Genomic DNA, 57,671 nt, shown 5'->3' with positions numbered 1-57,671 from the left:
GCGCGTCCAAACTGCATCAAGAGTTTGCGCTGAATAATTCTCTTCAAGCCATGCAAGAAAGCGAGACCCCATTAAATACGCCATAGAACCAGCTAAAAAGCCCCCTTCAGTGCTGCTTAGCTGACCATACCGTGGCAGCGCACCTTGTTGTGCAAATTCAATCAGTATTGCCTCTGAAAGGTTATCGTATAAACGCCCGCGACCAGTCATTTTCGACTCAAGTAAGGTTGCATACCCTTCGGCGGCCCAGCGCGGCATTTCACCATCAACTAAATCGTAAATATCCCAACTATTGCGAATAGCTTGGCGTATATCGCTTCGTGTAGGCTGAGCAAGGTGCACTAAATGAATATATTCATGCAAAATCAATAGTTGCTGCCAACCATCAGTATTAGAAATCACGGTGTCAGATTGCGGTGGTGTTGTAAACAAGGCCATTAAAGGCTTGTTTGTCACCGGTAGAGCAAAGCCATTCGAGGCGTTGAATGGGTCAAAAACCAACACATCGACGACTTCATCAAGGGCACGGTTTTGCTGTTTTAATACCTTATCGCGGACAATTTCAAGTTCGGTTGCCGCGGAGCGGGCCCATTGCTGGTTCTGCGTACTAAAATGCACGTTAAAGTGTTCGGTATGAATAGTTTGCCAAGTCTCTTGACTTGAAGCATGGCCAGCGGCAAGTAGCGCCACCGTTAATAGGGCTTTTTTCATCACAATCCTTGATTAGCAAGTTGCTTAGTTCAAGGATTAGTATGCGTACATTTTTTAAGTGATTGTAGTAAAAAAATGTAAGAAATTAATCTATTTTAATTGGCCTAACTAAACCGAGCAGTTGATAGATTATAAAAATAGTCGCAGCAAACATTAAACTACTTCTTAGCGCACCTAAGCCAGCCAGCATCATGGTCATTGTTAACAACAAAGCGATGCCTGTCACAGCAAAGCTAACACACAACCCGGTGCACTCTTTTTTAGAATGAACAAAGTACAATAAAGCGACAACACCGAAGATAGCTAGAGTAGGTAAAAAATAAATCATTATGAGCCCAGTTACTTAACACTGCGCTATCATACCTAAAATCAACACAAAAATAAAGTTATTGATAATTATTTTCATTTAAAACCAATTCCGCTCAACGCCTTCTATTTCATATAGGGCGAAATCAGCAAACTGCTCAGCCAGCTCTGCTTTTAAGTAAGGCATTGATACAGAGCCAGAAGCTAGTTGTATATACAAGCTTTTAAGCTGTGATCGGCGCATTAAATAAGTGCTTATTGTGGTGACGCTTTGCGCTTTGTAAATTTCAAAAACACGATATTGAATACCTAACATGCCTGTTTTAAATACAGCAAAGAAACGGCCATCATGTTCATACATCGCCATACCTGTTTTTTGATAACTTAAAAACACACCAATCATCAACAACAGAGCCACTAAAATGCTCCAAAGCATCATAGTAGCATTAAATAAAGCATTGAAAATTAAAGCAGAAACTATAGTTGGCAGTAGCACGTATAAAAGTGTGTTCTTATAAAGTAAAGCCCGCTCTGGCTTTATAAAGTGAAGCTCTGTTAAATCAACAAACCAAGGAAATAACCAACGACACACAGTTTGCACTTGCTCTTTAGTTAAGACTGGCATCACAAAAGTTTGTTTATTTTTATGTGCCGCGACCCCAGCGGCTATACCGCCACTACTTACTTGTGGGCAAATCAAGGTAAAGCGATTCAGCAGACGCGCAATAATATTCTGTTTGATTTGCACACTTTGAATTTTCAAAACGCTAATCGATAGTTGCTGACGCTCAAATAAACCTGCCACACGCTTAAACTTATCGTCCTGAAAATAAAGCTTAAAATTAAAAAATCGCACTAAAGCCATCACTACAGACAGTAAAATGGCAAACAAAACAATTGCAATAACCATGATTAACACTGCTATTGCGGCGGCGCTGCCAACGAAGGCAGCTTGCTCATTAAGCATGGCCTCAAGGCGGTTTATGATATTTTTTTCGAGGTACTCAAGAATCACATTCATAAATGGAGCCAGTGCGGCTAAGGCCAAAATCGCCATGTTCGACATCAAACCAAATTTAGCAATTTCAGCATTGCTAATCGTTAAGGTGTGCGACTTGTTAACGGCTTCGCTTTGCTCAATAGGCGGCTGTTCTTGTTGTTCTAACTGAGCCTTAAACGCCATCACTTGTTCGCGTACATGCTCGGCATAGCTAAGCTTTACTCCCGGGATCACAGCTTCTTGAGCGCTACTTCCGGCAGCATCAAATATACAATTAACTAAATTAACCGGCTGAAAATAAAAAGGTTCGGCAATATTTACGTTTTGCACTCGAGCAAACTTTAAGGTTAATCGCTCTTTCTTGAATACCCCTTTATTGAGCAGTATTTCGTTACCATCCGTTATGCGATATTTAAAATTACGATAATAAGCAAAGGCATATAACATTAAAAATATTGAAGCGACTGAAGCGGCTACCTGCCCCCAAAACATTTTTTGCTCTACTTGAGTGACAAATAGCACCAAAATTGGCAATAAGTTCAAAAGGCCATCTTTTATAAAGCGCAGTGCAAAATGAACAATAAAGTACAGTATTGCCCATGGCGAGACACGTTGCCATTGCTGATCATTCATCGGCAAACTCATTATCTTGAGCTGATGTGATATCACCATAACCCTGCACAAACTGGCGAACATCATTGCACTGCTCGTCAGTTAAACCGCTGATATGTAAATCAGCACTCATGCCACCCGCACTATAAAGCCTGAGTGTTGCTAAGCCTAATTTTCGCTCAATTGGGCCGCGATGAATTTCGGTGTGCTGCACGCGAGAAATAGGCAATAGGGTAACTTGTTGCCAAATTAAACCTCGTTTAAATGCAATATCATGTTCGCGTACAGCCACGCCTTTGGCGCGCACACTAAAATAGTTATAGCTCAGGGAGATTACGACAAGGACAGGTAAAATAGCTAACCAAGGTGCTGCAACAGCCTCGGTCAAACCTTGATTTAAGTGCCTAACCACAATAATTGTGAGCATCAATGGGATGTAAAATAATAGCCAATTTATTTGTACTTGCCAGATAGCATTTTCTGCAAGTGGCTGAAATTGAATCGTTTGATGCTTTGGAAGGGTTTCTATTTGTTGATTACTAAACACGGTAATTCCTTGTAAAGGCCAGCGGTGCCGGCCTTACGTGCTAACACTGAGTTATTATATGTTATAAATTATACCCAGCGTAGTTTTGTTGCAAGTGTATGGCTTGCACCTGGTGCAAGCTCTACTGCATCGTCAAGTACATTAGCGGCTTCTAGGCACAACATCACGTGATATTCGTCATCAGCAAAATTTGATAACCGTTTTGATTTCTCGATCCATGGATTCCACAGTACACACGATGTTGAATTTTCGCGGCCTACTTCAATAATGCCATCTGGCGTGATGATACGCTGCGTATCTTTCGCTTCGGTGTAAACCATGTCTGTTTCACGTGCAAACGATACGAGTTCATTTTGCTCAAATGGCCCTTCTGCAAATTCGATGTATTTCGCACCTTGCAGACCATCTACTTTTGTTTCTTCGATTGCAGGCGTTGGGAAATATGTGTGTAGTGCTTGAGTAAACTGTACGGTTTGGTTATCTAAGTTAGTGGTTGTTAAACGCAGCTCTAAACTAGAGGTTAAAATAAACTCGGCTAATAGCTTAGTTTTATAAGGCCAATACTTTTCATCAATTTGCGTCATAGGCAATGACAAGCTGATATAAATAGAATCGTCTTGTTCTTTTACTTCTTCAGCACGCCATAAACTTGTGCGAGCAACACCATGCGCAGGCCAGCCTTCATGTTGGCTTACACCAAACCATGGCCAACAAATCGGAATACCACCTCGCACACCTTTACCTTCTTGGTAATCTTCTAATTCAGAGACCCATAATAGTGGCTTTTTATCGGTTGGCGTGAACTCAGTAATTTGTGCACCTTGTAAAAAAATCGTCGCTGTACAAAACTCGCTTGCAACCTTAATAAACTCAAGTCCGCTTTCACTTTGCTCAATCGTAACTGATGGCGATAACTTCATAACTCGTCCCATTTGATGAAAGAAAAACCAACCTTACCCAATGCAACCGTCATTAGTAAATAATATTTAGTTATTTACATAAATTGTTTTACTACAAAAAGGTAAGTCACTTTATAAGTGCATGTTAAGTGATAAGAACATTTACTAAAGTTAATTGACTAAATTTAAATTTTTATTCTTACTCTAAACAAATAATCCACCTCAAAACCAGCGATATTAAACAGTATTTATAGCTTAGATAGCCATTATTTATTTGAACTCAATTTATTAGACATGTAATATTTCGCGATTGCGGCTGTGAGCGTCGCCAATTTAAGAGACAGAAACATGCAAAAGTATGACGAGCTATTAGTGTCGTTACGTAAGGTGATTAGAGCTATCGACCTACACTCTAAACAACTCAATAAAACATCAGGGTTGACCGGCCCACAACTACTCATTATGAACGAAGTTGCACAAACCGATGGCATTACGGCAAGTCGCATTGCCCAGAATGTGAACTTAAGCCCTGCAACCGTGACAAATATTTTAGACCGTATTGAGAGCCGAGAGCTCATCACCCGCGTGCGCAGTCAACTTGATAAACGTCGTGTCAGTTTGTATTTAACCGAGCGCGGAAAACAGCTGCTTAATCAGGCTCCGCAGCCCTTACAAGAACACTTCATAGAGAAATTCACCGCTCTTGAAGAATGGGAGCAAAGCTTACTACTTTCATCTATGCAACGAGTCGCTGCTATGATGGATGCTGATCAGCTCGATGCTTCACCACTTCTCGAAGTTGGCGCAATCACAAAGACGTTTGAACCATAAAGAAAATTTAAACTAGTTGATTAATATTAATTTTATGTAGCTAGTCTTGGGTTCATCACAAATATCATCTATGCTTTATAGTACCGATTCCAATACTAGCGATTATTCATGCTTAAACTTTCAAAGTTAGCCCTTGCTATTGCTTTGGGCACTACTTCTAGTCTTAGTCAGGCATCTGAAATCGATGACCTTCAAAAACAGTTACAGCTTCTTCAGCAACAAATGCAACAACTTCAGCAAAAGCTAGATGCAGCAGAAGAAAAGTCAAAACAGCAAGCTGCAAAGCAAGAGCAAATTGATGCACAAGTAGCAAAGCAACAAAAGCAACTTGAGCAGCAAACAGCTGCTGTAGCAACACCTGAGAAAAAATCAGGTATTAAAGTAGGTGGCGCTGTACGTACCAACTTTAGTCATACATCTTACAATGACGGTAATAAAAATCGTGGTGGCGACTTCGACTTTGATATTTTCAGGCTTAATTTTGCAGGTGATGTTGGTGATGTGCAGCTAAACGCTGAGATCCGTTTTTTCGATTACATGACCGCTGTTAAGTATGCCTACGCAGCCTATGACTTTGCCGAAGATTGGCAGGTGCAGGCAGGTATTACCAAAGTCCCTTTTGGTAACTGGCCGTATAATTCACATAACTACTTTTTTGGTACCACTTACTATGTTGGTTTAGAAGATGACCACGACTTAGGTGTACTATTTAAACGTAAACTGGCCGATAACTGGCAAATTGATCTTGGCTTTTTCAAAAATGATGAGTTAGGTGGCGTTGACGGTTATGTAAGCGACAGAAGTGACCGCTACTCTTACGATGTAGTTGGTTTTCGCTCAGCCGAAGAAGGTGTATACGCTGAACCAGGCAATGCTATTGGTGAATACAACACTTTCTCTGGCCGATATGGCTATCACTTTGAACATGACGGTGGCACAACAGAGCTTGGTGTCTCAGCTCTTTCTGGCGGACTACATGATGGTGAAGATAAAGCCGGCGATTACTATGCTTGGGCTGTGCACTTAAACAGCACAATTGGTCCATGGAATTTCCAACTACAGCATGGTGAGTATAACTACGATATTGATAACGTAAACCGCATGGCCGTGGGTGCTTATGCCTTTTACGATAGTATCGCCGCAGAAGCGACCATGACCAATGCCAATATCGCTTATAGCCTTCCAGTAGAATGGGGTCCGGTAACGAACCTGCAGTTTTATAATGACTACGGCATTATTTACGACAAGTCAGACAACAGCGAAGATACATGGATGAACGTAACCGGTGTATCTGTCGCTGCAGGTGGTTTATTCACTTACTTTGATTTTGTACAAGCGAAAAACCAACCATTTGTTGGTGGTTCAATTGCTGGCGACAGCGACGAGACTGAAACCCGCTTCAATATCAATATTGGTTATTATTTCTAACACCAATACGCATAAGCAAGGAGCTAGTCTCCTTGCTTTATCTTTACTCGAAAACACACAACAATTCTACGCTACTTTTAGCGCTCTGTAGTTACTAGCAAACTTCTTACCTCACGACCCAAGTGCTGACAGTTCTATTGATGCAGGTCCGATCTGTACCTCTAGCAAAAACATTTTCTAGCTATACAAATGAAAATCATTATTATATAGCGCCATTCTGAGCTAAATTTATTGATAAAAGCTGTATAGTAGCTATATCAAATTAGCTCTTAGAAATTATGGGTATAGACCCTATGACAACATCAACTACCCCGTGCATTTACTTTGAAGACGTTGCAGAGGAACATATTCATGTCAATACTCGAGCTACTTTCTCGAGCTGAAAAGCTAAAACAAGCGATAAACACCATCACGGATGATATTGACCATCATCTATTAGCACTAGCGCCTAGTGCTGATTTAGATAACTATAAAAAGTTTTTAACCTTACAGTATGCCTTTCAATCAGAATTAAAAGGTCTATACGAACATGCTGGTTTACATCAGTATATAGATAACTTACATGATCGTACGCGATTATCTTTAATCGAGCAGGATTTAAACGATTTAAAACACCCGTTACCAAATCATAAATATCAACCCTGTCGCTTTCAAAATGCCGACTTTGCCTATGTACTTGGTTGGCTGTATGTAGTTGAAGGGTCGCAATTTTCTGCAACTACATTAGGTAAACAAGTTGAAGCTGAGCTAAAGTTAAATAATCAACGTGGTGCGCGCTACCTTGCTAAAGCCAGTAAGTACTCTAAAGGCTGTCAACTAAGTCATCTTATTGATAACCTTGAGCTCAGTGAACAGCAACAGGCCACCTTGATAGAAGGTGCAGAGCAAGCACTGCAACGATTTAAGTTTTATCAGGCCCAATTTTATTGATGAATGTGAGAGCGGCGTTTACCGCCTATAAAAATGGCTGCTATCAATTACTCGGGTTATTGATGGTGGGTTTAGGTATCATAGGTATTGCATTACCTGTGATGCCTACAACTATCTTTTTTATACTAGCATTGGCATGCTTTACCCGCTCATCACCTAAGCTCTCAGCCTGGCTGCTAAACCACCCTAGATACGGCCAGCCTTTAAGGTTTTGGCAAGAATATAAGGTTGTTCCTACTCGCGCTAAGTTCTTAGCAGGTTTGGGCATGGCTATCGGGTATGCTTTTTTACTACACAGTGCCGCGCCAATTTGGGTTATGTATTTGGTGGCGGTGATTGAATTAAGCGTTTTAGCCTATTTAATTAACCGCCCATCAGCGCCAAATAAACCAACCCTAATTCAAACTAAACTGACCACACACACCCGCTTAATGTTGCTTGCTTGTTTTCTTAGCTCGCAACTTGCGGTAATGGCTTATCTTGCTATTCATTTCTAACGCAAAGAAATGTAAAGAACGTAAACTTGCTTGTTATCACTAATGCAAATCATTATCATATACGTATAACAAACAAATACACCTAATTATGTTTTCTTTAAATAAACGCAGCTTTTATAGTGTAAGCCGCGCCTTACATATATACCTTTCAACTGCACTATTCTTTTTACTTATTTTATTTTGTGTCAGCGGCATTATTCTGAATCACGTTAGTTGGCTCGAAAATGATAAACATAATGGTCAGAACCAACTACTTGTTTCTGCGGAGTTATTCGAAAAAGCACAAGCTAATCTCGACACGTTACCGAGCCTATACCCTGATATAGAACAGTACATGCAGCAGCAATTTTCACTCAGTAATGTAAAAAGTATTGAGTGGGAAAAAGAAGATGCTTTGGTGATGCTCGACTACCCGCTGCCAGCAGGCTTTGCTTACGCCGAAATCGATTTTCAAACGGGCGAACTTAATATTGATTATCAAACCGGTGGCTTTATGAGCCTGATTGGCGACCTACACAAAGGCCGCCATACAGGTAAAGCATGGAGCTGGGTCATTGATATCTCGGCTGTTTTGATGATTCTGTTTGCCATCACCGGATTAATTATTCTCTTTCAAAACCGTAAAAAACGGGCCGCAGGCCTTTGGTTAACGCTTGTTGGTGTTGCCACGCCTTTGGTCATTTATCTAGTTTGGGTGCCTCAACTTAAAGGAGTATCTTAATGAAACAAGCCCACTTAATCGCCGCTCTGTTGATCAGCTGTTTATTCAGCCCACTGAGCTTTGCAAAAGACGCCAACCTAACCGTTGAGTTCACCTTACCAGAGCTAGATGTTTCCCCATATCATCGCTCTTACGTGGCGCTATGGCTAGAAACACCTGAACGTAAACACGTTACCACTATTGCACTTTGGGTCGAAAAAGCTGAATGGTTTAAAGACTTACGTCAATGGTGGCGAAAAGCCGGCCGTAGCAACGACAACTTCGATGGTGTGACGGGTGCAACAAAACGCCCTGGTACTTATACCATTGAGTGGCAAGGAAAAGATTTAAAAGGTAATCCAGTTAAACCTGGTAGCTACCTGCTTAATGTCGAGGTTGTTCGTGAAGAAGGTGGCCGAGATTACACCCGCGTTGAAATCGACTTAACGAAAGACGGCAAAGTCACAATTAAAGGCGAAAAAGAGTTCGCTACTAGCTTTGTTACCATTACCAGTAATTAAGGACAAACAATGAAATTAAAATTATTAAAAACAGCGCTGATTGGCGCAGTGACCTTCACAGCAATCGCGTCTGGCTATGCACAAGCACATGCCCGTTGGTTAATGCCATCTCACACTTCTTTATCAGGTGAGAAAACTCACTATGTGATGATCGATGCCAGTATTTCAAATGAGTTGTTTAGCCCAGATAAAGCATACCGCCCGAAAGAAAAAGGCGCAGAGTACGACGACAACCTATTAATTGCCCTTGCTCCAGATGGTAAACCGGTTGAAGAAACAATTCGCGCATACTACTTAAAACGCAAAAATTCAGCGGCAGTGACTTTATCTCAAGACGGTACTTACCATATTGCTATGCAGCAAAAACCAATGCTGATGACTTTCTATAAAGACAAAGACGGTAATCGCGGTCGTGTGTTTGCAGGTAAAAAAGAAGCAGACCTACCGGCAGGTGCAACCGACGTGCGCACTGTAAAATCAATCGCAACGGTTGATACTTTTGTAAGCCGAAATGGCACTTCTAAGCCAACATTGCTTGGTCAGGGCTTAGAAATTTCAGGCCCAACTCACCCGAACGATCTGTTTGCAGGTGAAGAGGCTAAGTTCCAATTATTAATGGATGGCAAACCAGCTGCTGACGTTGAGCTTGCTATTGTTCGTGGTAGTGCTCGCTACCGTAATGAGCGTGACGAAGTTAAAGTAACAACCGATAAAAAAGGCTTCTTTACGGTGACTTTCGCTCATGCCGACATGTATCTGATTGAAGCATCTGTTGATCAAAAGCCAACAGAGGCAGATATCGATAACGTACGCTACTCATTATTCACAACGCTTGAAGTGGCGCCTGAATAATACGCTTAATTAGGCCTAAACGCGGCCTAATTCGACTTTCGAGGAAGACTGTAGTCAACAGTGTGATCGCAGCTACCGTCTTTCTCGCAATCATTAATCCCATCACCATCGACATCCCAGCTTGGGTGCATGCCTTTTAGTGCACTTTTTATTACGCTGATGTCTACTGTAAAGTTACTTTGCTCATCACGACGCGCGGCATTGCGCATCAAAAACACCCGAATCACATAATCACCATCATCAGGGATGTTAATCTCGGCATGATCTCCTTTTGCCGGGCCAACAAACAAAGCGGTTGGATTACCTTTTGGTAAAATATTAAAGTAGTTACTCGAGTTTGAAGGAGCCAAATCAACCATTAAGGTATTGCCTTTATTAAGGTTTATCTGATATTCCAGCATCTCATAACCTTTAATTGTGTCTTTAACTTGCCAGCTTTGCTGCACCGCAATATCTGAAGCTAATAACTCATAATGGCGGCTATTTGGTAAATTTTGATTAGCAAACACCAAGCTGCTTACTGCCACCGAAAAACTAAACCCTATTAATAACAACAACTTCATATTCAACCTCCTTTTAAATTCTTTTTTAAAGAATGATAAACGCTAATTTTACAATTTTTAATTCTTTTAAAGTGAACTTATAGTTACTCCATCGCAAACACACTGCTTAACTAAACAGGATATCTACTATGAAACTTTTTACTTTAATAACAGCACAACCACAATTACAAAATATTAGCACTTTATTGGCACGTATTGGTTTATCGGCGATCTTTTTACTAACCGGTTTTAGCAAAATAGAATTCTTTGATGCAACAGCACAGTACATGGCATCAGTAGGTTTACCAGAGTTCTTACTGCCGTTTGTGATTGCATTTGAGATTGTGGGCGGGTTATTTATTTTACTGGGCTTTTTAACACAACTAACCGCTGTCGCTTTTGCTGGTTTCAGCCTAGTCAGTGCTTTGTTATTCCACTTTCAACTTGATGATCAAATGCAATTTTTAATGTTCTACAAAAACATTGCAATGGCTGGCGGCTTTTTAGCATTAGCGAGTGTTGGGGCAGGCAAAATCAGCCTAGATCAACTAGTTTTAAAGCGTAGTCAGGCATAATATTAATCCCAGCCAATACCCTAGGTTATTGGCTGAGTTTATTTTTAAGAGGCGCGAGCATGGCAAAATTATTAACAGCAACCAGCCACGATATTGGTGGGCTCGATGTAAAACGCATCTTGCCGCATTTTGACAAGAAAATGGTAGGCCCATTTATCTTTTTTGACCACATGGGGCCGAATCACTTTCCTCGCGGTGAAGGCATAAATGTAAAGCCTCACCCTCATATTGGCCTGTCAACGCTCACTTATTTATTTACGGGCAGCATTTACCATCGCGATTCGCTAGGTAATAGCCTGCAAATAGAACCCGGCGATGTTAACTGGATGACAGCAGGTCGTGGTATAGTGCACTCAGAAAGAGAAAGCCTTGAGGTGCGGGCGAGCGAGCACGACATCAATGGCCTGCAATGCTGGGTTGCTTTACCTGAGAGTATGACCGAAATAGCACCGCGCTTTGAACATATCAAAAAACAGCAACTACCTGAAAAAATAGAAAAAGGCGTGTTGATGCGACTCATCGTGGGTGATGCCTATGGCTTAAGCTCGCCGGTGAAAAGCTACTCGCCGATGTTTTATGTAGATACGGTAGCCGAGCAAGGTAGCCATATTACTAAACCGCATCCTCATCATGAAACCGCCGTGTATGTTATTTATGGTGAAATTAGTGTGGGTGATACTCGCTATACCCAAGGCGACTTTGTGCTACTTGATGACAGCGAACACGAAATAACGACACTGGTGCACAGCCGCTTTATTTTACTTGGTGGCAGTAAATTTAATAAAGTCCCATATTTACACTGGAATTTTGTCGCTTACAGCAAACAGCGCATCGAGCAAGCAAAACAAGATTGGCAAGCTCAGCGCTTTGCAAGCATTCCTGGTGATGAGCTTGAGTATATTGAGTTGCCCACTGCTAAAAAGTAAACTTTTTCAGCATTTACAGGTACTATTAGGCAGTTAAGTAAGCAAAGGAACATCATGCTAAGAATTACGCTAGAACAGTGGCGCATGTTTCGTGCTGTTGTTGAATTTGGAGGCTTCAACCAAGCCTCACAAGGCATTCATAAAAGCCAATCGAGTATTCATAATGCAGTTGGTAAGATTGAATCTGCACTCAATGTAAAGTTATTCAGCATTCAAGGCCGTAAAACAGTACTCACTGAATCTGGTGAAATGATACTGCGCCGTGCCAATTACTTACTTGATGAAGCTGCAAAAGTTGAGGCTATAGGTCAAACCTTAGGTGAAGGTATCGAAAGTAAATTACGCATTGCTGTTGATGCTATTTTTCCGCAGCAATTGCTTTATAAAGTGCTTAACGATACTTCGTCGCAATACCCGCAACTGCGTATTGAACTGCATGAGTCTGTGCTAATGGGGGGCAATGAGCTGCTCGAAAACGATCAGGTTGATATTGCCATTACCGGCTTTCCGATAGCGGCAAACTTTCACGAAGAATTATGCGATATCGAATTTATCGCTGTAGCTCACCCAGATCACCCTTTACATGCGATAGAGCGTGAAATCACTCTCGAAGATTTAAAGTCACACCGCCAAATTGTTGTTCGCGACTCAGCAAAAAAACACAAACAAGATGGTGGCTGGTTAGGTGCCGACCAGCGCTGGACCGTTACTCATATGCGTACTTCGATTGATATGATCAGTAATGGACTTGGCTTTGCATGGCTACCAAAAATAGCGATAGAAAAACAACTCGCTGCTGGGCAAATGAAAGCGCTCAATTTAACTCATAACAGTAGTCGTAGCGCTAAATTACATTTGCTCTTTAAAGATGGTGACAAACTAGGTCCGGCAGCACGCGCATTTCTTGGCGAATTGCGTTATCAAGTGATGGAAAACCTATAGTTTTAGGGGCGTTTCAGCAATACCTTTAACGCCCGGCTCAAGAATAAACACGCCCCCACTGTGCGGGTAATCAGCGAGCACCGAGTTTTCTAACCCTACTGTCGCAGTCGTCACCGCAAGATGTCTGAGCTCCTCGCCGACAAATGCGACACTCGTAACACGCGGTGCGGGCAAGCGAATAAACTGCACCTGCTCACCACTTGGAGCAAAACGATAAATGCCATAACCATTCCATGCGGCAACCCAAAGATGATCTTCGCTATCAACTGTCATGCCATCAGGAAAACCCATATTGTCAGTAAAGCGAATAAACTCTTGTTTATCAGCAAGTTCGCCTGTCTCACTCAGAGTGAAGCGGTAGATTGTTTGTTTATCTGAGTCTGTAGAATATAGAAACTGACCATTTTTACTTACCGCAGGGCCATTACTAATAGTGTAGCCATGATCTACCGCTGTCGGAGTCTGGCCATGACCAAAACGGTATAACTTGCCACTACTGCTTTGCTCTTGAGAGTCCATTGAACCAAAAAAGCCAAAGCCTTGGCGAGACGTTTTACCATCGTTTAAGCGGTTTTGTGAGGGTTCGTGATCGATTGAGTAAAGAAGTTCACGGCTAAAGTCTTCACTATTGAGTTTATAAACGCCTTTGGCAAAGCCTGCGATTAATTCAGCTTGCTCGGTTTCCATCACCCAGCAAATAGGTTCTGGCATAGTAAACTGGCTAACGCGCATTGATTGGCAATCTAAACGAAACAAACGTTGCCCTAAAATATCGACCCAAAATAAACAGTTATGCGCCTTGGCAAAATAGGCACCTTCGCCTAATTGGCATTGACTAGAAATGATTACTTTAATGGTGTCATCGAGCATAGGCTTCATTACACAAACAGCTGAACTATCCTCATTCTATCTGTGTATGAAAATAAGTGCTAGGCCAGATAAACCAGCAACCAGTAAGATGATGCCGCGAATGGCCTTTTCATTGAGGTTATTGTTGATCACAAACGACAAGCCCCAGCCAATTAAAATTGCGGGTAAGCAGAAAAAGAACAACTTCACATCAGCCATATCGGCAGAGCCTGTAAGCATCAGTACAACAATGCCAAACAAGTTTATAAATACGAAAAAGGCGCTTAGATTAGCTTTAATTTTGTCTTTATCTTCAGCTTGATAGAGCAGCCCCATTGGCGCGCCACCAGCAGAAGTCGTGGTGCCTAAAAAGCCCGACGACATCGACGCTAGCAAGCTTGTAATGGTGGAAATTTTCGGTTTCATACCTATGATAGACAATGCCACCACTACCAAAATACTCACCCCAAGCAATAGCTGATACTGCTTCGCATTGACATACAACATCACAATAGCAGCAAAGATAACCCCCACAGCTCCACCAATAATGGATATGCCTGTTTGTTTCATGTCTATCGCGCCACGGTGTTTAATCATTAACACCGACGTTAAAAACAGCGCATTCAAAATCATTGGTCCCGGCACCAGCTCTGGCATTAGCCAGTAAAGCACTGGCACACATAACATACCTAAACCAAAGCCAATAACACTTTGCAGGCAAGCGCCAATAATCAGAATTAAATAAACAAGCACAAAGTCGGTCAAACTTTCTTACCACCTTCCTAACTATGAGATTTCAAATGTTTTAAATAATTATTTATTATTATAGTATCATTTGAATTGTGTAAAATTTTTTCTTTGCTTTAAGTTAATGCAACTGACAATTTAGTTAAGTCCAACCTGCATCCACTATCAGTGATTGTGCTGTCATCATGCAGCTATCATCAGCGGCTAAGAATAGCGCGGCATTCACTACATGATCTGGTTGAATTGTTTCGTTGATACATTGACTTAAACGAACATCTTCAATCATTTCTGGGGTTAGCCAATGAGTAATTTGGCGCTCTGTCATCACCCACCCCGGAACCAGTGAATTTACACGAATATTATCTTTACCATATGAAGCAGCCAATGAACGGGTTAAACCTTCGATCCCCGCTTTGGCAGTTGTATAAGCCGGCATACCTGTTTGCTTAATACGCCAGCTAACCGACCCCATATTAATAATGCTACCACCACCTAAACGCTGCATCTGTTCAACCACAGCTTGCGATGAAAAGAAACACGGGCGTAAGTTAACAGCAAACTTATCTTCCCAATATTTCACATCCATATTTTCAGCGGCATGACGGGTGTCATCGGCTGCATTATTAATTAGCACACCAATGTCACCCTGTTGCTGACGAGTTTGCTCAATGGCCGCTTTTAAGGCTTCTACATCACGAATATCGCAATGGATAAATTGCGGGTCAAACTCATATTTACCAGCTAATTTCGCACATAACGCATCGCTTTGCTCGGTTGCAATATCAACAAAGGTGACTTTCGCGCCCTGCTCGCAGAACCGCGTTACCATTACTTCACCAATTCCCGATGCACCGCCAGTAATAAACACACTCTTACCAACAAGGCTTGGGTAAACTGTTTTTAGCTCGTTTGAATTTGGCATGATAACCTTTTGTTTTAAAGTAATTACAACGTCAAAAAGCGATACTTATTGAGCCGCTTCTTTATCAGCGATTTCTTTTTCAATAAACGCCATTGCTTCATCAATCATGTACGTCATCATGTTTTTAGCACGCTCAGGATCGCCGCTTGCAATCGCGTTATACACTTTAAAGTGCTCTTCAGCGATGGCCTTCTTATTGCCCTTAGCAGGTGTAGTATGTTGAATACTCACGTGTAATGCGGTGCTAATAAAATCACGTAATTGATAGAAGAAACGGTTACCACTGGCATGTAAAATTGCAGTGTGGAAGGCAAGATCTGGCTCATGCATTACGCCTTCTGGCTCTTCTGCTGCCGCTTGCATTTTATCGAGTGCAATTTTAATTTCTGCAATGGCTGCTTGGTCGCCTCTTCTTGCTGCAAGTGCTGCTGCTTGTGGCTCAATCGCCAAGCGCACTTGTAAGAATTCTTTTAGTACGTACAGCGATGGGCTGCTTTCTAACAACCATTTTAATACGCTTGTATCGTATAAATTCCAGTTATCCGCCGACTCAACACGAATACCTTGTCGTGGACGAGAAGAAATCAGTCCTTTTGCTGCAAGCATTTTCACTGCTTCACGAACAGCTGTGCGGCTAATACCATACACTTCACATAATTGTGCTTCGGTTGGTAGCCCCGTTTCAGAGTTATAATCTCCAACAATAATTGCCTTACCAAGCTCATTGGTAACTTGTTGTGATAGGTTTAAATTTTCTAAGCGCGCCATGTGTGTTCCTCAAAAGATCTGAGTAATATGATACATCTATAAAGCTATTCCGTCATCCTGGAAATAATTGATTAAAATCAATAACAAACAAAAAATAGCCTAATACAAGTGTCTATAAATTGCGCAATCAAGTCACCATTTCAACTACATAGTGTCACCTTATTTTAACAAATCTCTTTCACTTGGCCTATTTATAATATAATATTTTTATTAGACAACTAAAAAAGCAAAAATTCTCTTTCAAAATTAGGTGGAACACACGATGGTCGAACTAAGTACCTTAGACTGGGCAGTGCTAGCAGGATTTTTTGTCCTGTTACTTGGCGTTGTCGTGATGTCTATGCGACAAAAAGAAGAAGACACCGCTGATTACTTTTTAGCGGGTCGTAATGCAAGTTGGTTAGTGATTGGTGCCTCTATTTTCGCATCAAACATTGGCTCGGAACATTTAGTGGGCCTTTCAGGTTCAGGTGCACAATCGGGTATGGCACTGGCTCACTGGGAAATGCAATCGTGGATCATTCTACTACTCGGTTGGATTTTCGTGCCTTTTTATTGGAGTAGTAAAGTCTACACCATGCCAGAGTTCCTTGAGCGCCGCTTTAACTCTAAATCACGTACCTTCTTATCTGTTATCTCATTGATTAGTTATGTATTAACCAAGGTTGCGGTGACAGTGTATGCCGGTGGTATCGCGTTTAAAACGATCTTAGGTATTGAGAGTATTTGGGGTATCGATTTCTTTTGGATTTCAGCCATTGGCCTTGTGGTGATCACTGGTATTTATACGGTACTTGGCGGTATGAAAGCCATCATGTGGACCTCGGTGTTGCAGACCCCTGTGCTGATTATTGGCTCCTTAGTCATATTAGTTGTTGGTTTAGATAAAGTAGGTGGCTGGGCAGAAGTTGAGCGTATCAACGATGCTAATATGCACCTTATTCGTAGTGCTTCAGATGCTGAATTCCCATGGCCTGGCATTGTGTTTGGTTCATTCATTATTGGCTTTTGGTATTGGTGTACAGACCAATACATCGTACAACGTGTTTTATCTGCAAAAGGCATTAAAGAAGCCCGTCGTGGTACCATGTTTGCCGGTTACTTAAAGCTACTTCCTGTATTTATCTTCTTAGTACCGGGCATGATTGCATACGCATTAAATGTTAAAGGTATTATTAGCTATGAAAGTGCTGACCAAGCCTTCCCAACGTTAGTTGCTGAGCTATTACCTGCTGGTGTTAAGGGAATTGTAATTGGTGGTTTAGTAGCGGCTCTTATGAGCTCTTTAGCATCATTATTTAACTCATCAGCGACCTTGTTCACCATTGATTTCTATAAAAAATTCAAACCAGAATCAACTGAGAAGCACCTTCTTAAAGTAGGCCGCATTGCCACTATCGTGATTGTTGTTTTAGGCCTTCTATGGATACCCGTGATGAGCTTAATTGCCGATGTTCTTTATGAATACTTGCAAAGTGTGCAGTCTCTTATTGCACCGGGTATTGCTGCGGTATTCTTACTAGGTTTATGTAGTAAACGCATCACTCCAACAGCGGGTTTTGTGGGCTTAGTATCAGGGTTTGTACTGGGTATGATCCGCTTAGTGTTACTGCCATTTAAAGATGATTTAACAGGTTCATCGTTTGCGTGGATCACCACAATGAACTGGTTATATTACTGTATTCTGCTATTTGTCGTGGTCGTTGCGATTATGATTGTGGTAAGTATGTTCACCAAACAAGCAGACGAAGAACAATTGAAAGGTCTTACTTTCTCAAGCCTAGATAAAGCAACTATGAAAGAAGTAGCTGCCGGCTTAGATAAGTGGGATTACATTCATACCGCGGGTATTATTGGTATTACTGCCTTTATTTACTACCGCTTCTGGTAATCGTTCGTTCCCAAAGTTGTAGGGCGCCAATTGGCGCCCTTTTTTAATCAGCGAGTTCAGGTGAAAACACTGGAAAACCGTTTTTATCCCACGTAATAATACGTGCTCGCGCATGGCGGTTAGGATCTGTAAGTGGTGTGCCTTTGAGCTCTTTATAATCACGACTGTGATAAATCATTAAATCGGTTACACCATCTTCAGCTTTCACAAAACTGTTGTGGCCGGGACCAAAACGACCTAGCTCAGCATTGGTGGTGAACACCGGCTCAGCCTTTTTATGCCAGCTAGCAGGGTCAAGTAAGTCAGCATTCACATCTGCCCATAGCAAGCCCATTGCATATCGATGATCGGTGGCACTGGCTGAATAAGTGACAAATATTTTATCGCCATGGGTGATGACTGCAGCACCTTCGTTCGCCTTATAGCCTTGCACTTCCCAATCAAGAGTTGGCTCTGTAATCGCAATAATCGGTTCTTTAATTGATGTTGGTGAGTCCATTTCAGCTAACCATAAAGCTGAGTTATAGGTTGCAGGTTGGTTCTGCTGCGCCCAAATCATATAACGCTTACCCTTGTGCGTAAAACTTGTGGCATCAAGCGAAAAACTATCAAGATGGCTGGTGACTTGCCCCATTTCTTGCCACTCACCTTGCATCGGGTTAGCACTGTCGTTCTTAAGTGCATACATGCGAATACTAAACGGCTTTTCGATATCACCTGCGGCAAAGTAGATATACCAACTGCCATCAATCTGATGTAGCTCAGGGGCCCAAATATTGACACTCATAGGGCCTTTATCACGCTTTTGCCAAATAACCTTCGGCTCAGCTAATTTTAAATCGTTTAAACGACAAGCTTGGCGCAGCTCAATTTCATCAAATTTCGGCGAACTACCTATAAACGTGTAACAGCCACTTTTATCATCGCGAACTAACCAAGGATCGGCACGTTTAAGTACAATGGGGTTATCAATAGGCGCTAAAGTCTTGCTACTATTAGCATCAGCAAGGGCTGACAATGACGAGGCGCTTAACGCACTAACAAGCGTTAGCCGAGATATTTTTTTGAGCATAATGTGTCCTGTATTTCGTCTCGATTTTATTGTTAATATTGTATTATATATTATATAGTAGCTGGATGAACACAAGAGTTAAAACAACAAAAGGTATTCAAGCATGAGACCCGTAAGTAACGTGACACAAGCGATGAAGTGGCTTTCAACAGGGCTACTTTTTTCTGCCGCAGCCGTATCTGCAAAGCAAGTTGAAGTACACGACCCAGTGATGGCGAAAGAAGGCGATACATATTATGTATTTAGCACAGGCCCTGGTATTACCTATTATGAATCTAAAGATTTAACCAACTGGAAACTTACAGGCCGGGTATTTAAAGACGAGCCTAGCTGGGCAAAACGCGTGTCACCTAATTTTGGTGGCCACTTATGGGCACCCGATGTGTACGAGAAAAATGGTAAGTTTTACCTTTATTACTCAGTCTCTGCATTTGGCAAAAACACTTCGGCAATTGGTGTAACAGTTAACGAAACTCTTGACCCATCGTCACCTGATTACAAGTGGATTGACTACGGTATTGTAGTCGAGTCTGTGCCAGAGCGTGACGATTGGAACGCTATCGACCCTGCGATTATTGAAGATGATAACGGTACACCGTGGATGAGCTTTGGTTCGTTTTGGGGCGGTTTAAAACTAGTACAACTTGATGATGACATGGTGCGCTTAGCAAAACCTGAAAAATGGCACCACATTGCGAGTCGTCCAAACACGGAACATGGTCCGATTGAAGCACCTTATATCTTCAAAAAGAATGGCTATTATTACCTATTTGTATCATTTGATAAGTGCTGCCAAGGGGTAAAAAGTACTTACAATGTACGCGTAGGTCGCAGCAAAAACGTTGAAGGGCCATATTTAGATCAGCAAGGTCGATCTATGGTTGATGGCGGTGGTAGCTTAGTTATTGAAGGTAATAAAGATTGGGCTGCTCTTGGCCACAATGCTGCATACACCTTTGATGGTAAAGACTATTTAGTATTACACGCCTACGAAACAGCCGACAACGGCGTGCAAAAGCTACGTATTTTACCTATGAGCTGGAAAAACGATTGGCCGGTTGTTAACCCCGCCGACCTAAATAAGCTCAAAACCAAGCTCACAAAGTAATTATTCAAACCAAAAAAACCTGCAAATTGCAGGTTTTTTATTTACTCAAGCGAGCTAGCTTGAGGCTCCAGTTAGATATTATTAATTAAAATCAACCAAGGTAATATCAACTAGCATGGGGCTTTGACAACCTTGCTGATGCTTTTTATCAATAAATGAGCTGTACACATCGCGCGCAAGGTGTGCAGGGATTAAAACCTCAAAGCGACTGCCTTTATTCATTAATTGCAACGCTTCTTGCAAGCCCACTATCGCCTCTGCAATTTCGTACTCTACAGCAGCGCCTTGCTTGCGAGTGTCGAACAACACCCGACCATTTTTAAGGGTAACCCGTTGATGTACAGTCACTGTGGCATCCCAACTAGGTTTATCCCCCTGACCTTGCTCAATTACTCGATAACCAAGCCCTGTCGGTGTTCGGTAAAAACTGTGTTGCTCAGCGCTATTATCTAAAAGCGACGGTAAAACATGCTCTTTAGCCGTCGCAAACACATTGTTGCTTAACATAGCCAACTCTTTATTGTGCGTTAATTAAACGAATACCATAGATACCACCGGCAACAGAGTCTTTGTCGGCAGCAAAACGTAAGGTCAGCGTTTTCGACTTTTTCATTGCTTCTGTTAACGGGTAATCAATGGTGTAGAACTCATCAGTTGGTTTACCTACAGGCAAACTAACTGCTGCTAATTGCTCACCATTTAAATTAATTGAGAAATGACGATTCACATCGCCAATAAAATAGCGAACACGCAAAGCAACCGCTTTTTGTTCTGGGTTACTAAGCTGATACTCAAACCAACCTGTCGCATCGCGCCAATGGTGGCCATTATTAACACCTGCGCGGGTTCCTTCACCTTTAAAGTCGTGTTCAACTTCTGGCTGTTGCTCACCCGGTGTAATTTGATCCACGGTTAATAAACGAAGCTGCTCTTTCGCTTGCTCAGCCGCTTTTGCATCGGCAACAAATTGCGTGAACTCAGCTTCGCTTTGCTGCGGCCAATACACTTGATAGCGACTATCGTGTAAGCGGAAGAACGGAATTAGCTCTGTGCTCTTAGTGTTATCGATACCTTGTTTAGCAATCGCCACATTTTTATCGGCGATAAATGCGAGCTCTTGGCCCGGTTTACGAGTGAGATCGGCAATAAATTTTTCTGGCTCGCTCAGCATAATTGGTAGAGCCTCTGGCGGACAAGTCGGCCCTGCAGCAATGTGGCCCATGCGGCTATTATCAGCAACAAAGTTAAGCTTTTCATTGGCAAATGCTTGTACTTTGGTGGCCATTACAACAGGTCCGTACATCACCGAATAATAATGCTGACCATCAGGGAGCTGCTCAGTATAAAGCTTAGGGTTAAGCTCAAAGGCAAGCTTATCACCACTTTGCCATGCATGGCTGATGCTGTAGTAACCGTCTTTTTCGGTTGCGCTTACAGCCTGTCCATTTAAAGTAAAGCTCAGCTCACCTTGCTGCCAAGACGGTTTACGAATATGAATTACCGACTCAGCACTTTGCCCCTCAGACAAACGATTCACGGTCAGTGAAACCTTGTTATCATCTGGAAATTGGCTGTCTTGCGTGATCTGCAAACCCTGCTGTTGCCAATTTAACGTGCTTGGAATAAACAAGTTCACCCATAGCTCTTTGCCAGTATTGCTATAAATCAGCTCACCATATTTGCTGTGATTTTCAATACCTGAGCCTACGCAACACCACATTGAATCTTGCACTGAAGAATACATACGGTAATGACCAGGACGCATTGAGGTAAAGTAAACAAGACCACCATGCTCTGGGTGTTGTGATGATAAAATATGGTTATATGTGGCGCGCTCATAATAGTCTAAATAGCGCGTATCACCGCTTTTTAAAAACAATAACTTACTTAGTTTCATCATGTTGTAAGTGTTGCAGGTTTCAGGGCCTTCAACATCTTCAACCATTGGCGTGAAGTCACTTTTATCATGAAAATGCTCACGTACTGAGTTACCGCCAATTGATACTGAGCGCTCTTGGCTGACTGTTTTCCAGAAAAAGTCAGCACCTTGCTGCCATGCTTCATCATCGCTGGCATTTGCTACTTTCAACATGCCAATAATTTTTGGAATTTGCGTATTGGCATGCAGGCCCGTTAACTTATCTTCTTTGTGTAATAAAGGTTCGATAATGATGTTATGAGAAAACTGGCGGGCTAGCTTTAAGTAGCGCTCATCATCACTAATAAAGTACATGTCAGCAAACACATCATTTAAGCCACCATGCTCTGAATACAGCATTTGTTGAACTTGTTCATCAGTTAGCTTTGCAGTGGTCGCTAAGAACCATTCGCCTAACTTAAATAGCATTTGTTTGGCTTTATCACTACCGGCTACGTCATATGCATCACGCAAGCCATGGAAAATTTTATCGATGTTATAAAGCGGTACCCAGCGGTCATTTAAGCTAAATAAGTCGGCTTTGATTTCACCCTTTTCAATCTGCTGCCACATTTCATCGCCATTTGGAATACCACCTAAGTAACCACCTGTGGCTTGTTGGGCGCGCTCCAGCTCGCTTAGCATATAATCTAAACGCTGCTTTAATTCTTCGTCACCGGTGGCTGCCCACGCAAGACTCAAGGCAGAAAGGTAATGACCACCAATATGGCCATCAAGGCCAGTGCTTTCCCAGTTGCCATAGTTAGGCGCTTTTGGCTCAAGGCCGGCTTCACGCAGGTAAGGAGCAAGCAGCTGATCAGGATGAAGAGCTAATAAATAACGCACATTCGTTTGCTGCGCATGTAAAAACGGGCTGGCGCTTAAACTTACTTGATTTAGGGCAAATAAATGTTGTTCGCTGGTATGTTCAGCATGCTCCACAGAAGCGGCTTGTTTACTGTCTGTTGGCAGCTCACTGCAACCGGTCACAGTTAATATTGCAGCGCAAACGCTTGCCAAATAGCTAACTTTGAATGTGTTCATACTGTTGTCTCCCAGCGAATTGTTATTTTAAAGAGCAAAGCGCACACACTTATTTAGTGTGTGCGTTTAAAGAGTGGTTATTTTGGTAGGCGTTTATGAATAACCATATCCGTATAGTACTCATCGGTAATTTTGTATTTTTTCAAGATCAGACCTAGCAAGGCGTGGAATACACCAGGAATGATAGTTAGCATCAGTGCTAAGCCCATTAGGGTAAATTCGGTTTGCTCAACGTTAGGCTTGTACTCAAAAAATGCCAGTAATAAACCACCCGCTAAGCCCGCTAAACCGCCCCCGGCTTTTTGGCAGAATGAAATACCACCAAACGATAGACCTGATGCACGAACGCCGTCTTTAATTTCACCGTAATCAACGGCTTCAGCAATGGCAGACCAGAACACTGGCGCATGTAAATCAACCACAAATGACAAGATGATATAAAGCACAAACGCCGTCATTACATCGCCAGGCTGCACTACAAAGTACATTAGTAATGAAATAAATAGCACGGCAATTTGTGATTGACGGAATAGCTTCATTTTACAGTAACGCTGGGTGATCCACGTACTTGCCACCATTGAGACAATAGATGCTGCAATACCTGCACTGGTAAAGGCACCTGCTAAATCTGGTACACCTAAGTAATAGGTTGCGTAATACATAGCAACACTGCCACGAATCGCATAGCCAAGCGTACCAAGCACACATGCTGCACACAGTAGTAACCATTGGTCGTTTTTAATAAGTACTTTTAATTGCGTAAGTACGCCTTCGGTTTGTGGCTCATGGGTAATACGTTCGCGAGTAGTAAAGAAGCAAAACAAAAATAGTGCTACGGCACATGCCGATACCAATGCCATTGCCAGTTTATAACCATACGACAAGCTGCCATCTCCCCAATATGAGGCAAGTAGCGGCACTGAAAATACGATCACTACATTGGCAATCTTAGCGAAGAACATACGGTAACCATTAGCTGACAAACGCTCTTTAGGATCGGCAGTTAATACACCAATGTAAGAGATATAAGGAATAGCAACACCGGTAAACATCAAGGTCGCAAACAAGTACGTGGCATAAGCCCAAGCTAACTTCATGTTGTAGTCGAAATCAGGCGTGGTAAATAACAGTACGACCGATAAACCATAAGGCACAGATAAAAATAAGAACCAATGCCGGAACTGACCCCAACGGGTTTTCACTTTGTCGGTGATCACCCCCATTAATGGATCGGTAAAGGCATCAACAAAACGCGCCACTAAGAACAACACACCCATATCAACCGGATCAAGTCCGTAGATATCGGTGTAAAAGAAAGACATAAAATAGAATAACGCTGCAACCATGACATTTACTGCCATGTCGCCGGCGCCAAAGCCGACCTTTTCTACAACGGATAACTTTTGAGATTCCATACAACAACACCCTAATTGGTCAATAATGAGCCGCCGCTCACTATTTCAAGTAATGCTAAAAAGCTTTCAACATTGCGTATCAAATAAATTTATAGCCCTAGATATTACACAGCTTGGCCATTGCGTTCGTTATTTTTGTAAATTTAATGCTAATCTAATTAATAGTATTATCATACTTATTAAATCGCAACTCTTTTCGACCGATGGTTTGGTTTATAAAAACCAATAAAAAACCCCAGCTAAGCCGGGGTTTTTGGGTCTATTTAAGAAAATTAGAAAGAATAACGTGCACCAAGTGCGAATGTACGTGAGTAGATACCGTTACCAAAGTTAAACAGGTTGTCGTTACCTTCACCATAGTAGTTTTGATATACGTCATCTAGGATGTTCGTTGCATCAAAAGTAACCACTAAATCATCATTCACATTGTAGCTAAATTGGAAATCTAAGCTTTGCTCAGGACGACTCCAGAATTGAATCGGGTTAGCAAAGATTGCCGCTTCATTACCTGTGTAGAACTCAGAACGCCATACATAAGATAAGCGCATATCGAATGAGTCACGCTCGTAGATACCTACGATGCTGTACGATTCATCAGAAACACCAGCCATTTGTGAATCAACATAACCAGAGATTTCACCTAGCTCATTGAATTCAGGTGTATCTTGCTCTGAATCAAGCATCGTATAGCTTGCTTGCACACCAAAACCGTTTAAGTACTCTGGTAAGTTTTCTGGGAAGTAAACTAAACCAACTTCTAAACCAGATAGTTCACCGTTTGAAGCATTCACTGGTGCACTTAATACATATGGGCGTGTTACGCCATCATCGCCTTCGCGCACTACTTGCTTACGACCCGCAACAACTAAGCCTTCAATTTCACGCTTAAAGTAAGCTGCGTAAAGTGAACTTGTATCTGCGAAGTACCATTCAAGTGATACGTCATAGTTCTTTGATTCTGTTGGTTTAAGCTCTGGGTTACCACCCGTACCAGTACCGTATGTAGCACCTTCTGTTAATGGATCGTACCAGTATTGCAGCGCGTTTAAGTCAGCAAAGTTAGGCATACGTAATGTTTCTGTGTACGCGACACGGCCCACTACATCATCAGTGATATTCCAGTTAAGTACTAAGCTTGGTAGTAATGCGCTGCTATCAGCACTTGCTGAGCTTTCTTCAAATACATTTGAGTTCATGCCGCCAGATTCAGCAATAAAGTCCATATCTTGCTCGTAGCTTACATAACGTAAACCAAACTCACCGCTGATATCTTCAGTTAAGAAGAAGTTAGTTGTGGCATATAGCGCGTATGAGTTTTCTTCGATATCAAATGTTTTGTATACGTCTTCAGCTTCAAGGCCGTATACGCTACGAACAGCATCACCGTTATCTAGCATGTAACCACCGTCAGCAGTTACAAAGCTGTCGAAGACGTCAGCACGGCCATCGAAATAATCATCAACTTGGAACACAATACCAGAACCATCACCAGATGCCCCAGCTGCAGCTAATTGCTCAATTAAGCTAGCTACAGATGTGTTTGCAATGCCAGTATCTTGACCACGCGTGTACTCTTGCGCAGTACGTTTTTCGTAACGGCCACCGAATTTCACTTTATCAAAATAAGTACCACCAATTAGGTATTCAGCATCAAATGTGAAGGTTAATGCGTCACCCGCGTTACCGCCGCCATTGTCATAAATAGTACCTGCATTCCAGTTTTCGATAGCAGCCATATCTGCTTCGTTTACCGCTGTGTTTGGATCATCCCAAAACGCAATACCTGGTACGCCGTCTTTATCGTTAAAGTCTACATCTAAGCCATATGCAGTGCGGTCAAAACGCATTGCGAAGAAGTCTGTTTCGTACTCACTATCTTGGTAAACGACTTCTGTATTAATGGTTAGGTAATCGCTTGCTTGCCACTCGGCACCTAGCGCATATAAGTAGCTATCTGTTTTACCGTACGAGTAGTCACCACTTTGGAAACCGCCAGCGCCAATCGCTTGCTTTTCTTTAACCACATTAGTGCCATCAAACACCGTTGGAGTTTCAATGAAGCCGTTACCGTTTTCGAATGTATTTGAGAACCACATCGCGTTTTGCGATTCGTTTTCGTAACCTGTGTAGAAGCCTTCAGCTGTGATTTCTAGGGATTCATCTGGTGCCCACTGTAAAGATACAGACGCTGCCGGGCGCTTACGAAGACCGGTGAATGAAGTACCAAAAATAGCATCACGTGCTAATAGGTATTCAGTTGGCTCACCATTTACGTCTAAAGTAGAACCAGCCGCTGTCGGTAGACCTAACTCAGTACCTTGAGTCCAGAATTCATTTGGAACACGTGAATACGGTGAGTAGTTGTACTGTGGTTTATCAGTAAAGAATGGGAATGCAGCACCCGCTGTGATGGTGTCATCGCGGTAATGTGTTTCAGCATAAGAAATATTGAAAAGTGCACCAAACTCACCAGCACCGTCGATTTCCCAACGATTAGAAAGTAACGCACTGATATTTGGATCAACTTCATCTGGTTGATCTGAGTAAATCGCACGTGCCGCTAAAACAACTTTTTCACCTTCGAAGTTGAAAGGACGATGCGTTTTAATATCAATCGCACCTGCGATACCGCGTTCGATTTGGTCCGCCGAACGGGTTTTATAAACTGTTACGCCTGAAAGTAAACTTGCAGGAATGTCTTGCAGCGCCACATCACGACCCGCACCTGTAAAGATAGCGCGACCATTGACTGTGGTATTAACATCAGTAAGACCACGGATTGAAACCGCACTTACTTCACCAGCACCACGGCCTGTTGTTTGTACACCTGTCACACGTTGTAGTGCTTCAACTACGTTGTTATCAGGGAATTTACCAATATCTTCAGCAACAATTGCATCCACGATTTGAACGCTTGCACGTTTTTCATCTAGCGCTTTATTTAAACTGCCGCGAATACCTGATACTTGAATAACCTCCATCTCATCGACGTTATTCTCAGGAGTGTTTGGTGCTTCCTCCTGTGCAAAAGCAAATTGACAGGTAAATGCCATAACTACAGCACTGGCTATGTGTGTTCTTTTAAACATAAGCGGTGTTCTCCAAATTATAGTTATATCGGTCCGCTGAACTTTCCCCATTCAGTTACCGAAGAGTGACCACTGCATTGTGCATCGTGTGTTGTCAAAACGGTGCGCGAGTGTGTCTACATTTTATTATGTTAATACATTGCTGCCTGAACTTTAATCATATTGTATGATTATTTAACAGTCAACTCAAAAAGCCAAATTAAAATTAGTGCCATTATGTTTACAAAAAACGTTGTAATTATAACACGTTACAAACTCAAAAAGGGCTGCGTTTTTATTTTGGGAATTTATATAGACCCATTATTATCAGTCACTTAGCGTTTATTTGTTTGCTTGTTTAATTTGTCTTTAGTTCATCCAGAGCGACAAAAAAGGGCTAACAAGTTATTTACCCGGCGTATTTTGATGCTACTATGATAAAAATACAATAATACAATATAGAGTTATTTTTTGCTGCACTTTTACTGGTTTGTTTCGATGTAAACAATCAGTTACTCAGTATAATCAGGCATACACTGTGTATTATCTGGTCATTTAGAGCGAGCTCTAAGTACAAAAGCTGCAGTTCGAACAACAATTATTAGTCACAGAGGACACTCATGAAGAAATTGAAAGCGTTGGCGCTACCATTACTTTTTTCGAGCAGCTTAGCTGTTGCACAAAACCCATTATTTACCGATGTATTTACTGCAGACCCTGCGGCACTTGTTCACAATGACACCGTATACCTTTATACAGGCCATGATGAAGCCCCTAATAATGACGTGTTTTTTGAAATGCACGACTGGTTAGCCTTTTCATCAACAGATATGGTGAACTGGAAAAAACACGGCCCAATCATGAAAGCAACAGACTTTAAATGGGCTAAAGGTGAAGCATGGGCTTCACACATGATTGAGCGTGATGGCACTTTCTATTTCTTTACCACAGTTCGCCACAACGATACAAAACCAGGTTTTGCAATTGGTGTTGCGACTTCTAAATCACCAACAGGCCCTTTTAAAGATGCGATTGGTCACGCGCTTGTTACTGATGATATGACCAAGCACACGCCAAATGATTGGGACGACATCGACCCGGCTATTTATACAGAAGAAAATGGCGATACTTACATGTTCTTTGGTAACCTAATGCCAAAATACGTAAAGCTGAGCGACGACTTACTGTCTCTTGATGGTGAAATTAAAACGCTTGATTTACCAAACTTTACCGAAGCGCTATGGGTTCATAAGAAAAACGACAATTACTATGTATCGTACGCGTGTGAGTTCCCAGAGAAGATCTGTTATGCCATGAGCAAAAGCATTCATGGACCGTGGGAATATAAAGGTATCTTGAATGAGATCGCCGGTAACAGCGAAACCAACCACCAATCAATCATCGAATACAAAGGTAAAGACTACTTTATTTACCATACTGGTGCTGTACCACCGATTGATGGCAAACCAAGTGGCGGGCGCTTTCGTCGTTCAGTGGCGATTGAGCCACTTTACTACAACGAAGATGGCACACTTAAACGTATTATCATGACCACTGAAGGTCTAAGTAAACAAGACAAGTAATATCAAAAAGGGCTCTTTAAGAGCCGTTTTTAATGCTCAAATGTAATACAAATAAGCAAATTTAACGGAAAATCCCCACTTTCAGATAAGCAAAAAACTTCCCTAATAGCGCAAAAACAGCGAAAAAAACGCCAAAAATGGCAACTTGAAAAAATTAAAATCACGCTGTACATATTGTAAACACTGATACTTCATGTTTACATATCAATTACCTTTGCAAAAGTATTTGCACATTTTAAATCGTACTATAAAATTACAATACTACGTTCTTATTAGTTTGATATAGGCGCGCGGCAATTTTATTGACAACAATCGAATAAAAAAATGAATCCCAGTTTCAAGAGGACACATAAAATGAAATTAAATAAATTAGCCATGGTCATAGCCTGCTCTTTGGCTGTGACAGGTTGTGGCAAAGAAGATGGTACTAAGCTTGACACAGCACCAGCGGTTGCCGACCCGCAAAGTGCAAAACCGACTGTAAGCAGCAGTGTTGAATACACTGAATCAGGTAGTGTAATGGTTACCAATGTAAGCGTGCACGATCCTTCTGTCGTTAAAGTCGACGACACATATTATATTTTTGGGTCACACCTTGCTGCCGCTAAATCGACTGATCTCTTGAACTGGGAAATGATTTCGAGCCTTTCAGCTAACGAAGCCGTTAATGAAAGCCCATTATTTGATTACAACTACACAGGTGAAATTGCCGAAGGCATTGAATGGACAGACGGTTTCACAGGAAACTGGGCTGCTGATGTTATTCAGGCGCCAAATGGCAAGTTCTGGTTCTACTACAACCACTGCGCACAAGATAACCCAGATACACCGGATGTTGTTGATGAAGTGTGCTGGAACCGCTCTTACCTTGGTTTAGCTGAAGCTGACAATATCGAAGGTCCGTATACAAACAAAGGTATTTTCTTACGCAGCGGTTATCGTACAGAAGCAGAGTTTGCAGCTTACCCACTTGATAATGGCCAGACAACATGGAATGGTGCCGTTGATCCTAACGCCATTGACCCTGCAGCTTTCTATGATGCTGATGGCAAACTTTGGATGGTTTACGGCTCATACTCTGGCGGTATTTTCGTGCTAGCAATGGACGAAGAAACAGGTATGCCAGAAGCAGGTCAAGGCTATGGTAAAAAGCTAGTTGGCGGTGACTTCCGTGCGATGGAAGGTGCATTTGTCATGTACAGCCCAGAAAGTGAATACTACTACCTATTCTTCTCTGTTGCTGGTTTTGATCTTAATGGTGGCTACAACATCCGTGTTGCTCGCTCAAAAACACCGGATGGCCCTTATCTAGATAACGCAGGTAATGACATTGCAGCTATCGGCGGTCTGGAGGTCGGCGAAAAACTAATGGGCGGCTTTGAGTACACGCAAGAACTTGGCGAAACAGCACCAGCATGGGGCTACCAATCACCGGGCCATAACTCTGCTTACTACGATGAAGCGACAGGTCGTCATATCTTAGTTACGCATACGCGTTTCCCGCAAACATCGACTGAGTTCCCAACCATTTCAGAAGCGCACCAAGTTCGCGTACATGAAATGTTCATTAACTCATTAGGTTGGCCTATGGCTTCTCCACAACGTTATGTGCCGCTTGAAGGCGACAACATGGTTGTGGCAGATGAGCTTTACGGCTATTACAAATTTATCAACCATGGCAATGATGTAAATACAGATGCTATTCGCTCAATGCATATTGCTTTAAACGAAGATCACTCAGTAACCGGTGATGATCCAGGTATCTGGTACATGATTGATGACTCAAATATTAAACTTGAGTTAGATTCTGGTACTTACTTTGGCGTGGCTAAATGGCAATGGGATGATGCAACTAAAGCAATGGCTGTAACTGTATCAGCTACATCAAGCGAAGGCGCTACCATTTGGGCAAGTAAACGTGATGAAATCACAGATACCGCTAACGTGCTAGGCACTGTTCAAGAAGCACTTGATATCAAAACTGAATTATCAATTGCTGACGAAGGCTACTCATTACCAACGAAAGGTAAAGACGGTGCTGCAATTAACTGGGAAAGCAGTGATGAATACTACATCACCAGTGAAGGCTCTGTATTCATTCCAACGCCAGATCGTGGTGATAAAGCGGTTACTTTAACGGCTAATATCTCTTTAAACGGTGAAAGCACGACTAAAACATTTAATGTAAATCTAGAAGCGCGCCCAGAGTTTAAAAATGCGATTGCACACTATGCATTTGAAGATTCACTCAGTGATGGGTTAGGTAACCTAGATGATGCGGGTGTAACAGATAACAACATGTTAAATGTGGGTGCTGGTACAGCTGCATACGCAGAAGGTCAAACAGGTAAAGCATTTAACTTTGACGGTGCAACGGGCGTACGTTTACCTGATGAGTTAGTAACAGGCGATGAGTACACCATTTCGTATTGGTTTAAACCAACAGTACTAACTAACTTTACGCCTACATTCTTCGCATCAACCTCTGATGCACGTTGGATGAGCTTGATCCCGGGTAGTACCCACTTTACAACAACACCAATGCTTTGGAGCCGTTACTTAGCTGATGATGGCACAGATATGTGGAACCAAATCATCTCTGACTCACCAGCAGTAATGGATTGGAATCATATTGCCATCACTTATGCTAATGGCACTGCAACACTTTATCGTGATGGTGTACGTGCAGGTTCGATGCCTCGCCCTGATTTCTTTAGCACACAAACAGGTAACTTTGCCCTTGGTGTGAACTACGGTTGGGACTTACCTTTCCAAGGTCAAATTGATGAATTTATCGTCTATGACTATGCGCTAAACGGCTTAGATATCAATGGTGCGGCTATCAATAACCTGACAGATCCGACTAAATTCGAAGACTTCATTACAGATGCGCTTGATTTAGGTGATGTATCGGCAGTTCGTGATAGCTTTGAATTACCACGAGTCGGTCCATTTGTATCTGGTATTAGCTGGACATCAAACAACGAAGAGTACTTAAAACCGGTTAATGGTACAGCTGTTGTGACACAACCTAGCGCCTCTGCTGGCGACCAAGTAGTGACATTAACTGCAACTATTAAGTACAAAGACTTTACTGATACTAAGTCATTCGATGTAACCTTAAAATCACTTGCACCTGCTGAATACAGCTTCGAAGGTGACCTAAGTGCATTAAACGGTGCGTATGCAGCGGGTAAACCAACGGGTGGTTTCATCAACAATACTGGTGGTAACGTAACTTTTGTTGACGGTATCATGGGTCAAGCAGTATTCCTAGAAGGTTCAGGTGTTCGTTTACCGGATAACTTAATCACGACCAATGATTACTCAGTATCTATGTGGTTAAAACCTGAAACCTTCACTGATTACACTACAGCATTCTTTGCCGGTGCAAGTGCAAACGCATGGTTAAGTTATGTACCATCGATGGCAGGCTCAGCGCTAACGCGTTTATGGGCAAATAACGGTGCCTTCTTCGATAATGCTGAACTAGATAGCCGTATTCCAGCAAAAGAATGGACACATGTTGCATTCACTGTTGATGGTACGAACGGTGATGTGTTGAAGATGTATGTTAACGGTGAATTACAGCTAGAAACCGATGGCTTCCCACGTGTATTCACGGTTCCTGGTGAAACAAATGAGTTTGCTCTCGGTGTTAACTACTGGGATACGCCATACCACGGTGCTATCGATGAACTGAAAATTTTCAACGGTGCGATTAGCGCTGAAGAAATAAAAGCACTCTTTGATGCAGCAGCTGCACAAGAGTAACAAAGTGAGGTGAGCTGCCTCACCTCAACTATTTGTTGTCTGGAAAAGCCGGTTAAAAAAGCCGGCTTTTTTTCTAAAGCTCACGTACCCTTTGCCGATACATAGCTATCTTTACCTTTTAACTCAATCATTATGACTATTAACTCATTATCTAGTGCGTTAACTATCTCAAATGCAGATAAAGCAAGCAGTAATACCAACTCCAACGTAGGCTACAAACTCAGCAACCAAGAGATGAATAAACTCTCTGGTCGTGAAGCAGAGCCCACGCAAAAAGAAGAAGTATCTAGCGAACTCCCTGCGCATATCCGCAAAATGGTTGAACAACTAGAAAAACTCAAAGAACAGCTTGAACTTGCCAAAGAGCAATTAGCCAAACTGCAAGCACTTAAAAACCAAGAAGATGAAGCGGTTAAAGTGCAAGTTGAAACACAGACCAAAATGGTCATGGAAATCCATACGCAAATAATGTCTCTTAGCCAATCAATTAGCGACGCGCTAAAAGAAGCAGGTATAAGCGATCCCGGTGTATTGATGAGTGTGTTGGTATAAAGTTCAGACCTCTGGCTTTAAACAGTATTGATTACGACCGCTCTTTTTAGCTTCGTACAGGTTTTCGTCGGCCTTTAAGAAAAGTGTCTTCCAATCTCTTGGAGATTCAGGAACAGTCACCCCGCCAATTGAAATAGTTAAGTAGCCACAGGGTGAACCTTCATGAGGTAAATGCTCTTCGTGCAATAGGTCTATTATTCGTTTTGCCACCAACTGACAGCCTTCATAGTTAGTGTGTGGAAGAACAACAGCAAACTCCTCACCACCCCAACGTGAAATAAAATCAGTGTCGCGTGCTAATGCTCTTTTCACAGTGTTAGTAACTGATACAAGCGCTGCATCACCTGCCAAATGGCCATAACGGTCGTTATATTTTTTAAAATAATCAATATCCAGTAATAACACAGAGACTTCGGGTGACTCGTACCTTGCACTCAGTTGATTCATCACCACTTCTAAATAGCGTCGATTAAAAACTTTCGTGAGCGAGTCAATCATTGATGCTTCTTTATGTTGCTCAAGCAAAGCACTGTATTTCAGCTCTTTTTCTACACGTTTTTGAAGTGTTACGGCACTGTAGGGTTTAGCAATAAAATCATTACATCCTGCGTCCCAAAACTTATATTCAAAGTTTGTATAATTTTCGCCCGTCAACATGATTACGGGCGTATGCTCAAACGCAGGAACACTACGAATGGTTTGACATAGGTCGATACCGTCCATACCGGGCAACCGATAATCAAATAAGAAAAGTGATACTTTTAGATCACCTAATTGCTCTAACAATGCTTCAGCTGTTGAGAAGCGGCTAACATTATATTGAGGTGATAACACTTTGTTGATAATAGTAAAATCAAGATCACTGTCTTCAACCAAAACAACATTGCTATCAAGCGTTGCTTTACTCAGGTCTTTTTCAGCTTTTTTTCGTAACGAATTAAGCGAACTATCCATATAAAGTTTACCCTTGCTGGTTCATCGTTGAGGGTAGTTTGCATTATCAGGGTTTTCAAGTGACGGCAAATAGCTAAGGCCCAACATTTGGGTAGTATATTTCTGGCCAAAGCCAACTTTACTCTTGTAACTCTCCCATCGCTAACTCCCTCTTACCTCCCTAAAAAGGGGCAAAATACAGTGAAAATGCGGGCTCTGAATTATCGATCAAGCAAATACGAAACTTCCTTAACCATTAAAAACACAATATTTTAAGCGCCTACTTTAAAAAATAAGCAGTGAAGAAACATAGTTTTTATATTTAAAAAACAAAAGCATATAATTTAAAATAAACCTAAACACTTCACTCTCAGTTAAAACGAGCAAAAACACAAAATAAGAAATAAGTATTAATACGTCACTTCAAAAACCCTCTCATAGCACTTTTTCAGTATAGAATTTAACCAATCCAAACGTAAGATGGCTGCATCCCATGAATTAAGTAAGGTCATTCTATGCGTAACATTTTATTAGTTTCAGTAAATGGATTTACGTTTAAAGCATGTTTATTGATTACATGTTTATGGATGAGCTTTTTTGCTCAAGCAAAAGATTCAACTTCAATTGAAACAGCAAGAGCATGGCTTAAGCTTGTTGATAGCGGCCAATACGTGCAGAGTTGGCAGCAAACAGATCACATATTTCAGACAGCCACACCAGAGCCAAAATGGCGCTTGGCATTAGAGCAACTTCGTATTCCTCTTGGTCGCGTAATGTCTCGTACTTATTTTGATGTACAAGAATATTCATCACTACCTGGAATGCCTAATGGCGAATATTTAGTGGTTCAATTTCAAACAAGCTTCACCAATAAGGAGCATGCCCTAGAAACTCTGAGCCTGAGTAAAAATAGTGGCCAATGGCAGCCTTTAGGTTATTTAATTAATTAGGGGTCATGAAGGTGTAGGGGTTATGTTGGGTTTCGCTTCGCTCTACCCAACCTACCCAAAAATGAACAGAGCAAGTGCTGAGAGGTACGCCACACATAACAACCCCACCGCTCAGCTTGGAACTTTACTCTCGCTAACTTACAGTCTTCAGCCACAAAAAAAGCCACTCATAAATGAAGTGGCTTTGGTTGAGTCGATTTTTTACTTATAACTTAATTTGGTTCACGCAGATGGAACACTTGGCACTTATTACCTAAATCAGGTTGTTGTGCGAAGTTAGTGTTTTCAGCTAAACCACAGTTACTTAAACCAAGTGCTTGCTTTGTGTAGCGGTTGATCAGCATAACACCACCGCCTTCTACTGGAGCAATACGCCACTGTGCTGTTTTCGCTGCACACGAAGCCATTTCTACGTTGGCACCTGGTACTAAGGCGTTATCAGCTACCGCAGCACAGAACTCGCTGTCAGCGCTTTGTTTAAGGCTTACATAGCCTGTATCAGTTGGTGCGAAGAACCATTGCTGTGCATCTTTATGCGTAAAAGCTTGTTGCTCAACATTGGTACCCGCTTTAACCGTACCAGCCACGCTAAGTGCTTTACCACTTTGTTGGCTTAATACGACAACACTGCCCATAGGGCGTAATTGCCAGTCGCCACACGCTGTTGCGTCGCTTTGCTGTAAAACCGCTTGGTTTTGTGCGGCAGAACAACCAGCAACCGCTAATGGCTTGCCTGTGTAACGGTTAGTAATAGAGACATTACCATCTGTACTTGGTGCTACTTTCCATTGCTGACAGAAGTTATTGCGCCATGCTGCAGATTGTACTTTAGCGTTATCTGCGTCATTACAGCTTTCAAGCTCTAAGAACTTGCTGTCTTCACGGTTCGCTAAACGAACAAAACCATCTGTTGTTGCATCAATAACCCATTGACCATTGGTGCTTGCGCACTGACGTTGTACTGCACGTGCATCTTGTGGATCAGCTGCAATGTCTAAACATAAGCCGCTTGTTGCATTCACTAATTGATAGCGCTGACCTTGCACTCGCGTTACTAGTGGGCCGTATTCACCTGATGGCGGTGCGACTTCAACGCCTGGTGTTAATGGTTTACCAAAGCTTGGCGTGCCGTCGTCATTCCAAGTAAATTTTTGCGCACGTAATGAACGAGTCGCACTACAACCGTGCTCTACCGAATCATTACCATGATAAACTAACCAGTCTTCTGTGCCGTCTGGCGACGAGAAAAAGCCGTTATGGCCTGGGCCAAACACTTCTTCTGTACGCTCAAATACTGGCTTATCGTATTTCTTCCAGCTGCTCGCTTTAAGTGGATCGTCACCAACAAGCTCAAGCATACCTAGTTTGTAATCAGGGGTATTACAGAAGCTTGCTGAGTACGTCATAAACGTACGGCCATTGTGCTGTAAAATTTCAGCACCTTCAGTTACTTTACGACCACTGATTTCCCAATCTAGCTCAGGACGCGTGATCACCGTATGTGGTGAGTTCTTCTTCAGAGTCCATGGGTTTTCCATTTCAGCAATAATGTTTAATTGCTGATCACCCTGCCATTGTGAGTAGATCACATATAGCTTGTCTTTGTATGTTAGATAGTTACCGTCGATGTTCCATACGTTAGGCATTAATGCGCCCTTGTATTCGTATGGACCCATAGGATCGTCACCGGCACTTTCTAATACGTTTAAGTGTTGGTTATCTAAAGTGCCATCAGTACCAGCTGTGTACATCATGTACCAGCGGTAGCCGTTTGGCCCTTTTAGACGATGGAACTCAAACGCCCAGAAGTTACAACAGCGCTCAGGGTTTGAATCAGACCAAACATTGATAGGTGTTGCATCAGCAAGGCCTGCTAGCGTTGGTGATTTACGCATCACTAACTCAGATGTCCATGTTGTTGTGGTTAGGTAATAGTTACCATCCCAGTATTCAAGCCATGGATCGGCGCCATTAGGAAAAAGTGGGTTGGTAAAAATACCATTATCTTGGATTGGCGCTTTTTCTGTGGCTGCCACGTCAGTTGTTTTAGCTGTGTTGTCTTCAGCTGTAGCCTGACAACCAGTCAGTGCACCAAACGACAAGGCAAATACGCTGGCTAAGCCAGCCTTTTGCATTGCGCTTTTAAGCTTTGTTGTTTTCACGATTGTGTTCCTTTATTTTGTACCAAATTCGTACACGATGCGTGTTGAATACACGTCACCCGGTAATAATGTTGTGCTTGGGAACGTTGGCTGATTTGGTGCATCAGGGAAATGCTGTGGTTCTAAACAAAAACCACTTCTGAAATTATGCACTAAGCCAGACGCTTGCTGAGTACTACCGTCTAAGAAGTTACCTGAATAAAACTGTACTGCAGGCTCTTCTGTGTAAACTGTTAACGTACGGCCAGAGTTTGCTTCGTAAACCGTCGCCGCTTCAATAAGTTCATTACTTGGCGTGTCTTTAAGCACAAAGTTATGGTCATAACCTTTACCTAGTTTCAGTTGTTCGTTGCTAGCTTTGATGTCTTGACCAATTGCTTTAGCAGTACGGAAGTCAAACGGTGTGCCTGCAACATCCATCAACTCACCAGTTGGGATCAAGCCGCCATCCACAGGGGTAATTGCTTTTGAGTTAATTTGCATTTGGTGATCAAGAATGTCGCCTTTACCTGCTAGGTTGAAGTAGCTGTGTTGCGTCATATTGATGATGGTAGGCTTACTTGTTGTAGCAATAAACTGCATATCTAACGTGTTGTTATTCGTTAGCGTGTAAGTTACTTCAGTCGTCACTTCACCCGGGTAACCTTGGTCACCATCAGGGCTCACTAAGCTTAAGGTAACACCAGCACTGTTTTGCGTCGTGAACGGTGTCATGTTCCATACTTTCTTATCGAAACCTTGCACACCACCATGTAAGTGGTTGTCACCATCGTTAGTTGCTAATTGGTATTCAGTGCCATTTAAGGTGAATTTACCGTTTGCGATACGGTTACCAAAACGCCCGATGATTGCACCGTAGTAAGTTGTCGCTTTTGTGTACGCTTCTAGGTTATCTAAACCCAGTACAATATTACCCATTTCGCCTTTTGCATCTGGCGTTTCAATACGCGTGATAATGCCGCCGTAGTTGATCACATCAACGCTAATACCATTGCTGTTAGTCAGCGTTACTTGATTAACTGGGGTCTGATCAGCAAGTACGCCATAGGCCGTCATTGATGCTGAAGGGGAAGTAGTCATATTGTCTCCTTGATGAGCACAAGCTGGTGTAAGGGCAATTCCACATGTCACCAACAATGCATAAAGCCCGCGCGACTTTTTCGTGTTCGAACTGGCTGTTTGATGAGTTGTTTTTAAACCTTGGAAAACACATTGCAATGACATATGAATAACCTTTTTGTAATTGTATTTATAGTTTTATAATACAAATACAGGTGTCATTGCAAATTTAATCGCTAAAGTTGGATTTTGCCGTCTTTCACCATGATGCAATCCATCCCCGCACTTTTGGCCGCTTGGTAACCAATTTGCGTGTCTTCGAACACTACGCATTTACTTGGTTCAACACCTAAAAGCTCTGCTACTTTTAAGAATGTTTCAGGGTTTGGCTTGCCTTTACTTACATCACTTGCAGTCACTAAGACACCAATTTTATTAATTAAATTAGTATCTGTTAGATGAGCAATTGCATGTTCGCGGTCAGCACCCGTGCCCACGCCCATAGGTAATACACCATGGTACTTTTCAAGTACAGCAACGGTTTCGTCAATCACCTGTGGATGGTGCTGTAAATCAACCCAAAACTGGTGTTTATCTTTTGCCACAACCAAGGGGTCATGATCTAAACCAAATTTTTCGTTAAGCATTTCAATTGTTTTAACGGTCGGAATGCCGCCTAAGCTATACATGTAGTCGTAATCAAATGGATACCCATAGGCTTCGCAAGCTTTCTGCCATGCCTGTAAGTGACTGCCCATTGAGTCAATTAAGGTGCCATCCATATCAAAAATAATGCCTTGGTAGGCGCTTAAATCGATCATATCTACTCCTAAAATGTTTAGCTTCACAATAGCATAAGCCAGCGAAGAGCGTGGCTCATCACTGGCTTAATCGACAACAAAATTTGGGGTGAACGTGCTCACACACAGCACGTTCTAGTACATAAAGTACTAATTCTTACAGGCCACGTTTTAGCATGTAGTAAGCTGCGTTATGACGAAGCTCTGTTTTGAAACCACGGATCGTCGTATCTTTATCGATGATCATCGTTTCAACGCCAGCCATTTCAGCAAAATCGATAATCATATCGGTTGTTACTGCTTGGCTGTATGCAGTGTGGTGTGCACCACCGGCGTGGATCCATGCAGCTGATGCTACAGATAGATTTGGTTTTGGTTCCCAAAGCGCTGAAGCAACCGGTAAGTGAGGTAAATCAGCTGGCGGAGCCACTGTATCTACTTCGTTGATTAGAATACGGAAACGGTTACCCATATCAATTGGTGATACGTTGATTGCAGCACCCGGTTTTGCAGTAAACAATAAACGACCTACATCACATTTCACACCGATAGTGTGCTGGTGAACTTCAAGACGTGGTTTTTGTGCTGCAATTGAAGGACACACTTCTAACATGTGTGCGCCAAGTACTTGGTCAGTTTCACCCATGTTGTAAGTGTAATCTTCCATGAATGAACAACCGCCGTCACGGCCTTCACCCATTACTTTCATGATGCGAACCATAGCAGCTGTTTTCCAGTCACCCTCACCACCGTAACCATAGCCTTTCGACATTAGGCGCTGTGTAGCAAGACCAGGAAGACCAGAAAGACCTGATAAGTCTTCAAAACAGTTAGTGAATGCTTTAAAGCCGCCTTTCTCTAAGAAACGCTCCATACCAAGCTCTAAACGTGCTTCGTTGCGTAGCATTTTCACTGCGTAATCGTCTTGTAGAGTTTCGTCAGCAATTACGTAGTCTTGCTTATAAAGCTCTAACTGTGCATCAACTTCTTCTTCAGTGATAGTATCAACCACTTTTACAAGCTCAGCGACACCAAACGCGTGTACTTCATAACCAAAAGTAATTTGCGCTGAAACTTTGTTACCTTCAGTAACTGCAACTTGACGCATGTTGTCGCCAAAACGCGCAACTTTAAGTGTTTGGCTTTCTGCCCAACCTTTTGCCGCACGACACCAGTCATCTAACTGCTGTTGTACGTCAGCACGTTGCCAGTGACCTGCAACAACTTTACGCTCTTTACGCATTACAGTACCGATGAAACCGAACTCACGGTCACCGTGTGCACTTTGGTGCGTATTCATGTAGTTCATGTTGATGTCAGACCATGGAAGGGCTGCATTGAACTGAGTATGAAGGTGTAACCAAGGCTTACGTAATTCGCTTAGGCCAGCAATCCACATTTTCGCAGGTGAGAAAGTGTGCATCCATAATACTAAACCAACACAGTTAGGATCCGTATTTGCCGCTTGGCAAACAGCGTGAATTTCTTCAGGTGACTTAACGGTAGGCTTACATACCAAGTTTACTGGTAGATTAGCTTCGCTGTTCAAGCCCGCTACAATTGCTTCGCTGTCTTTGGCAACCATTTCTAACACCTTAGGACCATAAAGATGTTGTGAGCCGGTAACAAACCAGACTTCTTTCGTCATCGTCGTCATGTTAATAATCCTCTAAATTCTTGCTATTTGCTCTGACCGTAATACGCGTTTTTACCGTGCTTACGTAGATAATGTTTATCCATCACAGCTTTTTTAAGTTCAGCTGCGTGTGGATCTAAAGTGCGTGTTAAATACGCCATGCGTGCAATCTCTTCGAGTAGCGCGGCATGGTATACAGACTGAGCGGCATCTTTACCCCACGTGAAAGGCGCATGACCCGCAACAATCACCATAGGTGCAGCTTTCGGATCGCGGTCTTGATACGCATCAGTAATTTGAATACCGGTTTCTAATTCATAATCGCCATTCACTTGCTCATCGGTTAGCTCACGAGTACAGGTGATGTCACCGTGTACATAGTCAGCGTGAGTTGTGCCAAGGCAAGGAATGCTTTGTTTTGCTTGCGCCCATGCAGTTGCATAGGTCGAATGCGTGTGTGTTACACCGCCAATTGAATCAAAGTGGCGATATAAATGAACATGTGTTTTAGTGTCAGAAGACGGACGCATAGACCCTTCAACAATGTTGTTTTCAAGGTCAACGATCACCATGTCGTCGGCTTTCATTTGGTCGTACGAAACACCACTTGGTTTAATCGCAATCACGCCTTTGTCGCGGTCGATTTGCGATACGTTACCAAAGGTATAAATTACTAAGCCACGACGTTGCAGCTCCATGTTCGCTTCATAGACTTCACGTTTTAGTTCAGTAAAACTCATGCTTTGTCTCCGTTTACATAGCTTGCAAGTGCTTGGTAGTTGGCATAAAGCTCGTCATACACAGCAACGCGCTCAGGGTTTGGTAAATACTGATGACATACAGACGACGCCATAACTTTTTGAGCATCTGCCACTGTTGCGTGCTCACCCGCAGCAACCGCAGCCATAATTGCCGCACCCAATGCACAGCTTTGCTCACTTTCTAAAACGTCGATTGGGCAATTCCAAACATCAGCACAAGTTTGCATTACGTAGTCTGATTTTTTAGAGATACCGCCGATAACAACCACTGACTCGATTGGTACGCCTTCGCTACGGAAACGCTCAGTGATAGCACGTGCGCCAAACGCAGTTGCTTCAACAAGTGCTTTGAAGAACTTAGGTGCATCAGTGCCCATTTTTAAGCCTGTTAATGCCATGGCAACGCTTTGGTCAGCATCTGGCGTACGACGACCATTTACCCAATCAAGCGCAGTTACATCGTTGCTTGTTACAGGCAGTGCTGCCGCAGCTTTTGATAGATCAACTAAGATTGAATCTTCTAGCTTGTTAACTAACGCTTGTTCAGCGTCAGATAGATTTGTAAGTTGGCGAGTTGGCCAAAGTACTAGGTTTTTGAACCATGCGTATAAGTCACCGAATGCAGATTGACCGGCTTCTAAGCCAATTAGCCCAGGGATCACTGAGCCATCAACTTGACCACAAATACCTTTAACGCAGGTATCACCTAGCTGTTCTTTAGACGTTACTGTGATGTCACAAGTTGAAGTACCCATTACTTTAGTTAGAACGCCAGGGCGAACATTGGCTGCTACTGCGCCCATGTGACAGTCAAATGCACCGTAACCAATCACGATACCTTGTGGTAAACCTAGCTTCTCGGCCCACTCAGCAGTTAAGTTGCCAGCAACTTGGTCGCTTGGCTCTGTCGTTGCATTTAACGTATCAACAACACCATCTAATATTGGATCGATATTGCTGAAGAAACTGTTTGGTGGGAAACCACCCCACTGCTCGTTCCACATTTGTTTGTGGCCCGTTGCACAACGACCTAGCTTTAATGCTTCAGGGTGTGTTGTGCCGCACATTAGCGCGGTCATCCAATCGCAGTGCTCAACCCATGAATAAGTGGCTGCTTTAACACTGCTATCAACGCGGAAAATATGTAATGCTTTGGCCCAGTACCACTCAGAAGAGTAGATACCGCCCATGTGTGAAAGGTAGTTCACATCGTTGTTAGTTGCAGCTTCAGTGATTTCATTTGCTTCTTTAATAGACGTATGGTCTTTCCACAAAATGAACATTGCATTTGGGTTTTCTGCAAATTCTTCAGTTAATGCCAGTGGTGTACCTTGGCTATTAATTGCTACAGGTGTTGAGCCTGTCGTATCAAAGCTCATACCCACTACTTTGTCTGCAGTACCTGCTGGAACTTGTGACCAAAGACCATTTACTACTTCTACAAGGCTATCAATATAGTCTTGTGGATGCTGACGAAACTGATCTTTACTTGGGTCACAATATAAACCTTGTGCCCAGCGCGGGTAGTTTACTAAATGGCTGGCAAGTTCTTCACCAGTCGCAACATCAACGAGTAATGCTCTTACCGAGTCCGACCCGTAGTCTAATCCCAACGTATAACGAGACATAATTACCTTTCACTAATTGCTTACTAACATTGTTAGTCATTATCTTTATTTGTATGATAATATCAACAATACCAGATTGTAAAGGTATTATAAAAATATTATTAACAGGATTATTTGCTGCTGGCGGGCGATTTATTGCGCAGTTTTTCTGGAAGATTAGATTGTTTTTTCAGCACAAATAATAGGTTAAAGCCACTACATTAACTTTTGTATGATAAGAATGGGAAAACTATGTCTAGTCAATTAGAACAACTTAAAGCAGTGACAACCGTTGTTGCTGACACGGGTGATTTTGAAGCAATCAACGAATATAAACCGCAAGATGCAACAACGAACCCATCACTAATCTTAAACGCGATTCAAATTGAGAAATATCGCCCACTTGCTGCCGAAGCCGTATCATGGGCAAAAGCACAAAGCAGTGACGCAGCTGAAGTTGTAACAAAAGCAGCTGACAAGCTAGCGGTATTAATTGGCTCTAAATTAATGGAGCAAGTGCCGGGTTTTGTTTCAACAGAAGTGGATGCGCGTTTATCATTTGATACTCAAGCAACCATTGATAAAGCACTTGAGCTTGTTGCTCTATATAAAGAGCAAGGTATCGACACATCGCGCGTGTTAATCAAAATTGCTTCAACATGGGAAGGTATTCAAGCGGCTAAAGTACTTGAAGCGCAAGGTATCCGTTGTAACCTAACGCTGGTATTTGCATTTGCTCAAGCACGCGCTTGTGCCGAAGTAGGTGCTTACCTAATTTCACCATTCGTTGGTCGTATTCTTGACTGGTACAAAGCACAAGATGCAAGCGCTGATTTCGACGGCGCTAACGATCCGGGCGTTAAGTCAGTCACGCATATCTATAACTACTTCAAAAAGCACGGCTACGACACGATTGTAATGGGCGCAAGCTTCCGTAACATCGGTGAAATCCAAGAATTAGCAGGTTGTGACCGTTTAACTATCAGCCCTAAGTTACTTGCTGAACTAGCTGCAACTGACGCACCTTTAACTCAAAAACTATTACCAGCAACTGAAAAAGCAGAAGCGCCAGCAGCCATGACTGAGCAAGCTTTCCGCTGGGAAATGAATGAAGATGCTATGGCAACTGAAAAGCTAAGCCAAGGTATTCGTCAGTTCGCAATTGACCAAGAGAAACTAGAGTCAATCTTAAGCGAATTAGTTTAAGCCGATTGTTTAAGCAGCAAAAAGCCCGCAAACCAAGGTTTGCGGGCTTTTTTATTGCATGCCTTTTAGTAAAAGCAGGCTTATCGTGTTGCGATTACGATAATTTTTTACCAGTCACTTTATTCAGCAAGTAATGCGTTTGCTTTTGCAACTAGGTTTGCCACTGTGAAACCAAAGTGTTCAAGCAATACTGCACCAGGCGCTGACTCACCAAATGTATCCATACCTAGTACATCACCATCTTGGCCAACATACTTGAACCAGAAGTCACGGTGTGCAGCTTCAACAGCAATCTTTGGTGTACCAGCTGGTAACACGCTTTGACGGTATGCTTTGTCTTGGCTATCAAACTGATTCGTTGATGGCATAGATACCACGCGAACTTGCTTGCCTTGTGCTGTCAGTTCAGCGGCAGCATTCACAGCTAGCTCTACCTCAGAACCCGTTGCAATTAGGATAAGTTCAGCTGTTTGTTCGCTATCAACAAGTACATAACCCCCTTTTGCAATATCAGCAACTTGCTGTGCATCACGTGCCATTGCTTTTGTACCCTGACGGCTGAAGATCAGTGAACTTGGACCGGTTTCTTTTAATAACGCTTGGCGCCAAGCTACCGCAGTTTCAGTTTCATCACACGGACGCCATGCAGTCATATTTGGTGTCATGCGAAGGTTAGCGATTTGCTCGATTGGTTGGTGAGTTGGACCATCTTCACCTTGACCGATTGAGTCATGGGTATACACAAAAATGCTCTGCGCTTTCATTAATGCAGCCATACGTACTGCATTACGTGCGTATTCCATAAACATTAAGAAAGTTGCGCCAAATGGAATGAAGCCACCATGTAATGCAATACCATTCATGATTGCGCTCATACCAAACTCACGTACGCCATAGAATACGTAGTTACCATCAGCAGCATCTTGTAAACCTTTTGCTTCTGGCCATAAGGTTAAGTTAGAACCGGCAAGGTCGGCAGAGCCACCCATTAGCTCAGGAAGCTGGTTAGCAAAGAAGGTGATCGCATTTTGTGATGCTTTACGTGTCGCAATGTTTTGCATGTCGGCTTGGCATTTAGCAATGTACTCATCAGCTAATTCAGCGAAGTTAGCTGGTAATGCTTTTTCAAGAACACGGCGTGTATATTCTTTTGCAAGTTCAGGGTGTGCTTTGCTATAAGCTGCAAATTTTTGCTGCCATGCACCTTCAAGCTCTTGGCCTCTCGCTTGATTATTCCACTCGTTATAAACCTCTTGTGGAACTTCAAATGCAGGGTGCGGCCAGTTTAGCTGCTCACGTACTGCAACGATTTCGTCGTGACCAAGTGGTGCACCGTGACAGTCATGGCTTCCTGATTTATTTGGCGAGCCAAAACCAATCACTGTTTTACAACAAATTAGTGTTGGTTGCGTAGTGTTGCTTTGTGCCGCTTCAATTGCACCCGCAATTGCATTCATATCGTGACCATCAACATCACGGATAACTTGCCAACCGTAAGCTTCAAAACGTGCAGGTGTATCGTCGGTGAACCAACCTTCTACTTCACCATCGATAGAGATGCCATTGTCATCCCAAAATGCGATTAGCTTGCCTAGACCTAACGTACCTGCCAGCGAACATGCTTCGTGCGAGATACCTTCCATTAAACAGCCATCACCCATAAAGCAGTAAGTGAAGTGATCAACAATATCAAACTTTGGCTTATTGAATTGCGCTGCTAAGGTTTTTTCAGCGATTGCCATACCAACTGCGTTAGCAATACCAGAACCTAATGGGCCCGTAGTTGTTTCTACACCCGGTGTGTAACCATATTCTGGGTGACCCGGTGTTTTAGAGTGAAGCTGACGGAATTGCTTAATATCTTCGATGCTTACGTCGTAACCGCTTAAATGTAACAATGCATATTGAAGCATTGAACCATGGCCATTTGATAACACAAAGCGGTCACGGTTAGACCAGTCTGGGTTTAATGGGTTATGGCGGTGAAAGTTTTGCCACAATACCGCTGCAATATCAGCCATACCCATAGGCGCACCTGGGTGGCCAGAGTTAGCTTGTTGAACGGCATCGACAGCAAGTATGCGAATAGCATTTGCAGATTGAGAACTAGGCAGAGTCATCTTATTAGCTTCCTGTTAATATTATAATATAATTAATATCGCAAAAACTCACCCAAATAGCAACTTAATAAACCGCCAGCCCCCGTATAAACAGGAGCTAGCAACCTATTATTTGTTAATTATAAATACTTTAACCAAGGCTTGTTAGCCTTACGCTTGTATTCACTAAACTTCTTGGTTGGCCAATAAAGCCCTACTGCCAACAACAAAGTAATAAACCAAATACCTGATATATCACTGACTCCTAAATATTGCCCTTGATTTGCCCCCCAGATCAGCATGCCTATTTGATACATAAACAGCAGTACATAGAGGTGAAAAATATAAAAGAACATAGGCACAGAGCCATACACTCGCAGCGCATTAGTAAAGCGGTTAAGTGGTCTTTCAAATAACCATAAGCCAACAAACATGCCTGCTAACGTGATCAGCAAAAAGCTCAGTGAAGGTGGGTACTTAGTCACGTTAAATACCGACATCATGGTTTCGGTTGTGGTGCTAAACGTTTGCCACGGCAAGGTTTCACCATAAATATTAAAACCACGCAGCAGCGCAAATAATCCCACACATAACAGGGCTAACAGCAGTAATGCTCGTTTACGCGAATCTGCCGCTTGAGTGTGCGCATATAAAGGGCCTGCACAGTAACCCAATAAAATTACGCCAATCCAAGGCAGCACTGGGTAGCTAATTTTTACGTCAATTAAACCGCCTTGTGATAGATAGCCTCGGTCATGCAAAATCGTCCACAGCGAGTAACCAAACTCATCGGGCGTAAAGCTGATTGGGGTCAGTAAGTTATGGCCAAATACGATAACTAAACCAAGCACCAGCAATAGGTTGCGTGGCAGCTTAATCAATGCTGCTAACACCAGCATACAAAGGCCAATCGCCCACATCACTTGTAGCCAAATGGTGTGATAGTAACCCATCCACGAAAAACAAATCAGTGTCACTTCGAGGGCGATTAAAAAAAGCCCTCGCTTGATTAAAAAGCTTCGTGCTGAGCGCGCCACGCCACTTGCTGGGTGACTATAAAGCCACGCCGACAAACCGGTTAAAAAGATAAAGGTTGGCGCACAAAAGTGCGCAGCAAAGCGGCTCCAAAAAAGCCCCGGCGAAGTGGTATCAACCACCATGGGATCGGCCACCTGCATGTGCAAGAAAAACCGCTCTCGCACGTGATCAAGTAACATCAGCAGAATAACGACACCACGCATGATGTCGATACTGTGAATACGGCTTTTAACTTGCTCAGAAGTCATAGCTTAAACCTAATTTGAATTGTGTTGGTGCACCCGGGTAGGCCCACAATGCATTGTAAGAGCTGGCGATATACTGCTCATCAAACACGTTATCAACATTCAGTGACACCGTTGTACGTTCAGTCGCTCGCCATTTAGCAAATAAACCAACGGTTTGATAGCTAGGTAATCGGAAGGTTAAATCAGCTGGGTCGCCTAAACGGTCAGACACATATTGATAATGACCGCCAACCTTTATGTCTTGTGCAAATACACTTAGGTCATGGTTTAAGCCAATCGAAAGATTATTCTTCGGTACGTTCACAAGCGGGCTGCCTTTAGGAATTGGCACTAACCAATCAACATTTATGCTGTCTGTGGCAGTTTCGGCATCAACATAAGCATAGGATAGGGTGTACTCAGTGTTATCACCCAATGACCCTGTTAAGTCTAACTCAAAACCTGTGCTATTTGCTTTACCAACAGGTGCTGAATAACCCACATTTACTGGATCTGCCACCAGCATATTGCTCTTACTTGCATCAAAATAAGCAAGCGTACCGCTGATATTGGCGTAACTAAACTTAACACCCACTTCAAACGAGTCACTTTCTTCAAAACCAAATGGCTTACCTTCGGCATCGGTGCCACTTAGTGGTAAAAAGCCTTCTGAATAGCTTGAGTAAAAGTTAATGTCGTCATTAAGGGCATAAACCACACCAAAACGTGGACTAATGCGGTTTTCTTTGCTGTTTGATGCAACACCAGACTTAGTTTCAAAGATATCTTGTTCAATTTCATCAAAACGCAGACCTAACATCACTTTTAAGTTATCGGTTAGATCTAGTTGGTCTTGCAGGTAAATACCGTACGCATTTTGCTGTTCGTTATTTTCGTACTGCATGCTTACTTCAGGGCCTTCAGTGGTGCTGTACTCTGGCTCATAGATATCAATGGTGTAAGTGCCATTACCACCACGGTAGCGATAAAGCCCCGTGCGTAGCTCATAGTCGTAACCATCAACACCAAACAGTACATGATTGGTGATACCGGCAACATCAAAATGGCCGCTTAATTCAAAGCGCAGCGATAAATCATCAGACTCATAGTCACGGTATCTGTGCTGGCGAGTTAAAGTTCTACCATCATCAAATAATGACTGTCGCGATGGTGAAAGCTCAGCATCTGACGAAAAACCCGTTAATGTTGCAGTACGGTAACTGGCGCCTAATAACAAACTCCAATCTTGGTTTAGATCGTTGCTGTAATTTAATTGATGACCGCGTGAGTGCACCTTAGTTGGCGCATCATTTGGATTACCTAAAAAGCGCGATTCAGGCACGGTATCAAAATCACCATTTAGCACCACAATACCGCGGTCATACATTTGCTGTTGGTCAACGTATTCAAACTCATAGGTCAGTGATGAGTTATCGTTAATTTGATAATAAAGCGAAGGAGTAATGACGAATTTGTCATGGTGAACATAGTCTCTAAAGCTGTCGCTATCTTGCCATGCACCATTGATTCTAAATGCTAAATCATCGCTTAGACCATTAGTGTAATCACCTTGAATACGCTTGTGATCATCGCTACCTAACTCGGCTTGAAGTTGCCCTTGCTGATAAAACTGGGGCTTTTTAGTAATAATGTTTACTGTGCCACCCGGCTCCGAGCGACCATAAAGAGCTGAGCCCGGCCCTTTTAATACTTCGATGTATTCAATATTTGATACATCACGCGGGCCTGCAAAACCGCGACCACCACTAAAGCCATTAACTAAATATCCAGACGGCATATTTTCGTTACCCGACAAACCACGTATTGAGTAGCTATCCCACAGCGCCCCGCCATTATTTTTACGGCTGATACTGGCAGAAAAATCCAGTGCGTCACGAAACTTAGTGATACCGTTATCGGTGAGCATGTCTTTACTTAATGTGGTGATCGACTGTGGTAAATCTTTTGTTGGAATATCACCACGGAACGCTTGTTTATGCTCAATGGTGATCGTTTCTATATCGCTGTTATCAGCTGCATATGTATTCGCTGCAAACGCCGCAGCTAATGCTAAACTAAGAGTTGAGTACTTCATAAGGCTTAATTGTAGAAATTGAAAGATATGTTTTGTTATAAAATAACACAAATAAACAGATTGATATAGTATAACAAATCACTTTGTTCCGAATTTTTACCTATCTTTTTTTGTTTACATAATGCAAATTCACCTCTAGTATCAAAAAATGAATAAAAAACAATCAAGTTAGGGAAAACTATGAATAAATCACTTTTCGCATTAACGCTCGTATGCACATCTATAAGTTCATTCGCTAACCCTGATTTATCAGGCCGAAACCCTTTTGTTGATATTCAAGCACAGGTACTCGACACCTCCACAGGTAAGCCAACATGGCAACGTCTTGATCATATACCTTATGTGCAATACCCAACTGGGCTACTTAATCAGCAAGGTAGTGGCTGCGCGATTGTTAACTTTGCAGTTACTCCCGATGGTGTTGTGAAAAACCTTAATATCGAAAACTCAGCACCTAAGCGTTTTAGTAAAGAAGTAAGAAAAGCTGCAAGACAAATAGTGAGAGACTGGCATTGGCCTGAACGCACCGATGAACAGGTGATTGAGTTAACCATGCGTTTTGACTACTGCTTAACACACGACTTCGATAAAAAGAGTGAAGCCGTAGCCATGTGTGTTGAACATTCAGAACAAGCCTGCGAGTAAACAATAAATTTGCCATTTAGATACTTGAGCCAATGCCAGGTATTGCCTACAATGGCGCACAATTTATTCAATGCAGATCGCAACTATGACTGATACACAAAAACCAGAATTACCAAACCAACTTTCTATCAACCCACGTAGTAAATTTTATGTGGAAGAAGTTTTCGAGCATGAAATTGGTGTAAAACTTAACGGCAAAGAGCGTTTTGACGTTGAAGAATATAATATCAGCGAAGGCTGGATCAAAATCGCTTCTCCAAAAGCGCTAGATCGCCGCGGCCAACCTTTACTATTAAAAGTAAAAGGAACTGTAGAAGTATTCTACAAGTAATGATTTGTCGGCTAAAGCCTGCTTTAGCCGACACTCCCCTAAATACATAGCCCCATTCCATCATTTGATTTTTAGACACATTTTGTAACACTGCGTTCATCGCAACTGCATCGCTATTTAAAACTGAATTGTTATGATGTAACAGTTCCCAGAATAGGATGTAATCCCATGAAAAAACTAACAACGTTGGCACTGGCCATGGCTGCGACACTGGCACCTTGGGCATCAGCTTACGAAACAAAAGACACGCGCTTATTGCGCTTTCCAGATATTCATAATCAAAATGTTACCTTTGTGTACGGTGGTGATATTTACATTGCTAATACGCAAACAGGCGATAGCAAACGCTTAACCGACCATATTGGCTTTGAAACCTTTCCGAAGTTTTCACCTGACGGTAAACGCATTGCGTTTGCAGCCGAATACAATGGCAGCCGTCAAATTTATGTAATTAACAGCGATGGTTCTGGCTTAAAACAACTCACTTACTACAACGATGTTGGCCCAATGCCACCACGCGGTGGTTTTGATTATCGTGTTCTCGATTGGACACCTGATGGCAAAAATGTGGTATTTCGTGCTAACCGCACACCGTGGGGTAAACGTATGGGTCGTCCATACATGGTGCCTGCTGACGGTGGCCTTGAGCAGCCTCTTGCTATCCCTGAAACGGGCGGCGGCATGCTTTCGCCAGATGGTAGTAAATATGTTTACACGCCGATTGACCGTGAATTTCGTACTTGGAAACGCACCCGAGGCGGTCGCGCACAAGATGTTTGGGTTTACGATCTAAAAAACAATACCTCAGAGCAGCTAACTAGTAACCGCGCAACCGATCAGCAACCAACCTGGGTTGGCGACAACATTTACTTTGTGTCTGACCGTGATTACACCCTTAACCTGTATCAATACCAAAAAGGTGCTGAGCATAAGAAGCTAACCAACCATAAAGACTTTGACGTACTGTGGCCATCAGCTGGCCCAAATGCTGTTGTTTATGAAAATGGTGGTTACCTTTATCGCTTTGACCCAAAAACTCAAAAAAGCAGCAAGCTTAGCATTAACATTGCTGGTGTGCGTCAATACGCAATGCCGTACACAAAAAATGTGAGTGACTTTATCGATTCAATGTCGATTTCTCATGATGGTAAACGTGCACTCTTTACTGCCCGCGGTGAGCTATTTAGCGTACCGGTTAAACAAGGCCCAACACGTAACCTATCTTACACAGCAAAAGGCCGCGAGATTGACGCAAGCTGGTCGCCAAATGGTCGTTATATTGCTTATATGAGCGATGAAAGCGGCGAATACGAAATTTACTTAAAAGATCGCAGCGACAACAATGCCACTAAGCAGCTAACCAGCAACGGCACTATTTGGCGTTTTACACCAATTTGGTCACCTGATAGCTCAAAACTGTTATTTGCAGATAAGAACCACACACTCTGGTGGATAGACGCAAAATCGGGTAAACAGCACAAAATTGATACCAGCATCTACGATGAAGAAGGTATTCGCCAGTATACTTGGTCACCAAATAGCGAAGACATTGTGTATGTAAAAAACAATGAAAACCGCTATGCCTCACTGTGGCACTACAATATTGATAAAAAGAAAGTGACTCGCTTAACGGATGAAATGACCAATGAGCAAAACCCAACTTTCTCTCCTGATGGTCAATACCTGTACTTCAGCTCTGAGCGCGACTTTAACTTAGCCTTTAGCAGCTACGAGTTTGACTACATGTTTAATCGTGCAACGCGTATTTATGCCGCTGCCGTAAATGACAGCATCAAACCACTTATTGCACTACAAAGTGATGAAACAGCGATCGTCAGCGATAAACAAAAAGATGACGACAAGAAAAACAGTAATCGCCTGCAAAGCAGTGAATTTATGCAGCGCGTTACCGCTTTAAATGCCCCGGCTGGAGATTATCGCAGTTTAACGGCAGTAAAAGGTGGCGTGCTAACACTGGCTAATGGCGGCCTACAATTGATAGGCACAGCTCACGACAGCGAGCTTGAAACTGTGGCTAAAGGGGTAAGCAGCTACACTATTTCGAGCAATGGTGAGCACCTGTTAGTGCATGCGGGTAACGATTACAGCTTAATTGAGCCTAAAGTTAAACAAGACCTAGCAGCGAATAAGCTAGATCTTAGTAACATGACCTTAAAAATTGAGCCACAAATTGAATGGCAGCAAATGTATGTTGAAGGCTGGCGTACATTACGTGATTGGTTCTACGATGAAAACCATCACGGCCAAGATTGGGATGCAATTTTAGCTAAGTATCAACCTATGGCTGATGCTATCTCACACCGTAGTGACCTAGATTACATTCTCAGTGAAATCGCAGGTGAAATTAACTCAGGCCACATTTATGTGCAGTCGGGTGATATGCCTAAAGCAGAGCGTAAAAAGCACGGCTTATTAGGTGCAAAACTTGCCAGCGATCCATCTGGATACGTAAAAATTGAGCAAATCTTCCAAGGTGAAAACTGGCATGAAGACTTCCGCTCACCACTTGGTACAACAGGAGTAAAAGCACATAACGGCGACTACATCATTGCCGTAAATGGCCGCTCAGTAAAAGACGTAGCTAACTTCTACGAATTACTAGAGAACACTCAAGGCGAGCAAGTTGAGCTAGTCCTTAACAGTAAACCGCGCAGCAAAGGTGCATGGCAAGTTACCGTTAAGCCTGTAGCCAGCGAGCAAGGTCTGCGTTATTTAGACTGGGTTAACTCTCGTGCAGCCTACGTTGATAAGCTATCAAATGGTCGTATTGGTTATGTTCACTTACCAAATACAGCCTACGAAGGTAACCGCGCCATGTTCAAAAACTACATGCCGCAAACCACCAAAGACGCCATGATTATTGATGACCGATACAATGGCGGTGGCTTTATTCCTGAGCACATGATCACCTGGCTTGCCCGTAAACCGCTTAATTATTGGAAGCGCCGTGGTGTTGAGCCAACGAAAACACCACAATTTGCTCATGATGGTCCAAAAGCCATGCTGATCAATGGTTACTCAAGTTCAGGCGGTGACGCTATTCCTTACTACTTCCGCCAAGCAGGGTTAGGTAAGCTCATTGGTACCCGCACTTGGGGTGGATTAATTGGTATTTCGGGTAACCCAAGCCTAGTAGATGGCGGCCAAGTTATCGCGGCAACATTCCGCATTTTAGATAACGATGGCAACTGGATCATCGAAAACGAAGGTGTCACCCCAGACATCAAGGTGGTTGACCGCCCAGAGCTAATCTACCAAGGTAAAGATCCATCGATAGAACGTGCCGTAGAAGAGCTATTAAAAGAGCTAAAAGACAACCCGAAAAAGCCACTCATCGTGCCACCAGCACCGACTGACTTTTAATACTTAACTGGTTGTTAAAAAGTAAAAAACCCCGCAGTAATGCGGGGTTTCTTTTAAGGCTATTAAGGTTTCTTCCAGCCACTCCAAACATCGTCTTGTTGGTTAGCTTTATTTTTTTTCTTTTTCTTACCTGTTCCCGCAGGTTTCGCTACGGGCTTGTCGTTTTTAAGTGCTTGTGCGGCATCAAAGTTCGCTTTATTTAATGTATAACCAGGCACTTCTTCACGCTCTAAACGAAGTTTATTTTTCTTTTCGATGATTTTAAAATGATGAAAGTCTTCATAATCAATCAATGATAACGCTAACCCTACTTCTCCGGCGCGACCACTTCGGCCAATACGGTGCATGTAATCGGCAGGACTGCGCGGTAAATTGAAATTAATCACTACAGGCAATTTAGCAATATCTAAACCTCGAGCTGCTATATCAGTGGCAATTAATACCTCGATTTCGCCATTTTTAAACTTTTCGATTACGCGAGTACGCTCACTTTGGCCTTTGTCACCGTGAAATACTTGTGCATTGATGCCACGCTTTTCAAGCTTATTTGCTAAATGCTCACAATCTTTTTTTGCATTCACAAAAATCAGCGTTTGGCGCCATTTATGGGTTTTAATCAAGTGCGCTAAAACCGTGGTCTTCTCACCTTTATTTACCATAAATACGCGCTGTACTAGGGTGCTTTCATCTTTACTTTGAACTTGTATTTCAACAGGCTCATTTAACAATTTTTGGGTTAATAGTGTAACTTGCTCTGGGAACGTTGCAGAAAACAGCATAGTTTGTTTTTTAGCGGGCATAAGCGCTAATAGCTCAGCAAGCTCTTCGGTAAAACCTAGGCTCAGCATGCGGTCTGCTTCATCAAGCACTAAGGTGTTTACTTTATCAAGCTTAATGGCATTGCTTGAAATCAAATCAAGTAAACGCCCAGGAGTTGCAACGATAATATCTGCACCGCCTCGCAATGCTTGCATTTGCGTATTAACAGAGACACCACCAAATACAGCAACGGTTTTAATCGCACCATTTAAGTTTGCAGAATATGATTTAACGCTATCAGCTACTTGTACAGCTAGCTCTCGCGTTGGCACTAAAATTAGCCCTGAAACAAAGTTACCTTTGCCTTGTGTTTTTTTAACTGCCTTACCTAAAAAACACTTTTGCAACATAGGCAAAGCAAATGTCGCTGTTTTACCTGAACCGGTATTCGCTCCTGCAATTAAGTCACTGCCCGCCAAAATACTCGGAATTGCTTTTGCCTGAATGTGTGTCGGTTGCGTGTATTCAAGATCAAATAATCGAGCAAGTAGCTCAGGAATAAGACCAAGCTCGTTGAAATTGCTAGGGTTTAGGGTTGAGGTCATAAAAGGTGTGGGCTCATAACTAAAATAGCCTGCGATTTTAGCGCATTTATTGCCCGGTAAGTAGGAATTAGTGAGTTAAATACCTTTTAGATAACAGTCACTGGTTTATGATAATTGCTCAATATTAAAGGGGCGCTTTAAAAAGCCAACAGCTAAGTTGGCCATATTATTAAACCTTGCTCAACTGTGCTTGTAGCCTCGTTTTTGTTTCTTTTAAGTAATCTAGGTAAGGATACGAGTCATCAGCTACGGCTATTGCAGCCTCGATTTGAACTAATGCTTGGCGAATATTACCTTGCATTTCATAGCCATATGACAAAGCTGACAGTGCATACGCTGATTTAGGGTAGTTTTTGATATTGTACTTAAACACCTCAATAGCCCGCTCAAATTGCTGGTTATCCGTTAAGCTGTAACCCAGCATCCTAACAGCGCGGTCTGGTGGCGCTATTTGCTCGCCCCATTGCTGTGATAAGCGTTGATAATAAGCATCAATTGATGAAACATCATCGCCCAATGCACTCAAAGGCATCTGTTTAGATAAAAATAAACCATGATACGCATTAAATGCCCCAGCAGCTGAGGTTAGGTTATGCGAAACACCTGCAAATGCATCGCTCTTAAAACGCAGATTTTGCACCTTACTATTTTGAATCGTTTGCTGCATATCATCGTATCTTTCGCGCATAATGCCGGCTTCTTCACCGATATTCATATATACATAGCTGTTAATGCTTTTGGCTTTAGTAACAAAGGTATTTAGACTCTTAGCCGGAGCGCCATAGTTCCACCATACCGCAGGGCTATAAGCAATGTGCGCTTGAAATAACTCAGGATCAGCTTGCATTGCGTAAAGAGCAAATACACCCGCAGCAGAGGCTCCTGCGATAACTTTATAATCATGAGTACGATACTGTTTATTAACCAAAGGCATCAGTTCTTGCTCTACAAAAGCTAAAAACTTTGCTGCACCACCGCCTTCGCCAACAGGCCCTTGTGGCTCTTTGTTCACTGTAGGATAAAAATCTCTAAGTCGATTAGTGCTTTCAATTGCAACTACAATCACCTCTGGCGCTTGATCATTTTCTTGTAAGCGTTCAAGCACAGCATTAATCAATGGTAAATTACCGGCCCCATCCAAACGGTAAATAACGGGATACCTTTTGTTTGGATGTGTTTGATAGCTTTTTGGCAATTGCACAACGACAGTGCGTTGCTCACTAAGATTACTTGATTCGATATTATGCGTATGTTGGCTGTAATTTGTAACCGCATCATCTGCAGCTGGTTCAGCCATTACAAGACTAGTACAGAGTAAAAAACCACTAATACAGAGTAACTTAAATAGTCGCACGACTTATCCATAAAATATTGGCAATTTTTTAAGCTAACAGAATTACTGGTACAAAAAAAGGCGCATAGTGCGCCTTATGTGGTAATCAAATAAAGTTAGAAACTTACTGCTCTCCGAAGCCTATTAATCAATAAGATAATAGTCTTTGTAAATTAATAAAGTTGGTAATAGATTGCCCGTAAAACCCTAAAGCTATTTTTATAAAAATAATAAAGATAGTAACATTCAGAAAAATCCACTTCTAAGTCACTCGATATCAGTTGACAAGAATCACCGTCATTTATATGATTGACCACTCACTAAAGTAAGTGGTACTTTTATGTCTAATTTAGGTCGTCCAGTGAATTATGCAGCTCGAGAGGCTAAAATCGAGGCTATTCTTGATGGTGCTGTGCAATGCTTTGTTAAAAAAGGCTTTCATGGCGCTGGCATGGCGGAGATTTCTCGTGTTGCAAAAGTCAGCCAGGCAAGTCTCTATCAATACTTCGCC

At 42.5% G+C, this 57,671-nt stretch carries 47 protein-coding genes and 1 pseudogene (1 of these 48 running past the window's edge); 21 read left to right on the top strand and 27 right to left on the bottom strand.

Features of this window, described 5'->3' with window-relative positions; all coding sequences use genetic code 11:
* The 5 genes from NH454_RS10625 to NH454_RS10605 form a co-directional block, all read right to left on the bottom strand.
* Positions 1-711, bottom strand: partial view of a hypothetical protein gene (locus tag NH454_RS10625; RefSeq protein ID WP_253039026.1) — the beginning only. It extends 2,112 nt beyond the left edge of the window; 711 of the gene's 2,823 nt are visible here — the first part of the coding sequence; it begins with the start codon at positions 709-711; its stop codon lies off the left edge, out of view.
* A gap of 85 nt (positions 712-796) precedes the next feature.
* Positions 797-1,039: a hypothetical protein gene (locus tag NH454_RS10620; protein WP_135923016.1), complete on the bottom strand. Its 243-nt coding sequence runs from the start codon at positions 1,037-1,039 to the stop codon at positions 797-799.
* A gap of 78 nt (positions 1,040-1,117) precedes the next feature.
* On the bottom strand, positions 1,118-2,650 hold the full coding sequence (locus tag NH454_RS10615; RefSeq protein ID WP_253039025.1) for a PH domain-containing protein: 1,533 nt from the start codon (positions 2,648-2,650) through the stop codon (positions 1,118-1,120).
* A complete protein-coding gene (locus NH454_RS10610; protein WP_135923018.1) occupies positions 2,643-3,176 on the bottom strand; it encodes a PH domain-containing protein in 534 nt (177 codons plus the stop codon). The genes NH454_RS10615 and NH454_RS10610 overlap by 8 nt, the downstream gene beginning before the upstream one ends.
* 68 nt (positions 3,177-3,244) lie before the next feature.
* On the bottom strand, positions 3,245-4,096 hold the full coding sequence (locus NH454_RS10605; protein ID WP_135923019.1) for a D-hexose-6-phosphate mutarotase: 852 nt from the start codon (positions 4,094-4,096) through the stop codon (positions 3,245-3,247).
* A 327-nt stretch (positions 4,097-4,423) separates the two neighbouring features.
* On the opposite strand from NH454_RS10605, the gene NH454_RS10600 reads away from it, so the two are divergent.
* The 7 genes and pseudogenes from NH454_RS10600 to NH454_RS10570 all read left to right on the top strand — a co-directional run bounded on the left by NH454_RS10600 (position 4,424) and on the right by NH454_RS10570 (position 9,834).
* Positions 4,424-4,906, top strand: coding sequence for a MarR family transcriptional regulator (locus tag NH454_RS10600; RefSeq protein WP_135923020.1), 483 nt, complete (start codon positions 4,424-4,426; stop codon positions 4,904-4,906).
* A gap of 108 nt (positions 4,907-5,014) precedes the next feature.
* On the top strand, positions 5,015-6,334 hold the full coding sequence (locus tag NH454_RS10595) for a porin (RefSeq protein WP_253039024.1): 1,320 nt from the start codon (positions 5,015-5,017) through the stop codon (positions 6,332-6,334).
* A 351-nt stretch (positions 6,335-6,685) separates the two neighbouring features.
* On the top strand, positions 6,686-7,264 hold the full coding sequence (locus NH454_RS10590; RefSeq protein WP_135923022.1) for a biliverdin-producing heme oxygenase: 579 nt from the start codon (positions 6,686-6,688) through the stop codon (positions 7,262-7,264).
* Positions 7,264-7,653, top strand: a pseudogene (locus NH454_RS10585) (YbaN family protein); the annotation flags it as partial. The gene NH454_RS10590 and the pseudogene NH454_RS10585, both read left to right, overlap by 1 nt.
* Before the next feature lie 196 nt (positions 7,654-7,849).
* Positions 7,850-8,482 (top strand): PepSY-associated TM helix domain-containing protein, encoded by a 633-nt coding sequence (locus NH454_RS10580; RefSeq protein WP_199527192.1) that lies wholly within the window; start codon positions 7,850-7,852, stop codon positions 8,480-8,482.
* Positions 8,482-8,982 (top strand): DUF2271 domain-containing protein, encoded by a 501-nt coding sequence (locus NH454_RS10575; RefSeq protein WP_253039023.1) that lies wholly within the window; start codon positions 8,482-8,484, stop codon positions 8,980-8,982. The genes NH454_RS10580 and NH454_RS10575 overlap by 1 nt, the downstream gene beginning before the upstream one ends.
* 9 nt (positions 8,983-8,991) lie before the next feature.
* On the top strand, positions 8,992-9,834 hold the full coding sequence (locus NH454_RS10570) for a DUF4198 domain-containing protein (protein ID WP_253039022.1): 843 nt from the start codon (positions 8,992-8,994) through the stop codon (positions 9,832-9,834).
* 26 nt (positions 9,835-9,860) lie between these two features.
* Here NH454_RS10570 and NH454_RS10565 read toward each other — a convergent pair whose 3' ends face one another.
* A complete protein-coding gene (locus NH454_RS10565; RefSeq protein WP_253039020.1) occupies positions 9,861-10,397 on the bottom strand; it encodes a hypothetical protein in 537 nt (178 codons plus the stop codon).
* A 128-nt stretch (positions 10,398-10,525) separates the two neighbouring features.
* Here NH454_RS10565 and NH454_RS10560 point away from each other — a divergent pair, with 128 nt between their 5' ends.
* Genes NH454_RS10560 through NH454_RS10550 form a run of 3 tightly spaced genes read left to right on the top strand, consistent with a single transcriptional unit; the run spans position 10,526 to position 12,819 of the window.
* A complete protein-coding gene (locus tag NH454_RS10560; protein ID WP_253039018.1) occupies positions 10,526-10,951 on the top strand; it encodes a DoxX family protein in 426 nt (141 codons plus the stop codon).
* Positions 10,952-11,010: 59 nt separating this feature from the next.
* On the top strand, positions 11,011-11,877 hold the full coding sequence (locus NH454_RS10555; protein WP_235383106.1) for a pirin family protein: 867 nt from the start codon (positions 11,011-11,013) through the stop codon (positions 11,875-11,877).
* A gap of 54 nt (positions 11,878-11,931) precedes the next feature.
* Complete coding sequence (locus tag NH454_RS10550; RefSeq protein WP_135923029.1) at positions 11,932-12,819, top strand: LysR family transcriptional regulator; 888 nt, start codon at positions 11,932-11,934, stop codon at positions 12,817-12,819.
* Here the strand turns inward: NH454_RS10550 and NH454_RS10545 are convergent.
* The 4 genes from NH454_RS10545 to NH454_RS10530 form a co-directional block, all read right to left on the bottom strand.
* A complete protein-coding gene (locus tag NH454_RS10545) occupies positions 12,814-13,698 on the bottom strand; it encodes an SMP-30/gluconolactonase/LRE family protein (RefSeq protein ID WP_253039016.1) in 885 nt (294 codons plus the stop codon). The two genes, NH454_RS10550 and NH454_RS10545, sit on opposite strands and share 6 nt — an antisense overlap.
* 27 nt (positions 13,699-13,725) lie before the next feature.
* The gene (locus tag NH454_RS10540) at positions 13,726-14,433 is read right to left on the bottom strand and encodes a sulfite exporter TauE/SafE family protein (protein ID WP_135923030.1); all 708 of its coding nucleotides are present in this window, start codon (positions 14,431-14,433) and stop codon (positions 13,726-13,728) included.
* Between the two features lie 124 nt (positions 14,434-14,557).
* Positions 14,558-15,337: an SDR family oxidoreductase gene (locus NH454_RS10535; RefSeq protein WP_253039014.1), complete on the bottom strand. Its 780-nt coding sequence runs from the start codon at positions 15,335-15,337 to the stop codon at positions 14,558-14,560.
* A gap of 45 nt (positions 15,338-15,382) precedes the next feature.
* Entirely contained in the window at positions 15,383-16,105 is a 723-nt protein-coding gene (locus NH454_RS10530) for a FadR/GntR family transcriptional regulator (RefSeq protein ID WP_253039012.1), read from the bottom strand.
* A 262-nt stretch (positions 16,106-16,367) separates the two neighbouring features.
* Between NH454_RS10530 and NH454_RS10525 the strand changes: the two genes are divergently transcribed.
* Complete coding sequence (locus tag NH454_RS10525; RefSeq protein ID WP_138557842.1) at positions 16,368-17,996, top strand: sodium:solute symporter; 1,629 nt, start codon at positions 16,368-16,370, stop codon at positions 17,994-17,996.
* Between the two features lie 43 nt (positions 17,997-18,039).
* On the opposite strand, the gene NH454_RS10520 is transcribed toward NH454_RS10525, so the two are convergent.
* Positions 18,040-19,068 (bottom strand): family 43 glycosylhydrolase, encoded by a 1,029-nt coding sequence (locus NH454_RS10520; RefSeq protein ID WP_253039010.1) that lies wholly within the window; start codon positions 19,066-19,068, stop codon positions 18,040-18,042.
* A gap of 133 nt (positions 19,069-19,201) precedes the next feature.
* On the opposite strand from NH454_RS10520, the gene NH454_RS10515 reads away from it, so the two are divergent.
* The gene (locus NH454_RS10515) at positions 19,202-20,176 is read left to right on the top strand and encodes an arabinan endo-1,5-alpha-L-arabinosidase (RefSeq protein WP_253039077.1); all 975 of its coding nucleotides are present in this window, start codon (positions 19,202-19,204) and stop codon (positions 20,174-20,176) included.
* Between the two features lie 81 nt (positions 20,177-20,257).
* Here the strand turns inward: NH454_RS10515 and NH454_RS10510 are convergent, their stop codons facing one another.
* From NH454_RS10510 to NH454_RS10495, 4 genes are all read right to left on the bottom strand, one after another.
* The gene (locus tag NH454_RS10510; RefSeq protein ID WP_253039008.1) at positions 20,258-20,683 is read right to left on the bottom strand and encodes an FKBP-type peptidyl-prolyl cis-trans isomerase; all 426 of its coding nucleotides are present in this window, start codon (positions 20,681-20,683) and stop codon (positions 20,258-20,260) included.
* 10 nt (positions 20,684-20,693) lie between these two features.
* A complete protein-coding gene (locus NH454_RS10505) occupies positions 20,694-23,138 on the bottom strand; it encodes a glycoside hydrolase family 127 protein (protein ID WP_253039006.1) in 2,445 nt (814 codons plus the stop codon).
* A 77-nt stretch (positions 23,139-23,215) separates the two neighbouring features.
* The gene (locus NH454_RS10500; protein WP_054562984.1) at positions 23,216-24,553 is read right to left on the bottom strand and encodes an MFS transporter; all 1,338 of its coding nucleotides are present in this window, start codon (positions 24,551-24,553) and stop codon (positions 23,216-23,218) included.
* A 272-nt stretch (positions 24,554-24,825) separates the two neighbouring features.
* On the bottom strand, positions 24,826-27,642 hold the full coding sequence (locus tag NH454_RS10495; protein WP_253039005.1) for a TonB-dependent receptor: 2,817 nt from the start codon (positions 27,640-27,642) through the stop codon (positions 24,826-24,828).
* 599 nt (positions 27,643-28,241) lie between these two features.
* Here NH454_RS10495 and NH454_RS10490 point away from each other — a divergent pair.
* From NH454_RS10490 to NH454_RS10480, 3 genes are all read left to right on the top strand, one after another.
* Positions 28,242-29,204, top strand: coding sequence for a glycoside hydrolase family 43 protein (locus tag NH454_RS10490; protein ID WP_054562986.1), 963 nt, complete (start codon positions 28,242-28,244; stop codon positions 29,202-29,204).
* A gap of 354 nt (positions 29,205-29,558) precedes the next feature.
* Positions 29,559-32,978 (top strand): LamG-like jellyroll fold domain-containing protein, encoded by a 3,420-nt coding sequence (locus tag NH454_RS10485; RefSeq protein ID WP_253039004.1) that lies wholly within the window; start codon positions 29,559-29,561, stop codon positions 32,976-32,978.
* 132 nt (positions 32,979-33,110) lie between these two features.
* On the top strand, positions 33,111-33,530 hold the full coding sequence (locus NH454_RS10480; protein WP_253039003.1) for a hypothetical protein: 420 nt from the start codon (positions 33,111-33,113) through the stop codon (positions 33,528-33,530).
* 3 nt (positions 33,531-33,533) lie between these two features.
* Here NH454_RS10480 and NH454_RS10475 read toward each other — a convergent pair whose 3' ends face one another.
* Positions 33,534-34,484 carry a diguanylate cyclase gene (locus NH454_RS10475; protein WP_135923043.1) on the bottom strand — a complete coding sequence of 317 codons (951 nt, stop codon included), beginning with the start codon at positions 34,482-34,484 and terminating at the stop codon, positions 33,534-33,536.
* A 494-nt stretch (positions 34,485-34,978) separates the two neighbouring features.
* On the opposite strand from NH454_RS10475, the gene NH454_RS10470 reads away from it, so the two are divergent.
* Positions 34,979-35,413 carry a DUF4019 domain-containing protein gene (locus NH454_RS10470; RefSeq protein WP_135923044.1) on the top strand — a complete coding sequence of 145 codons (435 nt, stop codon included), beginning with the start codon at positions 34,979-34,981 and terminating at the stop codon, positions 35,411-35,413.
* Positions 35,414-35,625: 212 nt separating this feature from the next.
* On the opposite strand, the gene NH454_RS10465 is transcribed toward NH454_RS10470, so the two are convergent.
* The 6 genes from NH454_RS10465 to NH454_RS10440 form a co-directional block, all read right to left on the bottom strand.
* Positions 35,626-37,575 (bottom strand): family 43 glycosylhydrolase, encoded by a 1,950-nt coding sequence (locus tag NH454_RS10465; RefSeq protein WP_253039002.1) that lies wholly within the window; start codon positions 37,573-37,575, stop codon positions 35,626-35,628.
* A 12-nt stretch (positions 37,576-37,587) separates the two neighbouring features.
* Entirely contained in the window at positions 37,588-38,655 is a 1,068-nt protein-coding gene (locus NH454_RS10460; RefSeq protein WP_235591851.1) for an aldose epimerase family protein, read from the bottom strand.
* 215 nt (positions 38,656-38,870) lie between these two features.
* Positions 38,871-39,455, bottom strand: a complete 585-nt coding sequence (locus NH454_RS10455; RefSeq protein ID WP_253039001.1) for a beta-phosphoglucomutase family hydrolase — start codon at positions 39,453-39,455, stop codon at positions 38,871-38,873.
* Positions 39,456-39,591: 136 nt separating this feature from the next.
* On the bottom strand, positions 39,592-41,091 hold the full coding sequence (gene araA, locus NH454_RS10450) for an L-arabinose isomerase (RefSeq protein WP_253039000.1): 1,500 nt from the start codon (positions 41,089-41,091) through the stop codon (positions 39,592-39,594).
* Between the two features lie 23 nt (positions 41,092-41,114).
* Positions 41,115-41,810 carry an L-ribulose-5-phosphate 4-epimerase gene (locus NH454_RS10445; RefSeq protein ID WP_063528078.1) on the bottom strand — a complete coding sequence of 232 codons (696 nt, stop codon included), beginning with the start codon at positions 41,808-41,810 and terminating at the stop codon, positions 41,115-41,117.
* Positions 41,807-43,459 carry a ribulokinase gene (locus NH454_RS10440; protein ID WP_253038999.1) on the bottom strand — a complete coding sequence of 551 codons (1,653 nt, stop codon included), beginning with the start codon at positions 43,457-43,459 and terminating at the stop codon, positions 41,807-41,809. Before NH454_RS10440 ends, NH454_RS10445 begins: the two co-directional genes overlap by 4 nt.
* Positions 43,460-43,690: 231 nt before the next feature.
* On the opposite strand from NH454_RS10440, the gene tal reads away from it, so the two are divergent.
* A complete protein-coding gene (tal, locus tag NH454_RS10435) occupies positions 43,691-44,644 on the top strand; it encodes a transaldolase (protein ID WP_253038998.1) in 954 nt (317 codons plus the stop codon).
* A 119-nt stretch (positions 44,645-44,763) separates the two neighbouring features.
* Here tal and tkt read toward each other — a convergent pair whose 3' ends face one another.
* From tkt to NH454_RS10420, 3 genes are all read right to left on the bottom strand, one after another.
* Entirely contained in the window at positions 44,764-46,764 is a 2,001-nt protein-coding gene (gene tkt / locus NH454_RS10430; protein ID WP_253038997.1) for a transketolase, read from the bottom strand.
* A gap of 119 nt (positions 46,765-46,883) precedes the next feature.
* Positions 46,884-48,029 carry a heparan-alpha-glucosaminide N-acetyltransferase domain-containing protein gene (locus NH454_RS10425; RefSeq protein WP_253038995.1) on the bottom strand — a complete coding sequence of 382 codons (1,146 nt, stop codon included), beginning with the start codon at positions 48,027-48,029 and terminating at the stop codon, positions 46,884-46,886.
* On the bottom strand, positions 48,019-50,103 hold the full coding sequence (locus NH454_RS10420; RefSeq protein WP_253038994.1) for a TonB-dependent siderophore receptor: 2,085 nt from the start codon (positions 50,101-50,103) through the stop codon (positions 48,019-48,021). The genes NH454_RS10425 and NH454_RS10420 overlap by 11 nt, the downstream gene beginning before the upstream one ends.
* Positions 50,104-50,283: 180 nt before the next feature.
* On the opposite strand from NH454_RS10420, the gene NH454_RS10415 reads away from it, so the two are divergent.
* The 3 genes from NH454_RS10415 (at position 50,284) to NH454_RS10405 (ending at position 54,463) form a co-directional block, all read left to right on the top strand.
* Entirely contained in the window at positions 50,284-50,748 is a 465-nt protein-coding gene (locus tag NH454_RS10415; protein WP_199527168.1) for an energy transducer TonB, read from the top strand.
* Between the two features lie 85 nt (positions 50,749-50,833).
* Positions 50,834-51,079, top strand: a complete 246-nt coding sequence (locus NH454_RS10410; protein WP_171040424.1) for a DUF3297 family protein — start codon at positions 50,834-50,836, stop codon at positions 51,077-51,079.
* Positions 51,080-51,247: 168 nt separating this feature from the next.
* Complete coding sequence (locus NH454_RS10405; protein ID WP_253038993.1) at positions 51,248-54,463, top strand: S41 family peptidase; 3,216 nt, start codon at positions 51,248-51,250, stop codon at positions 54,461-54,463.
* Between the two features lie 62 nt (positions 54,464-54,525).
* Here the strand turns inward: NH454_RS10405 and NH454_RS10400 are convergent, their stop codons facing one another.
* Both NH454_RS10400 and NH454_RS10395 read right to left on the bottom strand, forming a co-directional pair.
* Positions 54,526-55,827 carry a DEAD/DEAH box helicase gene (locus NH454_RS10400; RefSeq protein ID WP_253038992.1) on the bottom strand — a complete coding sequence of 434 codons (1,302 nt, stop codon included), beginning with the start codon at positions 55,825-55,827 and terminating at the stop codon, positions 54,526-54,528.
* A gap of 169 nt (positions 55,828-55,996) precedes the next feature.
* On the bottom strand, positions 55,997-57,124 hold the full coding sequence (locus NH454_RS10395; protein ID WP_253038991.1) for an alpha/beta hydrolase-fold protein: 1,128 nt from the start codon (positions 57,122-57,124) through the stop codon (positions 55,997-55,999).
* A 376-nt stretch (positions 57,125-57,500) separates the two neighbouring features.
* On the opposite strand from NH454_RS10395, the gene NH454_RS22355 reads away from it, so the two are divergent.
* Positions 57,501-57,671: helix-turn-helix domain-containing protein (locus tag NH454_RS22355; protein ID WP_290442604.1), on the top strand; the 171-nt coding region annotated here is incomplete at its 3' end.

It is taken from the genome of Pseudoalteromonas sp. Ps84H-4 (assembly GCF_024124645.1).
GTDB classification, from domain to species: Bacteria; Pseudomonadota; Gammaproteobacteria; order Enterobacterales; family Alteromonadaceae; genus Pseudoalteromonas; species Pseudoalteromonas lipolytica_C.
The sequence above is the reverse complement of the archived record's forward strand: the minus strand, read 5'-3'. Positions and strand labels throughout refer to the sequence as shown.

Bases quoted from the DNA above. Each gene is read 5' to 3' on its own strand.
- NH454_RS10555 (WP_235383106.1), top strand. From the start codon at position 11,011: ATGGCAAAATTATTAACAGCAACCAGCCACGATATTGGTGGGCTCGAT.
- NH454_RS10525 (WP_138557842.1), top strand. From the start codon at position 16,368: ATGGTCGAACTAAGTACCTTAGACTGGGCAGTGCTAGCAGGATTTTTT.
- NH454_RS10500 (WP_054562984.1), bottom strand. From the start codon at position 24,553: ATGGAATCTCAAAAGTTATCCGTTGTAGAAAAGGTCGGCTTTGGCGCC.
- NH454_RS10565 (WP_253039020.1), bottom strand. From the start codon at position 10,397: ATGAAGTTGTTGTTATTAATAGGGTTTAGTTTTTCGGTGGCAGTAAGC.
- NH454_RS10605 (WP_135923019.1), bottom strand. From the start codon at position 4,096: ATGAAGTTATCGCCATCAGTTACGATTGAGCAAAGTGAAAGCGGACTT.
- NH454_RS10410 (WP_171040424.1), top strand. From the start codon at position 50,834: ATGACTGATACACAAAAACCAGAATTACCAAACCAACTTTCTATCAAC.
- NH454_RS10550 (WP_135923029.1), top strand. From the start codon at position 11,932: ATGCTAAGAATTACGCTAGAACAGTGGCGCATGTTTCGTGCTGTTGTT.
- NH454_RS10545 (WP_253039016.1), bottom strand. From the start codon at position 13,698: ATGAAGCCTATGCTCGATGACACCATTAAAGTAATCATTTCTAGTCAA.
- NH454_RS10395 (WP_253038991.1), bottom strand. From the start codon at position 57,124: ATGGCTGAACCAGCTGCAGATGATGCGGTTACAAATTACAGCCAACAT.
- NH454_RS10530 (WP_253039012.1), bottom strand. From the start codon at position 16,105: ATGGCGCGCTTAGAAAATTTAAACCTATCACAACAAGTTACCAATGAG.
- NH454_RS10575 (WP_253039023.1), top strand. From the start codon at position 8,482: ATGAAACAAGCCCACTTAATCGCCGCTCTGTTGATCAGCTGTTTATTC.
- NH454_RS10485 (WP_253039004.1), top strand. From the start codon at position 29,559: ATGAAATTAAATAAATTAGCCATGGTCATAGCCTGCTCTTTGGCTGTG.
- NH454_RS10515 (WP_253039077.1), top strand. From the start codon at position 19,202: ATGAAGTGGCTTTCAACAGGGCTACTTTTTTCTGCCGCAGCCGTATCT.
- NH454_RS10400 (WP_253038992.1), bottom strand. From the start codon at position 55,827: ATGACCTCAACCCTAAACCCTAGCAATTTCAACGAGCTTGGTCTTATT.
- NH454_RS10520 (WP_253039010.1), bottom strand. From the start codon at position 19,068: ATGCTCAAAAAAATATCTCGGCTAACGCTTGTTAGTGCGTTAAGCGCC.
- araA (WP_253039000.1), bottom strand. From the start codon at position 41,091: ATGACGACGATGACGAAAGAAGTCTGGTTTGTTACCGGCTCACAACAT.
- NH454_RS10460 (WP_235591851.1), bottom strand. From the start codon at position 38,655: ATGACTACTTCCCCTTCAGCATCAATGACGGCCTATGGCGTACTTGCT.
- NH454_RS10595 (WP_253039024.1), top strand. From the start codon at position 5,015: ATGCTTAAACTTTCAAAGTTAGCCCTTGCTATTGCTTTGGGCACTACT.
- tkt (WP_253038997.1), bottom strand. From the start codon at position 46,764: ATGACTCTGCCTAGTTCTCAATCTGCAAATGCTATTCGCATACTTGCT.
- NH454_RS10535 (WP_253039014.1), bottom strand. From the start codon at position 15,337: ATGCCAAATTCAAACGAGCTAAAAACAGTTTACCCAAGCCTTGTTGGT.
- NH454_RS10620 (WP_135923016.1), bottom strand. From the start codon at position 1,039: ATGATTTATTTTTTACCTACTCTAGCTATCTTCGGTGTTGTCGCTTTA.
- NH454_RS10570 (WP_253039022.1), top strand. From the start codon at position 8,992: ATGAAATTAAAATTATTAAAAACAGCGCTGATTGGCGCAGTGACCTTC.
- NH454_RS10440 (WP_253038999.1), bottom strand. From the start codon at position 43,459: ATGTCTCGTTATACGTTGGGATTAGACTACGGGTCGGACTCGGTAAGA.
- NH454_RS10495 (WP_253039005.1), bottom strand. From the start codon at position 27,642: ATGTTTAAAAGAACACACATAGCCAGTGCTGTAGTTATGGCATTTACC.
- NH454_RS10580 (WP_199527192.1), top strand. From the start codon at position 7,850: ATGTTTTCTTTAAATAAACGCAGCTTTTATAGTGTAAGCCGCGCCTTA.
- NH454_RS10475 (WP_135923043.1), bottom strand. From the start codon at position 34,484: ATGGATAGTTCGCTTAATTCGTTACGAAAAAAAGCTGAAAAAGACCTG.
- NH454_RS10590 (WP_135923022.1), top strand. From the start codon at position 6,686: ATGTCAATACTCGAGCTACTTTCTCGAGCTGAAAAGCTAAAACAAGCG.
- NH454_RS10420 (WP_253038994.1), bottom strand. From the start codon at position 50,103: ATGAAGTACTCAACTCTTAGTTTAGCATTAGCTGCGGCGTTTGCAGCG.
- NH454_RS10405 (WP_253038993.1), top strand. From the start codon at position 51,248: ATGAAAAAACTAACAACGTTGGCACTGGCCATGGCTGCGACACTGGCA.
- NH454_RS10510 (WP_253039008.1), bottom strand. From the start codon at position 20,683: ATGTTAAGCAACAATGTGTTTGCGACGGCTAAAGAGCATGTTTTACCG.
- NH454_RS10600 (WP_135923020.1), top strand. From the start codon at position 4,424: ATGCAAAAGTATGACGAGCTATTAGTGTCGTTACGTAAGGTGATTAGA.
- NH454_RS10505 (WP_253039006.1), bottom strand. From the start codon at position 23,138: ATGAACACATTCAAAGTTAGCTATTTGGCAAGCGTTTGCGCTGCAATA.
- tal (WP_253038998.1), top strand. From the start codon at position 43,691: ATGTCTAGTCAATTAGAACAACTTAAAGCAGTGACAACCGTTGTTGCT.
- NH454_RS10615 (WP_253039025.1), bottom strand. From the start codon at position 2,650: ATGAATGATCAGCAATGGCAACGTGTCTCGCCATGGGCAATACTGTAC.
- NH454_RS10470 (WP_135923044.1), top strand. From the start codon at position 34,979: ATGCGTAACATTTTATTAGTTTCAGTAAATGGATTTACGTTTAAAGCA.
- NH454_RS10455 (WP_253039001.1), bottom strand. From the start codon at position 39,455: ATGATCGATTTAAGCGCCTACCAAGGCATTATTTTTGATATGGATGGC.
- NH454_RS10480 (WP_253039003.1), top strand. From the start codon at position 33,111: ATGACTATTAACTCATTATCTAGTGCGTTAACTATCTCAAATGCAGAT.
- NH454_RS10425 (WP_253038995.1), bottom strand. From the start codon at position 48,029: ATGACTTCTGAGCAAGTTAAAAGCCGTATTCACAGTATCGACATCATG.
- NH454_RS10415 (WP_199527168.1), top strand. From the start codon at position 50,284: ATGAATAAATCACTTTTCGCATTAACGCTCGTATGCACATCTATAAGT.
- NH454_RS10560 (WP_253039018.1), top strand. From the start codon at position 10,526: ATGAAACTTTTTACTTTAATAACAGCACAACCACAATTACAAAATATT.
- NH454_RS10490 (WP_054562986.1), top strand. From the start codon at position 28,242: ATGAAGAAATTGAAAGCGTTGGCGCTACCATTACTTTTTTCGAGCAGC.
- NH454_RS10445 (WP_063528078.1), bottom strand. From the start codon at position 41,810: ATGAGTTTTACTGAACTAAAACGTGAAGTCTATGAAGCGAACATGGAG.